The organism is Amycolatopsis sp. NPDC043887, assembly GCF_056435665.1.
Genome location: NZ_JBWKEB010000007.1, coordinates 423,974 through 480,105, shown reverse-complemented (window position 1 = coordinate 480,105; position 56,132 = coordinate 423,974). Strand labels below are relative to the sequence as shown.

Genomic DNA, 56,132 nt, shown 5'->3' with positions numbered 1-56,132 from the left:
GTCGACACACAGGAGACCGTCAAGAAGGCGTGCGACTTCCTGCGCACCACACCGGTCGGCGACAGTCCGTGGAAGCTGTGGAAGTACGCCAAGATCGAAGCGCGCATCGGCCGCGCTCTCACTCCGCGCGAATACCGGGGCTGATCGCGATGGCCATCGAAAGCACAGCATTCACCGCCGCCACCGTGTACGACCTGCCGCCCGCGGACCTCGTCCTCGGCGACCGGGTCGCCGGCCGGACGTACACCGACCCGGCGATCTTCGACCAGGAGATGACGAAGATCTTCGAGCGGGCCTGGATCTGGGTCGCGCACGAATCGGAGCTGCCCAAGGCGGGCAGCTTCAAATCGACCCACGTCGGACGGCATCCGGTCATCGTGACCAAGGACCGCAAGGGCGAGATCCGCACGCTCGTGAACCGCTGCCGCCACCGGGGCGCGTCACTCTGCGAGAAGAAGACCGGTCACGCCAACGGATTCACCTGTCCGTACCATGCCTGGTCCTACGGCCTGGACGGCAAACTGCGCGGCATCCCGTACCCCGACGGGTACGAGGGCGTCATGGACAAGGCCGATCTCGGGCTGAAGACCCTGCGTACCGAGTCCTACGGCGGGATGATCTTCGCGACCTTGAACGCCGACGCCGAGCCGTTGGCCGACTTCCTCGGCGACGTCAAACCGTGGATCGACCGCTTCATGGCGCAGGGTGGCGGCTATCCGGTGAAGGTGCTCGGCACCCATCGGTTCACCTACCGCGGCAACTGGAAGATCCAGCTGGAGAACACCACCGACGGGTACCACTTCCCCATCGTGCACCGCTCCTGGATGGCCTCGGTCGACGCGGAAACCGCCGAGATGATGTCATTCATGACCGACCCGACGGCGGTCACCCACGATCTCGGCAACGGCCACTCGGTGATGCAGATGGTTCCCGAACACTCCGATCTCGACGCCGACGACGGCAGCGAGCCGCTCCAGCCGCGGTTCGACGGCCTGGTCGCCCAGCTCGAAGCCGCCGGAGCGGACGAAGCCGAGATCCGGAGGCTCGTCCGTGCCGTGCACGGCACGGGGTTCAACCTCAACCTGTTCCCGAACGTGTCGATGTCGATCTCGTTCTTCCGGGTGCTGCGGCCGATCAGTGTCGACGAGACCGTCATCGAACACGTCGCCCTCGGCAGCGACGGCCCGGCCGAGATCGTCGGGCCCGTCAACCGGGAGCGGCTGCGCGCCCACGAGCATTTCCAAGGTCCGTTCGGGTTCGGCACTCCGGACGACTCCGAGGGCTGGGACCGGGTGCAGCGCGGTGCCCAGGGCGCACCCGAGCTGCCGATCATGGTCAACCGCGGTCTGGGTCGCGAGAAGCCCTCCGCCGAGGGCTGGCCGACCAGCCACGTCACCGACGAGACCGGAATGCGGGCGGCGTACGCCCAATGGAAGCGGATGATGAGCGATGACTGAGACCCTCACCGATCCGCGGGTGGTCCGCGCGATCGAGCTGGCCTGGCGCGAGGCCGCGCTGCTGGACGCCAAGGAATACGAGGCCTGGCAACGGCTTTACGCCGAAGACGGGATGTACATCATCCCGATCGAGCGCGACGCCGAGGACTTCGACGACGTCCTCAACATGGTCCACGACGACGCCCGGATGCGCGGGTTGCGCGTGCGGCGGATGACCGAGGGCTACGCGATCGCCGCGGTGGACTCGGCGATCACCGTGCGGACCGTCTCTCGCTTCATCCCCACGGACGTCGACGACCGGTCGGTCACGCTCAAGGCCGCCCAGATCGTCGTGGCGTACAAACGCGGCCGTCACGACCTCTGGGCCGCGGACGTCGACTACGTCGTCCGCCTCGGCGCCGGTGGCGACGCGGATCGCTTCGCCCGCAAGGTCGTCCGGCTGGTCGACGCCGACGAAGCCGTTCCCGCCGCGGGATTCCTGCTGTGAGCGGCACCGCGCCGGTCGCCGTGATCACCGGCGGGGCGGCCGGGCTCGGCGAGCGGATCGCGCGACGCCTGCACAACGGCGGCCATCGGGTGGCGATCGCCGACCTCGACGAAGCGGCCGCGAAACGCCTCGCGACCGAACTGGACCGGAGCGGGGCGCACGCTCAGAGCTATCGCGTCGACGTCGCCAGCCGTCCCGACATCGATCAGCTGCTCGCGTCGGTGCTCGGGGACTTCGGCGGGGTCCAGGTACTGGTGAACAACGCCGCCCGCACGCAGGCCCGGCCGTTGCTGGAGATCACGCCGCAGGAGCTCGACGAGGTGATGGCGGTGAACTTCAACGGCACCTTCCACGCCTGCCAGCTGTTCGGCGCGCACATGGCCGAAGCCGGGTACGGCCGGATCGTCAACATGGCCTCCCTCGCGGGGCAGAACGGCGGCACCGCGACCGGCGGGCACTACGCGTCCTCCAAGGGCGCGATCCTGTCGGCGACCAAGGTGTTCGCCCGCGAGCTCGCCGCCAGGGGCGTCACCGTCAACGCGGTCTCCCCCGGACCGCAGGACAGCCCCATGGTCCACCGGATCGTCGGCGAAGAGAACCTCGAACGGCTGAAGGCCGGATCCCGGTGGGGCGGCTGGGCAGCATGACGTTCATCGCCGAAATGGTGGCGTTGCTCGCCTCCCCCGAAGCCGCCTCCGTCACCGGCGCCTGCTGGGACGCGAACGGCGGCCTGTTCATGCGCTGACCAGGAGGCACCCAGATGACGAACGTCCTCTTCCGCGTCGTCGAAATCACCGAAGAAACGCCGGAAATCCGTACCCTGCGGCTGGTCCGGCAGGACGCCGAGCCACTGCGGGTCCGGTACCGGGCGGGGGCGCACGTCGACGTGATCGGCCCGACGGGAGTGCTGCGGCAGTATTCGCTGTGCGGCGCCCCGGACGACCCGCGTTCGATCCTGATCGCCGTCAAACGGGAGCCGAATTCGCGGGGCGGATCCGCGGCGATGCATGAGGTTTCGGTCGGCGATCACCTGAAGATCAGCGAGCCGCGCAATCTGCTGAAGGTCGCCGAGGACGCCGACCGGCACGTCCTCGTGGCAGGCGGTATCGGAATCACTCCGCTGCTGTCGATGGCCTACGAGCTCTACAGCCGGGGCAGCGAATTCGAGCTGCACTATTTCGCCCGCTCCCGCGAAACCGCGGCGTTCGTGCAGCTGCTGGAAGAACGGGTGGAGTTCGCCGACCGGGTGCGGCCGCGTTTCGGCGTGCCCCGTGCCGAACAGCCCGCCGTCCTGCGGACGATCGCCGAGGACCTGACGCCGTCGGCCCACGTCTACACCTGTGGCCCGGACGGCTTCATGCGGCAGGTCGGCGACGTGCTCGGCCCGGTCGTCGGCGCGGACCACGTGCACGTCGAGCATTTCGAAGCCGCCGAGGTGGACACGTCGGCCGACCGCCCGCTCACCGTCGAACTCGACACCGGTGAGGAGTTCGAAGTACCGGCCGGGAAATCCATCCTGGCGGTCCTCGAGGACAACGGCGTCGAGGTCTTCAAATCCTGCGAGGAAGGCATTTGCGGCTCGTGCGTGTCCGGCGTGCTGGAGGGAACCCCGGACCATCGGGACAACTGCCTGACCGCCGCCGATCGCGAAGGCCAGATGGCGCTCTGCGTCTCACGAGCGCTCACCGACCGACTCGTCATCGAGCTGTACTGAGCGAAAACCAGTGTCCGGGCGGGCGGGCGGTCCTAAGGGGACACTGCACGCATGGCGACCGGGCTGAGCCTCCTCTCGTGGGTGCTGTTCGCGAGTTCCGGCCCGCTGGCCAAGGCGGTGATGGAGGCGGGCTGGTCCCCGGCCGCGGTGCCGCGGCCACGGGCGATGCGGTTCCGTCGCGCCGACCTGTGGCCGCTCGCGGGTTACGGTCTGCTCGGGTCCTCGGCGGCCTCCGGATCCCGGTGTGGCCGGCCCTGCTGACGCTGGCCGTGGCAGGCACCGCCCTGCCCTATCTGGCCGGGCTGTGGGCATTGCGCACGCTGCCTTCGGCGCCGGCGAGCGTGCTGTCTCTCGTGGAGCCGGTCGTCGCAGCCACGCTCGCCTGGCTCCTGCTCGGTCAGTCACTCGGCCCGGCGCGGCTCGCCGGAGCGGCCATCCTGCTCGTCGTCGCCAGCCCCGAATGGCGAATAGCCGGGCGACCACTCCGCTGGCACGCTGGATCCGGTCCGCTCCGCCGAGAAAGGGTGATCCCCGGTGACGCGTCCCCTGGTACTGGACCCGCACGGCCACGACATCCACGCCGAGAACGAGCGCCTGCGCGAGCGTGGCCCGATCACCCGGGTGGAGTTACCCGGCGGTGTGGTGGCGTGGTCGGTCACGGGTTACGAACTACTGCGCGACCTGCTCAGCGACCCGCGCGTGTCCAAAGACGCGCGTCAGCACTGGCCCGCGCTGGCCGACGTCAGCGCGGACTGGCCGTTGCTGGTGTGGGTCTCGGTGCGGAACATGTTCACCGCGTACGGCGCCGACCACAAAAGGCTGCGCTCGCTCGTGACGCAGGCTTTCACGGCACGCCGGATCGCGACGCTGGAACCCTGGATCACCCGGATCGTCGACGGCCTCCTGACCGGACTCGAAGCCCTGCCCGAGGGCGAACCTGTTGACCTGCGGGAGAATTTCGCCTATCCGGTGCCCATCGAAGTCATCTGCCACCTCTTCGGCGTACCGGACTCCGCGCGCGCCGGACTGCGCCACTCCGTCGACGTCTTCTTCCGGACCTCGGCGAGCCAGGAGGCCATGCTGGCCGCCTACCAGGACATCCACTCGATCTTCACCGAACTCGTCGCCGAGAAGCGGACGAACCCCGGCGAGGACCTCACCACCGCCCTCCTCGCAGCGCACACCCAGGACGACGGCGCCCGGCTGGACGAAACGGAACTCCTCGACACCCTGATCCTGTTCATTTCGGCGGGCCACGAAACCACCGTCAATCTCCTCGACCAGACCATCACCGCCCTGCTGACCCATCCCGGCCAACTCGCCATGCTCCGCGACGGCCGGGTCTCGTGGGCCGACGCGATCGAGGAAACGCTGCGCTGGCAAGCACCCGTGGCCAACCTGCCGTTGCGCTACGCCGTCGAGGACATCTCCGTCGCCGACGTCGTCATTCGGAAAGGCGACGCGATTCTGGCGGGTTACGCGGCCGCCGGACGCGACCCGGCGGTGCACGGGCACGACGCCGACGCGTTCGACGTCACCCGCGCCGACAAAGCGCATGTCGCGTTCGGCTACGGCGCGCATTACTGCATCGGCGCTCCACTGGCCCGGTTGGAGGCCGCGATCGCCCTTCCGGCCTTGTTCGCACGCTTCCCGGACATGACCCTCGCGACCACCCCCGACGCGATGCGGCACCTCGACTCGTTCATTTCCAACGGACATCGCGTACTGCCGGTCTTGCTGAACCGGCGGGTGTCGGCCTCGTAGCCTGGGTCAGCGCCGCCGGAACCGCGCCGCCAGCGCGGCCACCGGCGACCGCCGCGCCCGTACCGGCAGCCTGCCGGACGTGATGTCCTCCAGCAGCGTCGCGACGGTCTCCCGCGCACAAGTCCGGTTCGCGCCGATTCCGCCCGAGGGGCCGCGTTTGATCCAGCCGACCACGTAGGCGCCGCTGAGTCCGTCGACGCGGCCGGCGGTGTTCGGGATCGTGCCGCGGGCGTCGTCGAACGGAAGACCCGGCACCGGCACACCTCGATAGCCGACAGCGCGCACGACCTGACCCGCCGCGATTTCGACCCGCTCGTCCCGGCCCGTGACGCGAAGGCCCCGCACCTGCGTGTCGCCGATGATCGCGATGGGCGCTGAGTGGAAGCGCAGGACGATCCGGCGTCCGTCCGAGGTCGGCGGCGCCGTCCAGTCGACGGTCTCGCGGCCGAGTTCACGCAGCAGCGCCGCTTTGCCGTTGCCGGCGTCGATCGCGGCCGTGGTGCGCGGGTCCGCGTCGTCGACGACGAGCGGCACGCCGTCGCGCCCCGCCAGCGCGAGCAGCTCCGGCGAGGTGTAGGCCGCGTCCTCGGGCCCGCGCCGGGCGAGCAGCACGACTTCCCGGATCTTGCTGGTACGCAAGCGTTCCAGCGCGTGCGGGGCGATCGTGGTCCCGGCGAGGTCGTCGGGGTCGGCGGTCAGGATCCGGGCGACGTCGAGCGCGACGTTGCCGGTGCCGACCAGCACGACCCGTTCCGCGGACAGGTCCACCGCGTTCGCCGGCACGTCCGGATGACCGTTGTACCAGGCGACGACGGTGGTCGCGGCGATGCTGCCGGGCAGTTCCTCGCCATCGAGGCCGAGACCGCGCGCGGAAGAGGCACCGACCGCGTAGACGACCGCGTCGTGGCGCTCGGCCAGCTCGTCCACGGACACATCGGGGCCGACCTCGGTGCCCAGGCGCATCCGCAGCCGCGGGTGCTCGTGAAGGCGCGAGAACGTGTCGCCGATCCGCTTCGTGGCGGGATGGTCCGGAGCGACGCCGTAACGGACGAGCCCGCCCGCGACCGGCAGCCGGTCGATCAGGGTGACCCGCGCGTTCGTGTGGAGGAGCAGGTCCTCCACGGCGTACATACCGGCCGGGCCGGTGCCGACGACGGCGATGTCGGGTGGCGCGAAATCGCTGGGGATGGCCCGGTCGAACGTCGGCGGGGCCCACTGGTGGAAGTTCGGCGCGGGATCCGCCGAGGGGACGGCCTCACGGTCGGCGTAGAAGGCCGCGTTGATTCCCGCGTAGACCTTCAGCGATCCGGTCAGCAGATCCGCCGGGAAGATCGCGTCCACCGGGCAGGCGTCCGCGCAGGCCCCGCAGTCGATGCACGAGGCCGGATCGACGTAGAGCATCTCGGTGGTGCCGAAGTCGGGCTCGTCCGGCGTCGGGTGGATGCAGTTGACCGGGCAGACCGACACGCAGGTGGCGTCGTTGCAGCAGGTCTGGGTGATCGCGAAGGCCATGTCAGATCAGGTTCGCCCGCTTGTAGAACACCAGCGCGGGGCGGGTGAGCAGACCGCAGGAGCCGAGGAACTCCATCAGGCCGGCGCAGCTCGACCGCATCATCGCCTTGTGGTGCTCATTGGCCTTCGCCTCGCGCAAGGCGCGCTTGGTGTCGAGCCCCGCGTTCTTGTAGACGTCGCGGTTGATCATGCTGCTGACGATGAAGTACGACGCGATGGCGATGACCAGCGCGTTGATCCGGCGGCGCACGAAACCCGCGCCCTCCAGCTGCTCCCGCGTCTCCTCACGGGCGAACTTCATGTGGCGGGACTCTTCGACCACATGGATGTTGTTGATGGTGCGCACGAACGGGACCACGCGCTCGTCGCGCATCCAGTCGCGCTGCATCACGTCGAGGACCTCTTCGGCGACGAGAATGGCCGCGTACGCCGCTTCGCCGGTGGCCGTCGCCTTGAAGATCCGGCCGAGTTCGACGGCGAGCTTGCGCGGACGGTACGGCGGCGCGCCGAGCTTCTCCGCGCCGCGGGCGAACATGATCGAGTGACGGCATTCGTCGGCGATCTCGGTGAGCGCCCACTGGAACGCCGGGTCGGTCGGGTCCTTGGCGTAGAAGTCGCGGAGCACCATCTGCTGCAGGATCATCTCGAACCAGATGCCGGTGCTCGCGACCGAAGCGGCTTCCTGGCGCGTGAGCTCCTTCTGCTGCTCCGTGCTCATCTCGGCCCAGTAGCTCGTGCCGTAGAGAGTGCTCCACTCCGGGCTGGCGCCGTGGAAGTCCTTGTCCAGCGGCGTCTCCCAGTCCACCTCGGTGGCGGGGTCGTAGGACAGCATCGCGGACGAATCGAGGAGCCGCTGCGCGGTCTCGTGGCGGCCTGCCCCGGCCGTTGCCGCGGTGCGTGGCACATCGGTGCTGGTCATACGGACCTCCCTGACGACGTCGACAGAGTGTGCGGCTACCTGTTACCGCGATTCACTGTTACTCAAGGTAACATATAGCCGAGCGGCCCCGCCAGACCACCGAAGAATGGGAGATCCGCCCATGACCGCGCCCCGCCGTATCGACTCCTTCGACCACGACGGACTCACCTTCGACGTACGCGACACCGGACCGCTCGACGGCCCGGTCGTCGTCCTGCTGCACGGCTTCCCGCAGACCGGCGCCTCCTGGACGGAGACCGCCACCCTGCTCCACCAGCGGGGATACCGCACGATCGTGCCCGACCAGCGCGGCTACTCACCCCGCGCGCGCCCACGCGGCCGCTTCGCTTACCGGTCGAGCCGTCTCGTGGCCGACACGGTCGCGCTCATCGACGCCGTCGGAGCCGGGCCGGTGCACCTGACCGGACACGACTGAGGCGCCGTTGCCGCCTGGTCGACGGCGGCCCGGTGGCCGGATCTGGTCAGGTCGCTGACCACCGTGTCGGTCCCCCATCCCGGGGCGTTCCTCCGAGCGATGCTCACCAGCGACCAGCTCATCCGTTCGTACTACATGTTCCTGTTCCAAATCCCCTGGCTGCCCGAATTCGCCATCCAGCGCCGGCCACGCGTGCTGGAACGCACGCTGGCGGGCACCGGGATGACACCGGCGCAGATCGACCAGGTCCGGAGGGACATCGTGCTCGGCGGAGCCCTCACCGGCGGACTGAACTGGTACCGCGCGATGCCGCTGCACCACCCGGCGGCCCTGCGTGCCCGCGTCACCGTGCCGACCACGCACGTATGGAGCGACGGCGACACGGCCCTGTCCCGGCGCAGTGCCGAACTCGCCGGCCAGTACGTCGACGCCGGCTATCGGCTCGAAATCCTGACCGGCGTCAGCCACTGGGTGCCCGAAGAAGCCGCGGCGACGCTGGCCGCCATCATCGACCGCACCGCCACGGAGGCGGCTAGTCGACCGGCGTGACCTCGGCCATCTCCGACCAGGCGTCGCCGTCGAGGTTCTGGTAGTTGATCCGGGGCTTCTCCGCGACAACGGTCGACATGAACGGGAAGAAGTCCTGGGCGTGCTGGGTCGCGACGTGCGCGTCACCGGCGGCGCTGTCGGCGAACACCTCGACGAGGACGAATTCGTTCTCGTCACCGGCGTTCTGGTAGTAGTCGAACGAGATGTTGCCGGGTTCGTCACGCACCTGCCGCGTGTACCGGTCGATACCCGCCAGCCACTCGGTTCGTTTCTCGGGACGGATCCGTGCTTTGAGGACGATCAAGATCATGCCCCGAGTATCGCAAAGGATTTCACACGCCACGGGCTGAGAGCCGCGAGCGGCGGGATGGGAGACTGTCCGGGTGATCACCCGGCTCCGGTCCTGTTGGTCCGCGATCCGGTACCTGGCGGTCGGCGCGGCCTCCTCGATGGTCGCCTGGTTCGTCCTCGTCGGCATGCTGTTCGTGCTGCTGATGTGCCCGTTCGGCGTCGGGATCCCGGCGTTGCCCGTCGCGCTCCGGCTGATCCGCCGTCCGGTCGACTTCGAACGACGGCGGGCCGCCCGCCTGCTGGGCGAGCCGATCCCCGAGCCGTACCGGTCCGGGAACCCGGTGACCGACCCGGCGTCACGACGGGACCTCGGCTGGCTCGTCTTCCACGGCGCCAGCGGTTTCGTCATCGGCATCTTCGCCATCGCCCTGCCGCTCGGCGGGCTCCGGCAGATCGTCACCGCGTTCATCTGGCCGACGGTGCCCGGCGGGGTGGAAAGCTCGCTCGGGTTCGTGGTCACGTCGTGGCCCCTGGCGGCACTCAGCGCGATCACCGGGGTCGGCATGGTCGCGCTGATCTTCCTGTTCCCCCGTGTGGCCCGATGGCAGGCCACCGTCGCGCGCAGGCTGCTCGCGCCGGCGGCCGGAGTCGTGCTGACCGACCGCGTCGTCGAACTGGCCGCGTCGCGTGCCGCCGCGCTGGAGGCGCACGGCGCCGAACTCCGTCGTCTCGAACGGGACCTGCACGACGGGACGCAGGCGAGGATCGCCGCGGTGGTCCTGCAGCTGGGGATCGCCGATTCGCTTTTCGACAAGGATCCGCGACGCGCCCGGGAGTTGCTCGGCAAGGCGCAGGACACCGCGACCGGCGCGCTGGCCGAACTCCGGACCGTCGTGCGCAGCATCCACCCGCCGTTGCTGACCGACCGCGGCCTCGACGGCGCCGTCACCGCGCTGGCCGATCGCTGCCCGGTCCCGTGCACCGTGGACGTGCGCAGCAGCAGCCGCCGTCCCGCAGCCGTCGAAGCGGCCGCCTACTTCGTGGTCGCCGAGACGCTGGCCAACATCACCAAACATTCCGGTGCCGAACACGCCTGGATCACCCTCGACGGTACCGCAGACACCCTGCTCATCGAGATCCGCGACGACGGCCACGGCGGCGCCGACGAAGCAGCGGGCAGCGGTCTGTCCGGGATCCGCAAACGGGCAGAGGCGTTCGACGGGACCTTGAAACTGTCCAGCCCCGCCGGTGGGCCGACCGTACTGAAAGTGGAGTTGCCATGCGGGTCGTGATCGTCGAGGACGACGCGCTGCTGCGCGAAGGCCTGGTGATGCTGCTGAACACCTCGGGCATCGACGTCGCCGCGGCGGTGGACGACGTGGACGAGTTCCTCGAACTGGTCACCAAGGACCGGCCCGACGCGGTCATCACCGACGTCCGGCTGCCGCCGACCCACACGGACGAAGGGCTCCGCGCCGCCGTCAAAGCGCGGAAGATGTATCCCGGACTGCCCGTGCTCGTGCTGTCCGCGCACGTCGAAACCGGCTACGCGGCGGAACTCCTAGCCGACGGCAAGGGCGCCGTCGGGTATCTGCTCAAGGAGCGGGTCGGGAAGGTCGAGAAGTTCCTCGACGCGCTGGACCGGGTCGTCAAGGGCGGGACGGCCATGGACCCCGAGGTCATCACCCAGCTGATGGCGCACCGCCGGGCGACCGACCCGCTCGACGGGCTGACCGCGCGGGAGCGCGAGGTGCTCGGGCTGATGGCGGAGGGCTACAACAACACGACCATCGCCGAACTGCTCGTGGTGAGCGACGGCGCGGTGCACAAGCACATCCGGAACATCTTCGCGAAACTCGGGTTGCCGGAGGACAGCGGGCACCGGCGAGTCCTGGCGGTGCTGGCCTACCTGGGCGGCAAGGGCTGAGGACAGCCCGGCCCGATTTGGATACGTTGCGTGGCTTCGGCGCCCGGATGAGGGTTCGTGGCCCAAGCGCATGTCCTGAAGGGGCCCTTCAGGACATACGGGCTTTCCAAGCTGGACTGGGGTGCGCCAACGCGATGTGGACACTCAGTTTTCGGTCCCGCCGTTCTGCCTTGCTTCACTCAGCTCTTCCGCCAGTCCGACGACGATGCCCTCGGGACCGCGGACGTAGCAGAGCAGATAGCTGTTCTCGTACCGCTCCAGCCCACCCACGAGTTCCGCGCCGTGGGCACGCAAGCGGGCGATGACGTCTTCTATGTCGTCGACCGCGAACATGACACGGCGGATGCCCAGCGTGTTCGCCGGCGCGTCCTTCGGTTCGGGGCTGATGGCCTTCGGCCGGTGGAACTTCGCCAGCTCGATCCGTCCGGGACCGTCCGGGATCCGCAGCATGGCGACGTCCTGGCGGACGTCTTCGAGCCCGATGACCCGTTCAGCCCCCGGCCACTCGAGTGGCCCCCTGCCCTCCAGTTCCATTCCGAGTTCGACGAAGAACGCGATCACCGCGTCAAGGTCTTCGACGACGATGAGGACGTTGTCCATCCGCTGGATCGCCACTCTGACACTCCTTTGTTCGGCGGGGTAGCGCCAGCACCACCTCGCGACGGGGGCCACTCCCCTGGTCGCCCGCGCTCCCCGACCGTAGCGTCTTTCTCATGAACGATACCGAAAAGTCCGGCGGCGCACTGGTCACCGCTTCCCTCTGGCTCGTCCTCCTCGTCAGCGCGGCCACCAACGCGATCGGCCAGTTCGCGGGGCTGGACTGGACCCTCCGCATGATCGCCGGCGCCGTCGCGGTCGTATGCATCGTGCTGCTGATCATTCGCCACCTGGCTCGGCGCAAAGCCTGAGCCATTCCACGGCCCGCGCCGCGGCGAACCCGATGAACGCGTCCCGCTCCGGCACGCGTGACCGCGCGTCGACGGCGTCGGTGAAAACCCCCACCGCGTAACGGCCGCCATCCGGATATTCGACGACGCCGACCTCGTTGCGCACCGACGGAAGTGTCCCGGTCTTCCCGCTGACGCGGATTCCGTCGTCCGGGAACCCGGACCGGAGCCGATGCGGCCACACCTGCAGTTCCATCCAGCGCCGGACGTCCGCGCACGCGGACGGCGACGCGGCCTCGTCACGCCAGATCATCCCGAGCAACCGGGTGATCTCTTCGGCCGTCGTGGCACAAGTGTGCTCGGGCTGGAGCGCGCGCAACGCGGCGATCCGCTCCATCGGGAGTTCGGTCAGCAGCCTTTCGTCGTCCTCGTAGGAGATCCCGAGGTCCTCGCCGATACTGCCGAGCACCTCCCCGCAGTCCTGTGACACGGTGGTGTGCTCGAAACCGAGGCCACGCAAGGTTTTCTCCGTCGATTCCTGCCCGACGCGGTCGAGGATCAGGTCAGTGGCGACGTTGTCGCTGATCCCGATCATCAGGATCGCGAGGTCGTACCAGGACATCGAGATCTCGTGCCGGAAGGTGGCGAGGCCGTACGGGCTGGGCGTCGGGTGTCCAGGTGGGACGGTGACCCGCTCGGCGAGGTCGAGGTCGCCCTCGGCGCCCTGCTTCGCCAGTTCCAGCGCGATCGGGACCTTGAAGACCGACGCCGTGACGACGGGAGCGTGCTCGTCGACGCCGATCCGCCGGGTGCCGTCGATTTCGGCCGCGTGCAACCGGACCCGGACGCCGGCCTCCTTCGCTCGTTCGGTGATCGTTTCGATGACTTCGGACGCTGTGCGCATGGGACTCCTGTCTGCTTGAGGCTCGTGAGTGGTAAGGACGGTTAGAACCGTCCTTACCACTCACGAGCCGGTGCCGGATTCCGCCGGTGCGAAAGAGAACTGCGCCGGGTTCTGCGGCACCCAGAACGCCATCACGGCGGTGAGGAAGGTGGTGCCGATGAGGAAACCGAACGCGGCGGTGTAGGAGAAGGTGTCGGCGAGCCACCCCATCGCCACCGGGGCGACGGCACCCGCCACCTGGCCGCCGAAGTTCATCACTCCCATACCGATCCCGGTGACCGCGGTGGGGAGTACCCGCAGCGGAAGGCCGAAGACCGCCATCGTCGCCATGCCGAAGACAGCGAGGGCGAGCGTCTCGTAGAGCGTGAACTCCGCCGTGCTGTCCGCGTTCACCATCAACGTCAGCAGCACCACGGTCACCAGCGCGATCGAGCCGAGGTACCAGCGGCCGTGATCGTGGAAGTACCGGTCGAACAGCCAGCCGCCGAGAATGGTCGTGCCGATGCTGACCAGCATCGGGATCGCGGCCAGAATCCCGGTCTGGCTCAACGACAGCCCCCTGGACTCCAGCAGATAGCTGGGCACCCAGGTGATCATCCCGTAGTTGAGCATGTTGGTGACGCAGAACAGCAGGGTGAACTTCCAGATCACCGGGGATTTCAGCACCTGTTTGCGGGATACCTCAGGGGTTTTCACCACGTCGCGCGGAAGGCTGCTCAGCCTTTCGGGCAGTGCCTTGGGCAGGATCGTCCAGACGGCCACCCCGATGAGCGCGCCGATCCCGGCCATCCAGAAGAACGTGTGCCGCCAGCCGACCGCCATCAGCAGCGGGCCGACGATCAGCGGCGCCAGGCCGGCGCCGATGCCGCCCGCGGACAGCATCACACCGGTCACCGTCGCGCGATTGCCGGGGGTGGTCCGTTCGGCGATCGCCTTGAACGAGGCCGCCGGGAAAAGTCCTTGGCACACACCGAAAAGGCCGCGGACGACGAGCAGCATGCCGAAGGTGCCCGCCATCCCGGTCATCGCGGTGAACGCCGACCAGAGCAGCAGCGTGACCAGCATCGGCCCCCGCGAGCCGTACCGGTCGGCGAGGAAGCCCGCCGGAATCTGGCAGACCATGTACACCAGCGCGAACACGGTGACGAGCCAGCCCTGTTCGGTCTTGCTGAGCTCGAATTCGGCGCCGATCATCGGCAGCGCCATCCCGATCGAGAACCGGTCGATGTAGTCGACCGCCCACGCGAACACCATCACCACCATCGTGATGAGCGCGGTCCGGTTGATCCGCCGTGCTGTCCAGGTGTCCTCATTGACCACTGCCGTCATGGCGCCTCCGCGGGATCTTCGGAAGAGAAGGGAGAACGGCGCGAGCGTGGCGCCGGTCACTCATTCTGAAACGCGGTAGCCGAGCGGAGTTCGTGCGATCACACGAACATCGGCCGTCGTTTCGGGCCGGAATACCGAAGGTCAGTCTTCAGTGCCGGGCGGCCCGGTCCGCGCGTCGCGGGGAAGCAGCCGCAATTGCAGCATCGCGGCGAACCGCTCCCCCGCGTCGTCGAGGTCGATCTCGCCGACTTCGGCGAGGCGCCGCAGCCGGTAGCGGAAGGTGTTCGGATGGACGTAGGCCGACGCGGACGCGGCTCCGATGTCACCGAAAGCGTCGAGCCAGCACCGAAGGGTGTGCACCAGTTGTGATTGGTGCTGAGCGTCGTAGGCGAGCAACCGCGCGACCGGTCCCGTCGCGACGTCTCCCCTGGCCGCGGCGAGGTCGGCCAGCTCCAGCATGAGCGCGTCGACGTGAACGTCTTCGGCGGTCGCGACGCGTTTGGCGCCGCCGTTGGTGAGCAGCACGCGCAACGCCCGGTCCGCACCGTCGCGGGAGGCGTGGAGACCGGACGCGTCGAGCGCGAGCGGCCCGATGCCGATCGCGGCCGCCGCCCGGCGTCCCGTGCGCTCCAGAAAGGTCGACGCGACCCGAACCGAACGCTCCTGGCAGTCGGCCTGACCACCGGGCATCGGGAGGATGCCGTACGCGACGTCGCCGACCAGCGCGACGGCCGAACGAGGCTGGACGGCGCTCAGGTGCATGGACAGCGCGTCGGCCACCCGCTGGCGGTCCGCGACCAGCCGGAGATCGTCCTCCGGGTCCGGTGCGCCGAGCAGACCCATGGCGAGCACGATCGACGGCTGGCCGAGCAACCCGAGCCGGGCGATGGCCTCCGGCGCGCCGGCCCCTCCTTCGAGTGCCGTGCTCACCAGATCCGCGCGCAGCCGCCGTTCGACGTCCGCGCCCGCACGCAACCGGAGCAGGTGCAACGCGACGAGTTTGGCGGCGTCGATCAACGCCTGCGTGCGCTCCCCGCTGAGCGGTTCCCGGACCGCGGCCCAGATCGATCCGAGTACCTCGTCGCCGGCGCGGACGGCGAGCGCCACGCGAGGCAGCGCGATGGCACTGTCGTCGTACCGCTGCGGATCGACGTACACGGGCACCTGGTCTCGGTACAGCTTCTCGAAGACACCGTCCTGTTCGAGGCCGCGGGCGAACCGCTCCGGCACCTGCCTGCCGAGGATCGTTTCCACCCGGGACGGGTCCGCTTCGTCCTGGCGTCCGGAGAACGCGAGGATCCGGTTGTTGCGATCCTCGATGGTCACCGGCGCGTCGATGAGCGCGGCGATCGCGTTGGCCAGCGCGAACAGATCACCCGAAGGCATTCCACCGAGGGTCTGCGGCGAGACCTCGCCGACGTCCTCTTCGGCGAGCAACGTCCTGAGCATGGCGGCGAGCTGCGCCCAGGACGCGCCTCGCGCGAGCCCCAGCAGGGCGACCCCGGAAGACTCCGCGGCTCGCCGGAGTTCCGGCGCCGGGGTGACGGGAGACCGGACGACGAGCGCCGCCGCGCCTCTCGCACCCACGTCGCGCAAGAGGCGGACGACCTCGTCCTGGTCCCGCACCCCGACGCCGAGCACGACGGCACCGCCAGGGATGTCGGATTCGTCGTGCGGATCGTGGATGACCACCCCGCCGAGCTGCTTGCGGGTGGTCCGGCCGACCGCGACCGGCTCCAGGAGCACGTCCCCGAGGTCTTCGAGGACGCGTCCCAAGCTCGTATGCGGCTTGCTGGGCACCGGTGTCAGCACCCCCCGAAGTTAAACCCGGCGTCGTCGAACCGACCGGTTCGATCCGACCAAATCTAACCCCGGAATTCGTAGAACGCTACGAACCGATCCACGCTTTCTCAGTGGTGACCTCGTCCAGCAGGCCGGGAATCGGAGTCACGCCGAGCCCCGGTCCGGTCGGTACCGGCAGGTGCCCGCCGTCCAGCACGAACGGCTCGGTGATGTCGGTGCGGTAGAACCGGCCGGACGCCGAGGTGTCGCCCGGCAGCGTGAAGCCGGGCAGCGAGGCCAGGGCGACGTTGGCCGCGCGGCCCAGCCCGGTCTCGATCATCCCGCCGCACCACACCGCGACCCCGTGCGCCGCGCAGACGTCGTGCACCCGGCGGGCTTCGAGGTAGCCGCCGACCCGGCCCGGTTTGATGTTGACGATCTGGCAGGCGCCGAGCTTGATCGCGTCCGCGGCGGCCTTGGCCGAGACGATCGACTCGTCGAGGCAGATCGGCGTCCGGATGCGTTTCGCCAGTTCGGCATGGCCGAGCACGTCCTCTTCTTCGAGCGGCTGCTCGATCAGCAGCAGGCCGAACGGGTCGAGCCGGGCCAGCAAGGGCGCGTCGTCCAGCGTGTACGCGGTGTTCGCGTCGACCTGCAGCAGCACGTCATCACCGAAGCGCTCACGGACTCGGCGGACCGGCTCGACGTCCCAGCCGGGTTCGATCTTCAGCTTGATCCGGACGTAGCCCTCGTCGAGGTAACCACCGACGACGTCGAGCAGGTGCGGGATCGAGTCCATGATCCCGACCGAGACGCCGCAGGCCACGGAGTCGCGAGTGGACCCCAGCTCGGCCGCGAAGGACCGGTCGTGCGCGCGGAGTTCGGCGTCGAGGACCGCCATCTCCAGCGCGCCCTTCGCCATCCGGTGCCCCTTGAACTTCGCCAGCAACGGCGTCACCTTGTGCGCGGTCACGTCCTCGGCCGCCAGCAGGGCGGGGATCAGATGGTTCCGCAGCACGTGCTCGGCGGCGTCGTTGTACTCCGACGAGTAGAGCGGCGCCTCCATCGCGACGCATTCGCCCCAGCCCTCGCCAGCCGGGGTCACCGCGCGGACGAGCAGCAGTTCCCGCTCGGACTGCGTCCCGAACGACGTCCGGAACGGGGCCACGAGCGGCATCCGGACCCGGCGCAGTTCCACACCGCTGAGTTTCATGACTGCTCCTTGGAGATCACGTACCAGCCGGCACGATCGAAACCGGCGACATGGGCGTTGTCCGCCATCAGTCCGCCGAGGACTTCGCGCAGGGCGACACGCCACGCGTCGCCGCGACCGGGATCGGTGCGGCGCAACCGTTCGATGTCGGGCGGGACCGCGACGAGCACGGTCGGCGTGTCCGAGGATCCGATGCTCGGACCGCCGTCGGGACCGACCGAGAGCGCCCTCGCCGCGCCCAGCGCTTCCGCGTCGATGAGGACCGGTTCGCCGAAGGCGGCGGCGCGGACCTCCGGGCTCCGGAGATCCCAGCCGACCATCAGCCGGTCGGTGTCGCCCGAACCGTTGATGTCGTCCTCCATCGGACCGTAGAAGTCGGGCAGGTAACCGATCGGGCGCGCGCCGAGCTTGCACAGGTTGAAATAGGCGTTGCGCCGCACCAAGGGGTCGAACGTCCAGGTGATCACCGAGACGTCCTGGAGCAGTGCCCACCCGCGCTGGTGCAGTTTGAGCGCGTGCCCGATCCCGCGGCCGGCGCCCGCCTTGGCGACACCGGCGATGTGACTGTGCAGGCTCGCCTTTCCCGGACTCCCGAAGAAGCCGAAACAGGCACCCAGCAGTTCACCGTTCTCGAAAGCGCCCGCGACGTAGTTACCGGCCGTGGACATCGCGCGGAGCAGTTCCGTGCTCACCGGTCTGCCGCTCGGCCCGGACCGCCAGATCGACTCGAACAGGCCGACCACGGCGGCCAGCTCGGCGATTTCGGTCAGTTCGCGGATTTCGACGCCCGAAGCCACGGCCGCGGCCCGCGCGGCGGCGACAGCCTCGTCGCGTACCGCCACCGACGCCGGGCTTTCCGCGTTCGCAGCAAGATTTGTCACGGGGCAATCCTTTCCCGGCACCTCGGCCGAGTCACCGTCGTGCCGTACCAGATTCGCCCGCGGGATTCGTCGCACCGGACGGACCCCGCTTCGCGAGTACGTTTTCCACGAGCGCGGCCAGCAGAGCGGTACGGCGCGGCAGTTCCGCGACGAGGACGTGTTCGTGATCCGCGTGCGCCCCGCCACCGACGGCGCCAAGGCCGTCCAGCGTCGGAACGCCCATCCCAGCGGTGTAGTTGCCGTCCGAAGCACCGCCGACCGACGCGGAGATCAGTTCTCCGAGCCCGAGTTCCCCTGCCAGATCCTGAGCCAGCGCGAACAATCCCGCCGACGAACCCGCTTCGAGCGGCGGCCGGTTGATCCCGCCGGTCACGCGGACCTCGGCACCGTCCAGGACCGGGCGGAGCTCCCGGATCGCCCGGTCGACACGGAGTTGTTCGGCCTCGTTCCAGACACGGACGTCCACGGCCACCCGCGCGGCGGCCGGTACGGTGTTGACCGTCGTTCCCGCCGAGACGACGGTGGGCGTCACGCTCGTGCCCGCCTGTGCATCGGCGAGCGCGGCCACCGCGAGGATCTGGTGGGAGATCTCGATTCCCGCGTTGACACCCTTCTCCGGTTCGAGCCCGGCGTGGGAGGCGCGACCGGTCACGTCCACCCGGTAGTGGGAAACGCCTTTGCGGCGGCATTTCAGTGCGCCGCCGTCGGCCGAAGCCTCCAGCACGAACGCGGCGTCGCACTGCGCCGCGGTCTCCTCGATCAGCGCGCGGGAGGACGGCGAGCCGATCTCCTCGTCGCCGGTGACCAGAATGGACAGTCCGTCGCGGTCGGGCACGGTCGCGGCGGCGTGCAACGCCATCACGACCCCCGCCTTCATGTCGAAGCAACCGGGTCCGCGCAACACTCCGTCCCGCACGGAGAACGGATGGGTCTCCAGTGAACCGTGCGGCCATACCGTGTCGTGGTGACCGAGCAGCAGGACACGAGGCGGTCCGGCGCCGAAGCTCCAGCGGAGATGGGTGACGCCGTCGACGACGATCTTCTCCGGTTCCACGCCGAGCAGTCTCCGGCCGACTCCGGCCACCACTTCGGCGCTGCGGGCGACCGCTTCGTGATCCGACGACGGCGACTCGCAGCGCACCAGCGTTTCGATGTCGGCGAGCAGGTCGCTCATCGCGGCTCACCCCGCAGCGGCTTGCCGGGGAACGCGTCCGTGCGCAGATTCCCGTCGGTGACGACCGGGACTCCCGAGACGAACAGGTGCCGGACCCCGACGGAGGGCCGAGTCGAGTCGAAATAGGTCGCCGCGTCGGTGATCGCGTGCGGGTCGATCACGACGATGTCCGCGTCGGCACCGGCGTTCAGCCGCCCCTTCGCCAGGGCCCCTGGGGCGACCTCGTCGAGCACCCGGGCCGGCAGGTAGGAGCAGCGCCGGAACGCCTCCAGCCAGGTCCAGGCCTTGCTCTCACGCACCATCAAGCGCAACGTCTTGGCGTAGGTCCCGGCCGTGCGCGGATGGGTCGCGCCGCCAGGAGGAAGCGGCCATTCGGTGCTCTCGCTGGTGCCGTTCTTCCAGTACACGGGCAACGCGTCGCTGGCGACGATGGCGTCCGGGAACGCGAGCGCCTGGCGCAGCAGACCGAGGTCGCGCGGGCTGCTTTCGTCGAGGAACTCCAGGATGCACGGCGCGCCGGGATCCTCCGCGCGCACCTGGAGCAGGCGGCCTTCGTCGGCGATGCGCTCACCCGACTCCAGCATGATCACGCTGGACGGGGACAGCCCCTTCATCTTCAGGCGCTCGGGCGAAAGGAAGGCGGCGCCGATCCCCGTGCTGCCCGCCCCGTACGGATAGGCCTCGACGGTCACCCGCGACCCGGCCGCCCGTCCCGCTTCGAGCGCCGCGAGCACCCGCTCGATCTGGTGGCCGGACGTGCTGTTCACGTGACAGTGGTGCATCGCGGCACCGGTCTCGGCCGCGACGATCGCGATCTCGGCCGAACCGTCGATCGGCGTCTCCGGGTTCACCTCGACCAGTTCACGGACATGGGTGTACGTCGGCGCCCCGGCCTCCTTCGCCAGCCGGGCCAGCGCGAGGAACTCGCCGGGGTCGGTGTCGGGCGCGTAGCCGAGCAGCACGCCGACACCGAGCGCGCCCGCGGCCAGCTCACCGTCCACAAGGGACAGCCAGGCCGCCAGTTCCTTCGGTGACGAAGACCGTTGCCAGGCCGGGTTCCCGAGCACCGCCAGCCCGCTGTCGATATTCGCGTCCGGCTCGATCCCGGCGAGCACCTGCGCTCGCGCGGCACCCCAGGAGGCGGAAAAACCGTAGTGCAGCGGACGGCCCGCGGCGGCCGCCTCGGCGTAGGCCCGCTCGATCGGCATCAACCCGGCCTCGAGGTCGAGCGCGGTCGTCACGCCGTCCATCGCCTGGAGCCGCTGGCCCGCGATGGTGTGCACGTGGCTGTGCAAGTCGATGAAGCCCGGTCCGACGACGAGCCCGGAGACGTCGATCTCCACGTCGCCCGGCTCCGCGGTCAATCCCTCCCCGACGGCGGTGACCACGCCGTCGGATACCAGCACGTCGGCCGTGCCGTCGAACCCCGTCGCCGGATCGATGACACGACCGCCACGCAAGAGTGTCCGCATGCTTCGCCTCCTAGGATCGCCTCGTTCATGGCGACCCTAGGAGGTTTCGGCGGGCGTCCGTTCGTACCGCGCGACGAATCCGGACCCCTCGGTCCATCCGCCCGCACGAACCGCTCGTGAGTGGTAAGGACGGTTAGAACCGTCCTTACCACTCACGAGACCCGACCGGCTTCTCACGTGACGGACCGGACGACACGACCGCGGCCAGGGCTCCGTCGCGAGTCGTCCATCCAATCACGCGCATCGGCAGCAGGTAGCCAAGACACCCTTGGTCCTAGCCGTCCTTACCACTCACGAGCGGTGCCGGTGCCCGGCGATGATCTCCGCGTATCGGTGCCCGCTCGCCTTGACCGTGCGGACCTGAGTGTCGTAATCGACCCGCACGAGCCCGAACCGCTTGCTCAGCCCGCTGTCCCATTCGAAGTTGTCGAGCAGCGACCACGCGAAGTAGCCCTTCACCGGTGCGCCCGCTTCGGCAGCGCCCGCCACCGCGCCCAGATGTTCTTCCAGGTAGGCGATGCGGTCGGCGTCATGGACCGATCCGTCCTCGGCGACCTTGTCGTCGAAGGCCGCCCCGCTCTCGGTGACGTAGATGGCACGGGCGCCGTACTCGTCGGTGAGCCGGTGGATCAGGTCCGCCAGCCCCTGCCCGTGGATCTCCCAGCCCATCGCGGTGGTGGCCGCGCCCTCGACCGGAACCTGCCGGGCGCGCGGGGCGGGACCGTCCGGATCGTCCTCGACGATCTGCCGGAAGTAGTAGTTCAGCCCGTGGTAGCCGACCGGGGCCGAGATCACCTCGAGATCGTTCCCCGCCACGGGTGGTTCGACGCCGTAGACCTCGATCATGTCCGCGGGATAGCCGCGGCCGTTCGACGGGTCGAGCCACCAGCGGTTGACGTGTCCGTCCATCCGCGCCGCCGCCTCGACGTCCGCGGCGGAATCCGACGCCGGCTCGATCCCGCTGAGATTGACCACCAGGCCGATGTTCGCGGGCTGTGCGGCGTTCGCGGTGATCGCCTGGACCCCGAGGCCGTGCGCGAGCAGGAGATGGTGCGAGGCGTGGATCGCTTGCTTGAGATCCTTGATCCCGGGGGCGAAACGCCCTTCGAGGTAGCCGAGCCAGGCCGAGCACAGCGGTTCGTTGACCGTGTTCCAGTCCTTCACCCGGTCACCCAGCCGAGCCGCCACGGCGGCGGCGTAGTCGGCGAAGGCATAGGCCGTGTCGCGTTCGGGCCAGCCGCCCTTCGCTTGCAGGGCGGACGGCAGATCCCAATGGAACAACGTGGCGAACGGCCGGATCCCGGCGTCGAGCAACGCGTCGACCAGCCGGTCGTAGAAGTCGAGTCCGGCCGGGTTGACCGCGCCGCGGCCGGTCGGGATCACCCGCGGCCACGCGACCGAGAAGCGGTAGGCGTCCAAGCCCAGTCGCTTCATGATGGCGAGATCCTCCGGCCAGCGCCGGTAGTGATCGCACGCGACGTCGGCGGTGTCGCCGTTCAGGACGGCACCCGGGACCCGGACGAAGTCGTCCCAGATGGACGGGAGGCGGCCGTCGGCTTCGACGGCACCTTCGACCTGGTACGCGGCGGTGGCCGCACCCCACAGGAAATCGGCGGGCAGGTGCAGATTCAAGGCTGGCCTCTCTGTACGGAGCGACGGGCTGGTCATTTCACGGCACCGGCGGTGAGCCCGGCGACGAGATAACGCTGGAGCAGCAGGAATCCGGCGACTACCGGGACGGAGACGATCAGGGACGCGGCCATGACCTGGTTCCAGTACACCTGGACCTGGGTCGAGTACTCCTGGAGACCGACCGCGAGCGTCCGCGTGCCCGAATCGGTCAGCACCGACGCGAACAGGACCTCGCCCCAGGCCGTCATGAACGAGTAGATCCCCACCGCGACGATGCCCGGCATCGCCGCCGGGACGACCACCCGGATCAGGGCGCCGAATGGCCCGGTGCCGTCGACCATCGCGGCCTCGTCGAGCTCCTTGGGGATCGAGTCGATGTAGCCGGCGAGCATCCAGATGGCGAACGGCAGCGAGAAGGTGAGGTAGGTGATGATCAGCCCGAGCCGGGAACCGTACAGGACGATGCCGGTGGTGTTGCCGATGTTGACGAAGATGAGGAACAGCGGCAGCAGGAACAGGATCCCGGGGAACATCTGCGTGGACAGCACGGTCGTCTTGAAGAAGTTCTTGCCACGGAAGCGGAAGCGGCTCAGGGCGTACGCCGCGAAGATCGCGATCACCACCGAGAGGATCGCGGCCGAGCCTGAGATGACCAGGCTGTTCACGAAGTATTCGGCGAGCGGGATGGTCTCCCAGATGTCGAAGAACGGCTGGATGGTCAGCGTCGTCGGCACCCATTCCCAGGTGCCCTGCACGTCCCCGAGCGGCTTCAGCGACGACGAAACCATCGCGTACAGCGGCACCAGCGTGAACAAGGCGAGGAAGCCGAGGACGAATCGGCGTGCCCACGGGACCCAGCGAGGCTCAGACAACGGCGTTCCTCCTTCGCGCGGCCAGTCCCAAGTAGACGGTGCTGACGAGGAGCAGGAACAGCAGCAACAGCACCGACATCGCCGAGCCGAGGCCGAAGTTCCAGGTCACGAAGGAGCTCTGGTAGATGTGGATCGAGATCAGTGACGCCTCCTTCGGCGCGGACGCTCCGAAAAGGACATAAGGCGTGTTGAAGTCGTTGAAGGTCCACAGGAACAGCACCAGCAGCAGCACCTGGTTGACCGGCCGCAGCATCGGCTGGGTGATGGCCCGGAACTGCCGCCACCAGCCCGCGCCGTCGATGGCCGCCGCTTCGTACAGTTCGCCGGGGATGTTCTGCAGCCCGGCCATCACGATCAGGAACGCGAACGGCCAGTTCCGCCAGACCGAGACCACCACGAGCGACCAGAAGCTGTTGTCCCCGATGAGCCAGAAGGAGTCGGTGCCCAGCAGGTCGTTCACCAGGCCGGTGTCCTTCTGGAACATGAACGACCAAGTGATCACCGCGGCGTACATCGGCAGCGCGTACGGCACGAGGAACAGCGTCCGGAGCAGGCCGCGTCCGCGGAAGTTCTTCTGCATCAGCACGGCGGCCGACGTTCCGAACAGCCAGCAGAACCCGACGGAGAGAACCGTGTAGAGGACGGTGATCCAGAACGAGCCGAGCAGCGCCTTCCCCGCCGCGGCGTCGAAGTCGAGGACGAACTTGTAGTTGTCCAGCCCGGCCGCCGGAGCGGACGAGAAGTCACGGATGTAGAACTGCGTCAGCTTGAAGAAGCTCATCACGAGCCCGGCGACCATCGGGATCAGGTGGACGAGCAGTTCGAGCAGGATCGCCGGCAGCAAGAGCAGATACGGCAGCGCGACCCGGCGCCGGTTACGCCGGGCACGCCGCGGCCTGGGCGCCCCGGCCGCCTTCACGGCCGGGGCGTCGTCGAGAGCGGTCGGCATCAACTACCGGCCGCGATCTGCTGGTCCGCCTGGTTCAGCTGGTCGCGGATCTTGGTTCCGTCGACCGGCTTGCCCGCGGCGACGTCGGCGAACATCGCCTTCATCGCGGTGCCGATCAGGGTCTCGAACTGCGATTCCTGCGGGACCTGGGGCATCGGCTCCGCCGAATTCGCGAGCACGTTCTGGAAGACCTTGACGTCTTCGGTCTGGAACGCCGTGTCGCTGTAGGCGTCCTGGACGGTCGGCAGCGAACCGTAGGTCTTGTTGAGCAGCGCCTGCTCCGGCGCCGAGACCATGAACTTCACGAAGTCCAGTGCGGCGTCGGGGTTCTTGGTGTTCTTGAAGACCGCCATGTTGATGCCGGCGACGAAGCTGGTCACCTTGCGGCCGTTCGGCGGCGCGGTGGCGGGCAGCGGGATCGGCGCGACACCGAGGTTCGCCATGTCCATCCCGATGTTCTTGAACGACCCCGCGGAGGCCTGGTTCATGAACATCGCGGCTTTGCCGTCCGACAGATCTTTGAGGGATTTGGCGGTGTCAGCGTACTCGGCGTTGGCCGGGTTGACGATCTTGTCCTTCTGCATCAGGTCGACGAACTGCTGCACGGCCGCGACCGACGGATCCGAGGCCAGCTGCGGTTTGCCCTCGGGAGTGAAGAACTGCGCACCGTGCTGGGCGCCGAGGATCGCCGCGTGGTGGCTGTTCTCGGTGACCTGACCCGCCTGGAGCGAGAGCCCCCATTGGCCCTTGTCGGGTTTGGTGAGCTTCTTGCCGTCTTCGACGAGTTCCTCCCAGGTGGCGGGCGGCTTGGTGATACCGGCCTCCGAGAAGAGTTTTTTGTTGTAGTACAGGCCGTACGCCTGGCCGTAGAGCGGTACGCCGACCGGCGGCTGCCCGCTCGCCCCGGTGGCCGCCAGCGATGGGCCGAGGAAGCGGGACTTGCCGCCGACCTTCTCCAGCGCGGCGTCGTCGAACGGCAGGAACGCCCCCGTCGCCTGCAACGAGGCCGACCAGGTGTTGCCGATGTTGAGCACGTCCGGCCCCTTGCCGGAGGTGGTGGCCGCGAGGATCCGGTTGAGCAGATCCGTCCACGGGACGACCTCGAGCTTGACCTTGATCCCGGAGGCCTTCTCGAACTTGTCGAGTTCTGGCTGTAGTACGGCTTTGTCGTTGTCGAGACTGGTGCCTTGATTGGACGCCCAGTACACGAGCTCCTTGGGAGCACTGGACGACGTGTCGCCGCCGCCGCACGCCGTCGTGGCGGCGGCCGCCAGCGCCAGGACGAGCGCGGGAGCGATCTTTCCGATTCGCATCGATGGTCCTCGGGGTGAGTGGCCAAGCCGCGTCCGGAGCCTGTGACCCGGGACACGTCTTATTTCAGGGCTTGAGTTAAGCCTTGGCCAACCTTGCCGTCAAGACCCGCGCACCATTTCGTCCCGTTGGCGCCAGAGGATGCCGGCACGATCACTTCCCGGTCAGCACAGCGAAGGCCTCGCCGCGGTGGACGGCGAACAGTTCGAGCGCCTTCTCGCCGTCACGGGCACGAAGAGCGGCCGCCAGCCGACGATGCTCGGCCGGGATGCTCGCGAGGTAGCCGTCGGAGCTCACACCGATCCGGGTCAGCAGGAACAGGTACACCTGCGACCGGATCGCCTGCCACGCTTCGACGAGCCGCCGGTGACCGGACGCCGCGTAGACCGCGTCGTGGAAGTCGATGTCACAGCGGACCATCTCGTGCTCGTCGCGTGCCCGGTCCATCCGGTCGACGACCTCGTCGAGCGCGGCAAGGTCCGCGTCCGGCGCGTTCGCGACCACGAGCCGGACGGCCAGCTGCTCCAGCGCCGACCGCAGGCTGTCGAGTTCCGCGACGTCCACATCGGACAGGGTCGTGACGATCGCGCCGCGATGCCATTCGCTGCGGACCAGACCCTCGCGCTCCAGTCTCAGCAGTGCCTCACGCACGGGGCCACGGCTGACGCCGAGCGCCGCCGAAAGCTCGACCTCGCGCAGCTGCGCGCCAGGCGGATAGGCGCCACCGAAGATGGCGTCCCTGACCCTGTCGGCAACCTCGTCCGCCAGCCCGCGACGACGTGCCGGCACCACCCTGCCGGGTTCGCTCATGCTCATCCCTCCCGCCGGAACGCCCGATAGTAGCGACCACGCACTTTGTCCTAATGTTAACATTGCGACACGTGCACCTACCTCTGGAAAGGATCCCTTGGGTATGACCGTCCTCGACTCCCCCATCCCGCGCTTCCACCTCGCCATGCCCGTCGACGACCTCGCCGCCGCACGCACCTTCTACGGCGAAGTCCTCGGCCTCGAACAGGGCCGCAGCTCCGACACGTGGATCGACTGGAACCTCCACGGCCACCAGTTCGTCACGCACCTCGCGCCCGAGCGGCCGCGCCAGATCCACAACCCCGTCGACGGGCACGACGTTCCCGTGCCCCACTTCGGCTTGATCCTCACCGTGCCGGAGTTCCGGAAGCTCGCGGACCGGCTGCGCGCGGCGGACACCTCGTTCGTCATCGAGCCTTACGTCCGCTTCGAGGGTCAGACCGGTGAACAGTGGACGATGTTCCTGCTGGACCCAGCGGGCAACGCTCTGGAGTTCAAGGCGTTCGCCGACGACTCGCAGGTCTTCGCCGCCTGACCGGCCGGAAGTGTCGATTCGGGTTCGAACCAAGGCGTCCTAGACACCTACCGGATTCTGACTGCGGCTGATCGCGGGTCCGTGAAGGCCTCCTTGCCTACCCTGAGGGTAGCGAAGGAGGCCTTCACTACCCTCAGGATCGCCGCTCTCACCCGAGGTGCACCAGGAGCCACAGCGATCGCGGACGCGGCGGGCGGGCACTCACGACACACCAGCGATCGATAACCTGGGCATTATCGTTCGGTGCCGCTTTCCGCGTTGATCAAGGACTGGCGCGGCGAGAAGCTGCTCCTGTCAGCGAGCCTGCTGACCACGGAAAACCAGGGAGACGCCACCATGTTCGACCCAATCCTTCTCCGGGCCGCCGACGCCGAGATCGTCAGCGACGCGCCGGGCAGCGAAATCACGCTGCTGGCCGACTCGGACACCACCGACGGGGGCTTCACCGCGAACCGCGCGACCCTGAAGGACGGCGTCTTCGGCACCCCGGCCCATTTCCACATCCGGGCGACCGAGTTCTTCTTCGTGCTCGAAGGGAAACTCCAGGTTCTCGTCGAGGAAACCCTGCACACGCTGGAGAAGGGCGACTTCCTCGCCGTGCCGCCCAAGGTGCCGCACGCGTTCGGCCCCGCCGCCGGCTCGGACGCCGACGTCCTGGTCACCTTCACCCCGGGCATGGCCCGCTTCGACTACTACCGGCTCCTCGACCGGGTCGCGCGCGGTGAAGCCGACCCCTCGGAGATCGCCGCGTCCTCGAAGCAGTACGACAACCACTACGTCGACAGCCCGATCTGGCGCGCCGCGCGCGGTCAGTGACCGCTCAGTCGACGACCGCGGTCGCCTCGACCTCGACGAGGTGCTCGGGCACGTCGAGGGCCGCGACGCCGATCAGTGTCCCCGGCGGGACCGGGGTGCCGCCCAGCTTCGCGGCCGCCCGGTCCACGCCTTCGAGGAACAGCGCGAGTTTGTCCGGCGTCCAGTCGACGACGTAGACGGTCATCTTCGCGACGTCGTCGAAGGTGGCGCCGGCCTCGGCGAGCGCGGTGCCGATGTTCAGGTAGCACTGTGCGACCTGTGCGGCGAGGTCACCCTCGCCGACGAGGACACCGTCGGCGTCCCAGGACACCTGCCCCGCGATGAAGACCAGCTTCGACCCGGTCGCGATCGACACCTGCCGGTAGGCGGGGATCTCCGGCAGTCCAGCGGGGTTCACCAGGGTGATGCTCATCCGTACTCCTCGTTCATGGTCACTTGTGGTTACCCAGGAACTGTAGGAGAGTGTGCGACGACCTGGAAGAACGCACTTTCTCGTGACTGGGGAACCTCATGGTGACCAAGCAGCTCAAAGGTTCGGACGACGCCGATCTGATGCGGGCGGATTCACTGGCGCGGGAGATCTTCTCCGACGTCGCCAACAAATGGGCGCTCCTGATCATCGAGACGATCGGCGACCGCACCCGGCGGTTCACCGAACTGCGCGACGACATCGAGGGCATCAGTCACAAGATGCTCACCCAGAACCTGCGCATGCTGGAGCGCAACGGCCTGATCGAACGGACGGTGCACCCGACGGTGCCACCGCGCGTCGACTACACCCTCACCGAGGCGGGGCACGGCCTGCGCGCCACGGTCGACGGGATGTGCGACTGGACCCACCGGTTCCTCGGCCACATCGAAGACTCGCGACGCCGGTTCGACACGCCTGTCAACGGTTGACGGCCTGGCCGGGGTCTCGCACCGTGCACTTCGCCGCGGTACGGATCCATGCACGTCGCGTGACGTCCGGCGGAGCGGATCCCCGGCTCCGCAACGGGTCTCGATCACGGCGGCGACACTCACGAGGTTCGGCAACGGCGGTAGGCACCTGACACTCATGCCACCCGAAGCCCTACGGCAGCCGGACCACCCGCAGGAAGGCGGGTAACAGCCACGGTCGCGGACCGCTGACGACGATCTTGCGCGTCAGCGCGGAACGCGGCTTGCCGACCCGGTGGAACAGCATCAGGTTCAGCGTCGGCGGGTCGAAGGAGATCCGCACGTCGACCGGTCCGCCGGGCTCCTCGACCGTCACCCGCCCCCGATGCAGCACCAGCACGACCGGGGACGTGTACGCGGACCGGAACGCCACGGCGATGCGTCGATCCCGCGGCGGCTCGTCGGTGTCGAGAAGGTGCCCAATGTCGTGGCTCAGCACACCCACCAAGAACAGATCGAAGAACAACGCCGCGTCAGCCGGCTGGATCGTCCACGGCAGTTTCAGCGCCTTGGCGATGTCCCAGCCGTGGATCTGCAGTTCGTTGACGAGGTGCGCGAGGACTCCGGCCAGCGGCACCTTCGAACCCCCGAGCCAGTCCAGCGGGGCACCCGGGTCCGCGTCCTCGGTCACCCGCAGTACTTCTCCGATGTCCGCGAGCAATCCGGTCACGAGCACCTGGATGTCGCGTTCGCGAAAATCTCGCAACACCAAGGTGTTCAGCACGGAAACCGTGTCCACAGTGGTCTTCTCGACCTGGCTCTGCCCGCGGGCGTCCAAAATCGACGCGCCGTCCGCCCGCACCAGGGAGGTGTACATCTTCGCGATCATCGCGACATGGGCGACCGTTTCGGCCACCGTCCACTCCGCGGTGACCATCGCGTCCGGATCCGGAACGCGGGCGACCAGTTCCGCGAATCGCGCGCCCGTCACCCGATAGGCTCGCCGCACCGAACGCCATCGATCCGCCGTGATCGCTCTGGTCACCTGCCGATTTTATCGTGCTGCCACCGAAAACCGTTCCGCTCACGTGCGGTTCCGCACTGCCCGAAAGCGCAGTGACCGTACTCACTACGGAAATTCACGTGACACACACCGACCGACACGGGCAGACTGAACGGAAAGACTCAGCCTCGCCTTCGCTGTCACCGTCGCCGGCGCCGAAGGTGGCCACGCGGACCCGCGCCCTTCCAGGAGCCCTTCACTGATGACCGAGACCCTGCCCGAAACCGCCCACGACCAGGAAAGGGCACCGGCGAAAGCCGGGCTCCTGATCGGGGTCCTGGTCCTTTCCGCGTTCGTGATGATCCTCAACGAGACCATCCTGAGTGTCGCGCTGCGTGACCTGACCGTCGACCTCCAGGTCCCGACCACCACCGTCCAGTGGCTGACCAGCGGCTTCCTGCTCACCATGGCGGTCGTCATCCCGACCACCGGGTTCCTGCTCGAACGGTTCACCCCCCGCCAGGTGTTCCTGGCCTCGCTCACCCTGTTCAGCACCGGCACCCTGGTCAGCGCGCTCGCCCCGGGCTTCGCCCTCCTGCTGACCGGCCGCGTCATCCAGGCCTGCGGGACGGCGGTGATGCTGCCGCTGCTGATGACCACGGTGATGCGCCTCGTCCCGGTCGAGAAACGCGGTGCCACGATGGGCACGATCACCATCGTCATCGCGGTCGCTCCGGCGATCGGCCCGACCATCGGCGGCGCCGTGCTGTCGTCGCTCGGCTGGCGCTGGATGTTCTGGATCGTGCTGCCGCTCTCGCTCGCCGCCCTGGTGGTCGGCATGGTGCGGCTGCGGCTGGACAGCGACACCCGCAAGGTGCCGCTGGACGTCCTGTCGGTGGTCCTGTCCGCGCTCGGTTTCGGCGGCGTGCTGTACGGCCTGTCGGTGTCCGGCGAATCCGCCGGCGGGCATCAGCCCGTGCCGCCGTGGGCGCCGATCGCCGTCGGTGCCGTGGCACTCGTGGTGTTCACCTGGCGCCAGTTGCGTCTCCAGAAGGAAGACCGCGCGCTGCTGGACCTGCGTCCGTTCACCCACCGCAGTTTCGTCGTCTCCCTGGTGCTGACGGCCCTGCTGTTCATGTGCCTGCTCGGCGCCGCGGCGATCCTGCTCCCGCTGTACCTGCAGACCGTCCTGCACACCAGCACGTTCGTCAGCGGGCTCGCGGTGCTTCCCGGCGGCCTGGTCCTCGGGCTGCTCGGCCGCCCGGTCGGCGCGCTCTACGACCGCTTCGGCCCCCGGCCGCTGGTCATCCCCGGCGCGGCCGCGATGGCGATCTCGCTGTGGCTGTTCGCCCTGCTCGGCGCGGGATCACCACTGATCGCGGTCATCGCCATCCACGTCCTGCTGATGGGCGGGCTCGGCCTCATGATGACGCCACTGATGACCGAATCCCTCGGTTCGCTGCCCGAGCACCTCTATTCACACGGCAGCGCGATCCTCGCCACCCTTCAGCAGCTCGCCGGCGCGCTCGGCACCGCCATGTTCATCGCGGTGGCCACGGCCAGCACGACCACGGCCGGGGCGGTCAGTCCCAACGCGGGCGGAATCCGCACGACGTTCATCGTCGCCGGTTGCATAGGCCTGGCCGCGTTCGTCGGATCGCTCTTCGTCAAGAAGAGCGCCGGCACCGGTGCGGTCGCCGCGCACCACTGACGTCGGCCTCGCGCCCGCCGTCGCCTCAACCGGAGGCACGGCGGGCGCGTGTCGTCCGATCACCTTCCGGCCGTAGGCGATGGCGGGCTGTTCGACCCAGCGGCGCAGTGCGCAGGCGAACAGCAACGCGACGCCGGTGGTCGCGGCGGCCTTGGCCGGCCCGCTGGGCAGTAGCCAGCCCGCGACCCCGGCCGCGCCGGTCTGGGCGAGGTAGAGCGCGTACGAACGGTCTCCGACGAAGCTCATCGGCCTGCTCGAGAGCAACGTCCGGACCGGCCCCGGCGACACGACGGCCACGAGCAGCAGTGCCGAGCCCGCCGCGTAGACCGGCACCACGAACTGCCAATGCCCGCCCAGTGCCTTCGCCAGCGGGCCGACGGAGAACTGCAGCACGACGAACCCGCAGCCGATGACCGTCGCGACGACCGGGCTGGTCAGCGGCCGGACGAGGGCGAACCCGCGCGGATGGTGGAGCGTCATCGCCAGCAGGCAGCCGATGACCAGCGAGCAATAGTGCACCGAAAGACTCGCCCAGGTATGCGAGGGCGCCAGGGGCAACGCGAACAGCACGACACCCAGGACGGCCGACGCGCCCAGCAGCAGACGCAGCACCGCCCTCCCGCTTCGCGCGAACGAAGTCAGCACCAGCAGCGCGGGCCAGACCAGGTAGAACTTCTCCTCCACGCCCAGCGACCACGACGTCGGATAGGGCGTGTTGAAGTCGACGAGTTCGTTGCCGAAGACGAGGTAGTACGGCATGGCGTCGGCGAGCCTGCTGCTCTGGTAGGTCCCGCCGAGCAGGACCGCGACCGTGGTCAGCGCCAGCAACAGGAAGTACACCGGCATGATCCGGAAGACCCGGCGAAGGTAGAACCCGCGCAACGAGATCCGGCCGTCACGGTCTTCCTCGCGCAGGGCCAGCGTCGTGATGAGGAAGCCGGACAACACGAAGAACAATTGCACGGCGATCCAGCCTTGGAGGCGGTCGACGACCGGGCCCCCGTAGTGGAAGAAGACGACGGCCACGGCGGCGAGCGCGCGTACGCCGGTGAGGCCGGGGAACCACGACGAGGCCAGGTAGTCGGCGTGGCCGAGGGGCCGCCACCAGGAGCGGCGTGCAGGAGCGAACATGCCCCGAAGGTTCGTTCGCGGACGCTGAACCGAAGCTTAAGGAAGCTGAAGGCGTCTTCAGCTTCGCGCTTTCGCCAACGGCAGGCGGACGACGAGCCGGGCGCCGCCGTCGTGGTCGGCGACTTCGACGGTTCCACCGTGCGCCTCGGCGATCTCGGCGACGATCGCCAGCCCGAGGCCCGCGCCACCGTCGTCACGCGCACGTCCGTCGTCGAGACGCACGAAGCGATCGAACACCCGCTCACGGTCCGCGGCGGGAATGCCCGGCCCGTCGTCGGTGACCGCGACCACGGCGAATTCGTCCACAGTGGACACCCGAATCTCGACGCCCGTACGGGTATGACGTTGCGCGTTGTCCACCAGATTGCGCAGCAACCGCTCCAGCCTGCCGCGGTCGCCGAGGACCACCGGATCCCCGTCGATCTCCGCCCGGACACCCTGGCGCCCGGAGAGACAGGAATCGACCACTTCGGACAGTCGCACCGGCGTGGTCCGCTCCGGCCCAGCGTTGTCCAGCTTGCCGAGCAGCACGAGGTCACCGACGAGATCCTGCAGCCGGGTGATGTCGAGGAGCGCGTTGCGGCAGGCGTCGCGCCAGTCCAGCCGGTCCGGATGGGCGAGCAACACCTCGAGCTGGGTCCGCAGGGAGGCCAGCGGAGTGCGCAGTTCGTGCGACGCGTCCGAGGTGAAACGGCTCTGCCGGGTGACCGCCGTGTCCAGACGGGCGAGCATCGTGTTCATCGTTTCGGCGAGCTTCGCGATCTCGTCGGCACTGTCCGGGGCCGGGACCCGCCGGGAGAGGTCGTGCGCGCCGATCTCCGCGACCTCCGAGCGGATCGCCTCCACCGGCCGCAGCGAACGGCGTACCGCGAGCCACGCGACCGCCCCGATCAGCAGCGCGATCACCGGGACACCCGCCAGCAACGTCACGCGCACCGCGTCGAGCGCCGCCTGTCCGGACTCGTCGACCACGGCGGCGCCGTAGATCCGGTACTTGCTGTCGCCGCTCACGGTGGCCGCCACGTGCAGCCGGAGTCCGTTTCTTTCTGGATCTTCCCCGAGCGCACTCGCGCAGCCGACGGATTCCCGGCTGGCGAGGTCGACGTCGCCAGGCTTGAGGTTCTGGACACTGTCGCCGTACTCGAAGCCTCCGTCCGGGACGATCGCCCCGGAACGCAGGCCGGGGCAGGACGCGACCCGCTCGCCGTTCTGGGTGGTCACCTCGTAGATCGAAGCCCGCACGAGGAGCCGCAGATCGGCCGGGGCGGCGCCGGAGTTCAATACCTGGACGACCGCGGCCGCGCGCTCCCTCGCCACCTGCGCGGCGCCGTTGCCCAGCCGGTTCTGGGCATCGAGCACCAGCCACGCAGAAACGACCGCCAGAGCGATGATCGACGCCAGGAAAGCGGTCATCGCGACCCGGAACCGGGTCGACCGCGAGAACCTAGGCACTGGAGCCCACCACGTGATAGCCGGCGCCGCGCACGGTGCGGATGGTCTCCGCCCCGAACGGCAGATCGATCTTTCGCCGCAGCGCGCTCACGTGGACCTCGACGAGGTTCGCGGTCGCCGACGCGGCGAAATCCCAGAGGTTCTCCAGCAGTTCGGCCTTGGTGACCACCTCGCCCTGTCGTTTCATCAGATACGCCAGGAGAGCGAACTCCTTGGTGGTCAACGGGATCTCGGCAGTGCCACGACGGCAGACACGGCTCGCCTGGTCGAGTTCGAGGTCGCCGAGCCGGAGCGTGCCCGGCCGGGTCGCTCCCCCGCGCCGGATCAGCGCCCGGAGCCGGGAGAGCAGGACGCCGTAGGAGAACGGCTTCGGGAGGAAGTCGTCGGCGCCAGTGTCCAGCGCCTCGATCTCGTCGTCCTCGCCGTCCTTCGCGGTCAGCATGAGGATCGGGGTGGTGTCGCCTCGTTCGCGCAACCTCCGGCACACGCGGTACCCGTTCAGTCCGGGCAGCATGATGTCGAGGACCATCGCGGCGTACGGATGTTCGGCGGCGTACCAAAGCGCGTCGCGGCCGTTGTGCGCGACGTCCACGGCGTAGCCCTCGGCGCTCAACCCCGCGCGCAGCGATTCGGCCAGCCGTCGCTCGTCCTCCACGAGCAAGATCCTCATCCGCTCACGATCCCACACGGCCCCGCCATCTCCGGTCACCGCCCGCTGTCCGGGTGAAGGCTCGCCGCCGTCAGGACGTATTCCGGGAGCGATCCCACATTTTGGCTCACCCGGCCTTGTCACGGCCCGGCCGCCCCTTTACGGTCTCAATGGGAGCGCTCCCATAAATCGGATTCCGGTCGCAAGGAGGCGACGCATGAGATTCCGCAGAAAGGGTGTTTCGGCACCATCGGCCGTCGGCGCGGTACTCGCGATGGTGGCGGTGCCGGTGGTGCTGGGCTCGAGCGCCGAAGCGGCACCGGGCTGCAAGGTCGACTACACGATCACCAACCAATGGGACACCGGTTTCGGGGCCACCGTCACCGTCACCAACCTCGGTGACCCGATCAGCGGCGGCTGGACGCTGAGCTGGGACTTCCCCGGAAACCAGCAGGTGCAGCAGAGCTGGAACGGCAGCTTCGGCCAGCAGGGCACGCGAGTGACGGTCCGGGACGTGGGATGGAACGGTTCGCTCGGCACCGGCGCCGCCGTCTCACCCGGCTTCAACGGCAGCTACTCCGGCACCAACGGGAAACCCGCCGTCTTCACCTTGAACGGCACCACCTGCACCGGTTCCACCACGCCCACCACCACGACCACGACGACTCCCGGTCCTGGCGGCCCCAAGGCGGACAACCCCTACGCCGGCGCCGGGGTGTACGTGAACCCGGAATGGTCGGCGAAGGCCGCCGCCGAACCTGGCGGCGCGAGAATCGCGAACCAGCCGACCGGAGTCTGGCTCGACCGGATCGCCGCCATCGAGGGCACGAGCACGAGCCGCGGGCTGCGCGCCCATCTCGACGGAGCGCTTCAGCAGGCCGCCGGGAAACCGCTGGTCGTCCAGCTGGTGATCTACAACCTGCCCGGCCGTGACTGCGCCGCGCTCGCGTCGAACGGCGAGCTCAAGGCGGACGAACTCCCGCGCTACCAGGCCGAGTACATCGACCCGATCGCCACGATCCTCGCCGATCCGAAGTACGCGACGTTGCGGGTGGTGACCGTGATCGAGATCGACTCCCTGCCGAACCTCGTCACCAACGTGACACCACGGCCGACGGCCACGCCCCAATGCGACGTCATGAAGGCCAACGGGAACTACGTCGCCGGTGTCGGCTACGCGCTGGCGAAGTTCGGCGCGATCCCCAACGTCTACAACTACATCGACGCCGGGCACCACGGCTGGCTCGGTTGGGACGACAACCTCGGCCCGTCCGCCGCGCTCTTCGCACAGGCCGCGAAGAGTTCCGGCAGCACAGTGGCCAACGTGCACGGCTTCATCGCGAACACCGCGAACTACGGGGCGCTCAGGGAGCCGTACTTCACCGTGAACGACAGTGTCGGCGGCACTTCGGTGCGGACGTCGAAGTGGGTGGACTGGAACCGCTACGTCGACGAACTGTCCTACGCCCAGGCGTTCCGGCAGGAGGCGATCCGGGCGGGCTTCCCGGCGGACGTCGGCATGCTCATCGACACCTCGCGCAACGGCTGGGGCGGCACCGCGCGGCCGTCCGGTCCTGGACCGTCCACCACGGTCGACGCCTATGTGAACGGCGGCAGGACCGACCGCCGGATCCACCTCGGCAACTGGTGCAACCAGGCGGGCGCCGGGCTCGGCGAACGCCCCAAGGCCGCGCCGGAAGCCGGGATCGACGCCTACGTCTGGATCAAGCCGCCGGGTGAATCCGACGGCGCCAGCAAGGAGATCCCGAATACCGAGGGCAAGGGTTTCGACCGGATGTGCGATCCGACGTACACCGGTAACCCGCGGAACCAGAACAACATGTCCGGCGCCCTGCCCGACGCGCCGCTTTCCGGGCATTGGTTCTCCGCCCAGTTCCAGGAGCTGCTGAGGAACGCTTACCCGGCTCTATAGGTGGCCGGTCTCGTGAGTGGTAAGGACGGTTATTGAGGGGTAAGGCAAAGGTGGCGTGTTGCGAAAGCCACTTTCGCGACGTCAGCTGAAGTGGCCGGCCCAGGTGGTGGTGAAGGCCTCCTTGCCTACCCTGAAGGTAGGCAAGGAGGCCTTCACGTACCTCAGGCGAGGCTCAAGCCTCCGTATGTCCCAACAGCGGCCGGGGCACGAAACTCGCCTCGGGTTCGAGCATCGTGTCCAGCTCCAGCACGACGAGGTCGTTGCGCCCGGCCCGGACCACCGGCCGCGGCACGTACAGCGTCCTTTGTGGACCGCGCCGCCAGTAGCGGCCGAGCAGGAACCCGTTGATCCAGACCATTCCCTTGCCCCAGTGCCCGGTATCCAGGAAGAGGTCGGCTGGCTCGTCGAGATCGAATCCGCCCCGCACGGCCACCGGGCCGGACAACGGCCCCGCCGGGCGCTCGCCCGCGGAGACCCCGGGCAGGAGATCCGGCAGCGCGGGCACGTCGATGGGGATGACCTCCCAGCCCGTCAGGGGTTCACCGTGCAGGCGCACACCGCCGATGATCCCCTTGGCCTCACCGATCCGCTCCCCGTAGTTCACCCTTCCCAGGTCTTCCACCAGGACCAGGAGCTCACCGCGGGCCCGGGGCAACCGGATCGCGCGATCGTGGTGCTCGCGGAGGAGGGTGCCGAGGCGATCACCGTCGAAGAACACCGTCGCCCGGTCCCGCACCTCGTGGAAGGTGAGCACGCCCGGCTTCCCGGCGTCGACGGTCGTCCGCAGGAACGCCAGACGCGGAGCCGGGGTCAGTTCGTCGAAGGTGGGCAGGCTCTGGTGCTCCTGCGCGGTCCCCCAGCGGTGTGGCGAGTCGAGCAGCCACGCGGGGTCGCTCAGTGCCGCGACCGGCGTCGGCGCCGGCCGGGCCTCGGGCGGAACGCTGTCGGGAACCTTGTGGTAGCGCGCGATCACCTCGCGGAAGGCGTGGTACTTCGGCGTCGGGTCGCCCGCCTCGTCGAGCGGGGCGTCGTAGTCGTAGGAGGTGACCAATGGCTGGTAGACGCCCTTGTCGTTGGCCCCGCTGGTGAGTCCGAAGTTGGTGCCGCCGTGGAACATGTAGAGGTTGACCGAGGCACCGGCCGCGAGCAGCGCGTCGAGATCCGCCGCCGAGCCGTCGACCGAAGTGGTGTGGTGGTGCGCACCCCAATGGTCGAACCAGCCGTTCCAGAACTCGCTGCACATCAAGGGACCCGTCGGCTGATGTTCCCGCAGGGTCTTCAGCCGTGCCGTGCTCTGCGAGCCGAACGACGCCGTCCGGTGCAGCACCCCGTCGAGCCCGCCGTTCGCCAGCATCTCGTGGATCGGCTGGTCCACCGTGGTCAGCGGGACGGTGATCCCGGCGGCGCGGGTGTGGTCGGTCAGCGCGGACAGGTACCGCTTGTCGGAACCGAAAGCGCCGTATTCGTTCTCCACCTGCACGAGCAGCACCGGTCCGCCCCGGTCGATCTGGTGCGGCGCCACCACGCGGTACACGTCGTCCAGATAGCCGCGGACGGCGGCGAGGTAACGCGGTTCGAACTCACGGACGCGAAGTTCGGTGTCCCGTAGCAGCCAGGTCGGCAGGCCGCCGTTGTCCCACTCCGCGCAGATGTACGGCCCTGGCCGGACGATCGCGTACATCCCCGCCTCGGCGATGAGCCTGAGGAACCGGTCGAGGTCGAGGCCGCCGGTGACATCGAACTCTCCCTGCTCCGGCGAGTGCGCGTTCCAGGCGACGTAGGTCTCGATGGTGTTGAGACCCATTCGGCGGGCTTTGTCGATGCGATCGGCCCAGAGATCGGGGTGCACACGGAAGTAGTGCAGCGCCCCGGAAATGATCCGGAACGGTTTCCCGTCGAGCAGGAAGTCGGTCTCCCCGATGGCGAACTCAGGCATCCCGGACCACCTCCGCGGTCAGCCGGAACGCGGTCCAGGAAAGGGGTGGGAGGGTGACGGTGATGGTGGTTCCTTCCGGATCGTGCCCGGCGGTCGCGCCGGGCAACGGGACGGGCCGGATCGGCTCCGCGTCGGCGGAATTCGTGAGATGACGGTCGTGCCCGTCCGGGACCGCGACGGTCCAGGTCTCCGCGAGCGTCAGTCGGGCACCGCGGATACGCAACCGCGCGCCGGTCGCGGACGCGGTGGCGCGATTGGTCAGGAACACGGCACAGCGGCCGTCGTCGTCGAAGGTCGCCGCCGCGTCGACGACGTCCACGCGGCCACAAAGTCCTGTGTGGACGGTGTCACCCGTGACGGTGAGCCAGAGGCTGTTCCCCCCGGCGAGCGCCGAGGTGAGGCTGAACGGGTGGAACGTCGACTGCCGCCACGCCCGGCCACCGGGTTCGGTCCGGATCGGCGCGATGACGTTCACCAGCTGCGCCTGGTTGGCCATCGTGACGCGATCGACGTTGCGCAGCAGGGAACCGAGCAGGGAACCGACGACGACCGCGTCGGTGACCGTGTAGTCGTCTTCGATGATCCTGGGATGTTCACGCCAGCCTGCGTCGATCAGTTCTCGCTGCTCGACTTCGTTCCAGTGTCGCTGATCCCAGACGTTCCACTCGTCGACGCTGATGCCGATCTTCTTGTCCAGCCCGGCCTTCGCGAGGACGTCGTCGATGATCCCGCCGGTGGTCCGGATGTAGCCGTCCAGGGCGGCGGCGCTGGCGAGGTAACTCGCGAGGTCGCCATCGTGTTCCTGGTAGTAGGCGTGCAGTGAGAGGTGGTCGACGAGCCCCGCGGTGTGCTCCAGGACGGTGCGCTCCCATTCGCCGAACGTCGGCATCTCACTGTTCGAGCTCCCCGCGACCACGAGCTCGACGCCGGGGTCGATCATCCGCATGAGACGCGCGGTCTCAGCGGCCAGGCGGCCGTACTCGTCCGCGGTCTTGTGGCCGACCTGCCACGGTCCGTCCATCTCGTTGCCGAGGCACCACAGGCGGAAGCCGAACGGGCGGTCGGCACCGTTCGCGCGCCGCCGCTCGCTCAGTTCCGTTCCGCCAGGGTGGTTGCAGTACTCGAGGACGTCGGCGGCCTCCTGGACGCCACGGGTGCCGAGGTTGACCGCGTACATCACCTCGACGTCCGCGGCCTCCGCCCACGCCACGAACTCGTGCAGTCCGAAACGGTTCGACTCGACGCTGTGCCACGCGGGATCCAGCCGGACGGGGCGCCCTTCCACCGGCCCGACGCCGTCCTCCCAGCGGTACGCGGAAACGAAGTTCCCACCGGGATAGCGGACCACGGACGGACCCAGCTCGCGGACCAGCCCGAGGACGTCGCCACGGAAGCCCTGACCGTCCGAAGTGGAGTGTCCCGGTTCGAAGATCCCGGTGTGGACGGACCGGCCCATATGCTCGACGAACGAGCCGAACAGCCGCCGCGGCACCGGTCCGATCACGTCGGAAACGTCGGCTTCGATCTCGATGCCCACGCCTCACCCCACGCTGACGGTGAAGCCCTGCTGGTTGCCGTAGTCCACGATCGCCTGTTGCCAGGCGTTCAGTCCGGCGTCGAGCGAGGTGCCGCCGAGGTAGGCCTTGCCGACGGTGTCGCTGAACACGCTGTTGGCGTAGGTCTGGTACGGCAGGTAGCTCCAGCCCTTCGCGACGTTCTTCGACGCGTCGTTGAGTACCTGGTTGATCTTCTGGCCACCGAAGTAGGGATCGGCCTGGTCGAGGAAGGCGGGCGAGTTCAGGTCGGCCGTCGTCGCCGGGAAACCACCGCTGGCGATGAACGGCTTGACGCCGTTGCCGTGGTTGAGCCAGCGGACGAACGCCGCCGCCAGCGCCGGGTTGCCGCTCTGCTTCAGCACCGACTGCGTGCTGCCGCCGTTCTCCGCGGTGACCGGCTGCCCGTCGTAGGTCGGCATCGGCGCCACCGCCCATTTGCCCGCGCCGCCGGGGACCGAGGATTTGAAGTTGCCCGGCATCCAGGCGCCGGTGACCAGCGAGGCGATGGTGCCGTCACCGAGTGCGCGGAACCAGTCGTCGGACCACTCCTTGATCGGGGCGAGGAGTTTGCCTTCGACCAGCTGGTTCCAGGTGGCGGTCCACTTCTTGGTACCGGCGTCGGCCAGGTCGATCTTGACGTTCCGCCCGTCGGAGGTGAACGGCTTTCCGCCCGCCTGCCAGATCATGCTGGTGGCGAAGCCGGGGTCGCCGGTGTCGGAGGTGAGGTACTTGCCGGGATCGGCCGCGTGCAGCTTCTTGGCCGCGGCGACGTACTCGTCCCAGGTCTTCGGCACGGCGATGCCGTGGGCGTCGAAGACTTCTTTGTTGTAGAACAGTGCCATGGGGCCGGAGTCCTGCGGGAGGCCGTATAGGCCGTTATTCACCCGGACACTGGACCAGGTCGAGGGCGCGTAGTCCTTTTCGAAGGCCCCGAAGCCGTACTGATCGAGATTGGCCAGCGACTCGGTGAGCGCGAACTGCGGCAACGCGTAGTACTCGATCTGCGCGACGTCCGGCGCCCCGGAGCCTGCCTTGATGGCGTTCTGCAGCTTGGTGTACTGCTCCTTGTTGGTACCGGCGTTGACGTAGTTGACCTTGACGTTCGGGAACTCCTTCTCGAACGCGGCGACCTGGTCCTTCGCGGACGGCGTCCAGCTCCAGTACGTGATCGTGCCGCCCGCTTTGAGCGCGGCGTCGACCGAGTCCTGTGACCCGGCGGCCGGGCCGTCCGCGCCGGACGAGCAGCCGACGGCCAGTGCCGCGGCCAGCGTGACGGCGACGGCGGCCTTGACGCGTCTGTGGATTCGCGACATCGAATGTCCTTTCGGGACGGTGATCATTGCTTGACGCTGCCCGCGCTCAGGCCGGACTGCCAGTAGCGCTGCATGAGCAGGAAGGCGATGACGAGCGGGACGATGGTGAGCAGCGAACCGGTCAGCACCAGGTGGTACACCGGCTGGGCGCCTGCCCCGGAGGCCTGCGCGCTCCACTGGTTGAGCCCGACGGTGAGCGGATACCACTTCGGTTCACTGAGCATGATCAGCGGCAGGAAGTAGTTGTTCCAAGTGGACACCACGGTGAACAAGGCCACCGTGACGATCCCCGGTGCCAGCTGGCGCAGCGTCACGGTGAGGAAGATCCGGATCTCCCCGGCGCCGTCGATCCGCGCGGCCTCCAGCAGCTCGTCGGGGATCGCGTCGGAGGCGTACACCCAGATCAGGTACAGGCCGAACGGGCTGATGAGCGACGGGACGATGATCGCCAGCGGCGTGTTGGTGAGGCCGAGTTCGCTGAACATCAGGAAGGTCGGCACCGCGAGCGCCGTGCCGGGGACGGCGACCGCGCCGAGCACGACCGCGAACACCGCACGACGGCCGGGAAAGCGGTACTTCGCCAGGCCGTATCCCGCCGCGGTGGCGAGGACGGTCGCTCCCCCGGCGCCCGCCACGACGTAGAGCAGCGTGTTCCCCAGCCAGCGCAGGAAGATCCCGTTGTCGTAGGTGAAGGTCTCGCCGATGTTCTCGAACAACGCGAACGGCCCGCCGAACGCCAGGCCCGACGTGGTGAACAGGGCGGGCTGCGTCTTGGTCGCGTTGATCACCAGCCACACCAGCGGCACGAGCGTGTAGATCAGGTACAGCGCCATGACGGCGGTGAGGACGCGCGACTTCCGGGGCCTCGTCACCGAGAACGTCGCCATCACATCCCCTTCCGGGAGCCGCGCAACTGCACGACGTAGGCGATGACCGCGGTGATCACGCCCATCACGATCGCCACGGTGGCGGAGTAGTTGTACTGCTGCGCGCCGAAAGAAAGGTTGTAGGCGTACATGTTCGGCGTGTAGAAGGTGCCGATCACGTTGGGCGCCAGGGTGCGCATGATGTTCGGCTCGTTGAACAGCTGGAAACTGCCGATGATCGAGAAGATCGTGGCGATGACGATCGCCCCGCGCAACGCGGGTAGTTTCACACTCAGGATGGTGCGGAACGCGCCGGCGCCGTCGATCGCCGCGGCCTCGAACTGCTCCTTGGGGATCACCTTCAGCGCGGAGTAGAAGATGAGCATGTTGTACCCGGCGAACTCCCAGGTGACGACGTTGCCGATGGAAGCGAGCATCCAGTTGTCCGACAGCGGTTTCACCACATCGCGGCCGAGCAGGTGGTTCAGGTCGGCGGCCAGCCCGAAGTGGTCGCCGTAGAGGAATCCCCACATCAGCGCGGCGACCACGGCGGGCACGGCGTAGGGCAGGAAGATCACGACCCGGAAGAAACCGGCTGCGTGCAGCCGGGCGCTGTCGATCGCCAGCGCCGCGATCAGCGCGAGCACCAGCATGATCGGCACCTGCACGGCGAGGAACACCAGCACCCGCTGGAAGGCGTCCCAGAACTTCGGGTCGGCGAGCACCTGCGCGTAGTTGTCCACCCCGACGAACGTCGTGCCCCCGAAGAAAGCCTGTTCACGGAACAGACTCAGGACGAACGCGTAGCCGATCGGGGCCAGGAACGTCAGCGCGAACACCAGCATGAACGGGGCGACGAAGAGCCAGCCTCGCCAGTCGCGGCGGGCGCGGCGCGCGCTGGCCGCACGGCCGGGTGGCGCCGGCGTGGGCGCGACCGCTGTGGACGTCATCGTCCCTCCGGATTCTCCGAGCGAAAGGCGCGGCTCGCGAGATGTTTACGTCAACATCAGACCGGCGGAGGCTATCGTGTTGACGTGAACATGTCCAGGAGCGGCCGCGGGCCGTCGATGGCCGACGTCGCCAGGGAAGCCGGCGTGTCCGGCCAGACCGTCTCCCGGGTCGCGAACGGCAGGTCGAACGTCGACGGGGCGACGCGCGAACGCGTGCTCGCCGCCATGCGCCGAGTGGGCTACCGGCCGAACAGCGCCGCCCGCGCGCTGCGCAACGGCCGCTTCCGCAGTATCGGCGTGATCATCTCCGCGCTCTCGACGTTCGGCAACAGCCGGACCCTCGACGCCGTCGCGTCGGCGGCCGCCCGCGAAGGGTTCTCGATCATCCTCATGCCGGTGACCAGACCATCCCAAGGCGAGGTGTCGGGGGCCTTCAGCAGGTTGGACGAACAGGCCGTCGACGGCGTCATCATCCTGATCGAGCAACACGAACTGGACCAGAGCGAGATCGAACTGCCCCACGGGCTCCCGGTCGTCGTCATCGACGCGGGCGGGCGGCGCGACCATCCGGTGGTCGACTTCGACCAGGCCTCCGGTGCCACCGCCGCGACCAGGCATCTCCTCGACCTCGGCCACGAGACCGTCTGGCACGTGGCCGGACCGCCTGAGTCCTACGCGGCCGAACGCCGCCGGAAATCGTGGCAGGAGACGCTCGAAGACGCGGGACGGAAGGTACCGCCGCCGCTCACCGGCGACTGGTCGTCGCGGTCCGGGTACGACCACGGCGTCCGGCTGGCGGGCGATCCCGCGGTCACCGCCGTCTTCGTCGCCAACGACCAGATGGCGCTCGGGCTGCTGCGAGCGCTCCACGAGAAGGGCCGGTCCGTTCCGGGCGAGGTGAGCGTCGTCGGCTTCGACGACATGGACGAGGCCGCCCACTTCTGGCCACCGCTCACCACGGTCCGGCAGTCGTTCGACGAGGTCGGGAAGCGAGCCGTCGCGGCACTTCTGGCCGGGATGTCCGACGAGGGGGCGGCGGAGGCGATCAGCGTCCCTACCGAGCTCGTCGTCCGCTCCAGCACCGCCCCACCGGCTCGCGGACGAAGCTGAAGTCCCTTTCAGTTCCCGAGCGCACCGGCCGCCTTCTGCGCCGCACCGGTGATGTTGCGGACCATGCCGCCGAAGACGACACCGTGGAACGGCGCGATCCCCTTCCAGTACGCGTGTCCGGCCAGCCCGTGCGGCTCGAACACCGCGCGCTGCCGGTAGATCGTCCCACCGTCCTCATCGGACTCGACGCCGAGTTCGAGCCAGGCGCGTCCCGGCAGTTTCATCTCCGCCCGCAACCGCAGCAGCCGCGGCCGGTCGAGGTATTCGACACGCCACCAGTCCAGCGCCTCGCCGAGATGCAGCCGTCGCGGATCCCGCCGTCCGCGCCGCAACCCGACGCCGCCGGCGAGCCGGTCGGCCCAGCCGCGGACCGACCAGGCCAGCGGGAACGAATACCACCCGTGTTCCCCTCCGATGGACTCGATGACGTCCCACAGCGCCTCCGGCGAGGCGTCCGTCCGCTGCTCGCGCTTGTCCTCGTAGACGGTCCCGCCCGCCCAGTCCGGATCGCTCGGCAGCGGATCCGAGGGCGCCGCGTCGCCCGACGCGTCCGACCAGCGGGTCGGCACGTCGGCGTTACGGATCCGGGACAGCGCCAGTTCGACGGCGTGCTCGTAGTGGGTCAGCCCCGCCGCCGGGTCGGGGATGTGCTCGGCGATCGCGTGGTCGTGACAGACGACTTCGTGCACCAGCGACTCGATCAGCGGCACCGCGATCGCTTTCGGCACGGGCGTGACCAGATTGACCCATTGCGCGGACAGCCACGGGGTCAGCACCGGCACGGGTACGACGGCACGCCTCGGCAAGCCCGCCACGACGGCGTAACGCCGCATCATGTCCAAATAGGTCAGCACGTCGGGCCCGCCGATGTCGAACGCACCGTTCACCTCGGACGGCAGTTCCGCGGCGTGCACGAGGTAGTGCAGCACGTCCCGGATCGCGATCGGCTGGATGCGGTTGCGCACCCAGCGCGGCGTGACCATCGCCGGGAGCCGCTCCGTCAGGTAGCGCAGCATCTCGAAACTCGCCGAGCCGGAGCCGATGATCACCGCGGCCTGCAGGACGATCGCGGGCACCCCGGAGTCCAGCAGGACCCGGCCCACTTCGGCGCGCGACGCCAGGTGCGGCGACAACTCCTCGTCGTCCGGCACGATGCCACCCAGGTACACCAACCGCCGCGCACCCGCAGCCTTCGCCGCCTCGGCGACCGTCTTCGCTCCTTCCCGGTCGACGTCGACGAAGTCCTTGCGCGCCAACGAATGCACGAGATAGTAGACGACCTCGCAGCCGGTCAGCGCCGTCTCGATCGAGGACGGATCCGTGACGTCTCCGCGTTCGACCTCGACACGGTCACGCCACGGCTCCTCGGCGACCTTCTCCGGCGAGCGGGCCACCACGCGGACCTCGTGACCCGCTTCGAGCAGTTGCGGCACCAACCGTCCGCCGACATAGCCCGTCGCTCCGAGCACCACACATCGCATGCTCCCGAGTGTTCACCGTGTCAGTCGGCCGCGCACTTCGACGGTCGCGGCGATGCTGTTCCGGAGGAACCGGGCGACCGTCCGCCGCTCGTCCTCCCCCATCTCCCGCCACGCTTCGGCGTAGCGCTCACCCAGGGGCAGGAAGAACTCGGCGCCGATCTCCCGCGCCTTCTCGTGCATCCGCAACTCGACCTTGCGCCGGTCGGTCGCGCTCCGATCCCGGTAGAGATGCCCGGCCCGCTCCAGCCGGTCGAGCACCGACGTCGTCGCCGACGCGCTCAGGTGCAAGGCGCTCGCGAGCGTGCTCGGACTCATCGGGGTCCCCATCCTGGCGGCGTCCATGATCACCGCGAGCGCGTTGAGGTCGGTCCGGTGCAGGCCGTGTGCCTCACCGAACATCTCAGCGAACCGGTCCGACTCGACGGTCAACTGCCGCAGAAGGAGAACGAGCAGGTCGTCCGTGACCTGTTCGGCGTCCTCAGCCATGTCGGGAAGCCCCCCTCACCTTGCCCCGTCCGGGTGACCACTCTACTATTTCGGTGGTCGAACTATTCACTCGTCGAAGTAGCATTGCCACGGGAGCCATCCGTCCATGATCTCGGAAGTCGAACGCCCCACCCACACGCGGTCACGTCTGCGGTGGCTGCTCCCAGCCCTGGTCGCGGTCGCCTGGCTGATCTTCGGCGGCTTCAGCGGCCCGTACGCGGGCAAGCTCAGCCTGGTCACGGAGAACGACAGCAGCAGTTTCCTGCCTGCGTCGGCCGAAGCGACCGAAGTGGGCGAGCTCCAGAAGCAGTTCTCCAGCGCCGCCTTCATCCCGGCGATCGTCGTCGCCGAGCGGCCGGCGGGCCTGACCGAGGCTGACAAGCGGTTCCTCGCCGACCGGACGGCGAATGCGCGGCTCGTCCCGGCGCCGGAGAGCAACGCGGGCGCGCAGGTGGTCGTGCTCCTCGACGCCAAGAGTGATCCCGGCGACGGCGTCGAGGCACTGCGAGACGCGCTCGCCCGTGACACCCCGGACGGATTGAAAGTGCTCGTGACCGGGCCCGCCGCGCAGGTCGCCGATCTCAAGGAGGCGTTCGGCGGGATCGACGGGCTGCTGCTCCTGGTCGCGGGCGCGGTGGTCGCGGTCATCCTGATCATCGTCTACCGGAGCCCGCTCCTTCCCCTGCTCGTCCTGCTGTCGGCGGTGTTCGCGCTGGGCACGGCGAGTCTCGCGGTGTACCTGCTCGCGGACCACGACGTGCTGGCGCTGAACGGGCAGAGCCAGGGAATCCTGTTCATCCTCGTCTTCGGCGCCGCCACCGACTACGCGCTCCTGATGATCTCGCGCTATCGCGAAGAACTCCGGGCGGCCGACGACGCCCGCACCGCGCTCCGCACGGCATGGCGCTCGACCATCGAGCCGATCGCCGCATCCGCCGGGACCGTGATCCTCGGCGTGCTGTGCCTGCTGTTCAGCGATCTGAACTCCAACAAGGGACTCGGCCCGGTCGCCGCCATCGGCATCGGCGCCGCCTTCCTCACGACCATCACGTTCCTGCCCGCCGTCCTGGCCTTGTGCGGGCGCAACGCCTTCTGGCCATTCCGCCCGGCGGTGGGCCCGCCACGCGACGAGACCGGCGGTCTCTGGGGCCGCGTGTCGGTCTGGGTCGCCCGCGCGCCGCGCACGATCTGGATCGTCACGACCGTCGTCCTGCTCGCGGGCGGCGCGTTCCTCCCCCAGCTCAAGGCTTCCGGCACCGCGCAGTCCGACGTCTTCCTCACGCCGGTCGATTCCGTCGCTGGGCAGGAGGTCCTCTCGCGCTACTTCCCCGGCGGTTCCGGCTCTCCCACGGTGATCATCACCCCCGCCGGGCAGGCTCAGACTGTCACCGCGCTGGCCCGTGTCCCTGGCGTCTCGGACGTCCGCCAAAGCGCCGAATCCGGCGGGCTCACGAAGATCGACGCCGTACTCGCCGATCCCCCGGACTCCGACGCGGCCGTCGCGACGGTGCAACGGATCCGCGACGCCGTGCACACCGTCGACGGCACCAAGGTCGGCGGACCCACGGCCACCCTGCTCGACACCAGGGAGACCTCGGAGCACGACCGGTTGGTGATCATCCCGATCGTCCTGGTCGTGATCTTCCTCGTGCTCGCGCTGCTGCTGCGGTCACTGCTGGCGCCGCTGTTGCTGATCGGCACGGTGGTGCTGTCCTTCGCCGCGACGATGGGAATCTCGGCACTGGTGTTCAACCACGTCTTCGACTTCCCCGGTGCCGACCCGGTCGTCCCGCTGTTCGGCTTCGTCTTCCTTGTCGCGCTGGGGATCGACTACAACATCTTCCTGATGACCAGGGTCCGCGAAGAGGCGGGCAGGATCGGTACACGGGACGGGACACTGCGCGGCCTGCGCGTCACCGGCGGCGTGATCACGTCCGCGGGTGTCGTACTCGCCGCGACCTTCGCCGCCCTCGCCGTCCTGCCCATCCTCTTCCTGGCACAGCTGGCTTTCATCGTCGCGTTCGGCGTCCTGCTCGATACGCTCCTGGTGCGGTCGCTGCTGGTACCGGCTCTGGCGGTGGACGTCGGACGGAAGATCTGGTGGCCGTCGAAACTGGCGAGGACCGGCCGGGAATGAACGCCGCGATCGCCAACGCGACGAGCACGGTCGCCGAGCCGAGTCCCATGATCAGCCGGAAACCACCCTGGGACGGGACCTGCAGCGGTCCGAAGGGACGGTCAGCAGTGCCAAGATGACGCCCGCGACGGCGCTGGAGATCGAAGTCCCGATCGTGCGCATCGCACCGTAGGCGAGCCCGATGCCGGCGCCGATCGTGGCGGACACCAGCACGAGATGCCACACGCTCGCCATCAGGACGGTGCCGAGGCCGTAACCAGCGGCGACGACGAGCGCGCCGAGCATCAGCGTCACCTTGGGGCCGCGGGCTTTCGTGATCCGCGCGGACAGTGGAGCGGTCAGCATCACACCACGCCGGACGGCCGCGGGGAGCTGGAGGATCTGCGGCAGCACCAGCGACTGCGCGAACATGGCGAACGCGAACACGATCGGCGTCAGGTTCGTCAGCAGGACCTGACGCCGGACGGTCGTCCGCAGATCCCAACCGCCCCACAGCAGCAGGACGAGCGCGGCGGCCGCGAACAGACCCAGCGTCCGCCCGCTCGCCCAGCCCGACCGTGGGAACCGGGACGCCGCGGATCAGCTGGCCGAGCTCACCGAGGAGTAGCGTCCCGCATCGCCGTGATCAGCACCGGAAGCGCGGCCAAGAGCGCGAGGCCGCGCATGAAACCCGCGACGGCATAGGGAACGCGAAGCCCGAACCTGTGCGCGAGCAGCCCGCCGGTCAACGCGCCGAGCGGCATCAGTCCCCAGCCGAGCAGCCGGTAGACGCTGTTGACACGGCCGAGCAAGTGCGACGGCACCTCCCGCTGGCGGACGGTGACGGTGACGACGTTCCAGATCGTCGTCACGAATCCGCTGACCGCCAAGAGACCACCGAGCACAGCGACGTGAGGGCTGAACCCCATGCCGATGAAAACGACGGCGTTCACGGCGAGCGAGACAAGGAGTGCACGGAGTTCGCCGAGCCGGGCGGTCAGCCGCGTGATCACGAGTCCGCCCACGACGCCTCCGAGTGCTGCCCCGGCGAGCAGCAGACCGAACACTCCCGCGTCGAGATGCAGTACGTCGGTCACGAACAGGACGAGAGTCGCGTTCCCGAGCTGACCGCAGAAGGTGTTGATGCCCAACAGCAACGCAAGAGCACGAAGCAGGCGGTGCCTCATCAGCCACCGGACTCCATCGAAGACCTTCACGCTTTCCGTCTGGCCAACTCGTCTGGGCAGCTTCGCCAGGAGTACCGTGGCGAGGACGAGCGACGCGGCGTCGACGGCGAACGGCAACGTCCAGGCGAGTGCGAAGAACAGGCCCCCGAGAGGCGGGCCCAGGAACTGCCTGCCAACGACCGTCGCAACCTGCTGTCTGCCGTTCGCCTGATGCAGCAAGCCTTTCGGGACGAGATCCGGAACCGCCGTTTGCGCCGCGTTGTCGTAGAAGACGTCGCACGCCCCCAGGGCGAACGCGAGTAGGACGAGCACGGGCACGGTGATGGCTCCTGCCGCGACGAGCGCCGTGAGGACGCCGACGGTCAGGGCTTGGAGCGCCTGCGTTCGCCACATGAGGGTTGTTCGGTCGACCCTGTCGACGACGGAGCCGGCGGTAAGCGATAGCAGAAGCCACGGCAGATACGTCGCGGCGGAGACCAGGGCGACGTCTCTGGCGTCATGGCTCACCGTCACCGCCAGCAGAGGCAGCGCCGCCGTGAAGACGCCGTTGCCAAGGCTGTCGATCCCGGTGGCCCACCACAGCCGTCTGTAGGCGCGGGGCAGGTCGGGCATGGTCGGATCGTGGCGAGGTCCGGTGTTCCGGAGACACCATTTAGCTCGGGCCTACATACTCGGGCGATGCCGATGACCATCGAGCTGGGCGTCGCCGAACTGGCCGCGACCCGGCTCGCGATCTCGCCGCTGTCCGAGACCGTGGCGTGCCTGCTGCAGATCGCCGGCCTCGACCGGAATCCGGTCAATCTGCCCTGGCTGCGGTGGGCACGGGAGGAACTCGATCGCGAACCGCTCGATCTTTCCTGGACCTGGCCGCTGCTCGTCAACGGCAAGCTCAGCTGGCCGGAGTTCCTCGTCCCTGCTCCGCAGGGCTCGGGAGCTTCCCTCGAAAGCGACCTCGACGCGGTGCGGCGAACCCCCGAAGCCCGGGTGAGGGCCAGTCTCGACCGGGTCTTCGGCGCGAGACTTCCCGGCACCGCCGCGGCACTGGCCGACGACCCCGGATCCGGTCTGCGGGAGATCGCCGACGAACTGCGCGAAGCCCACGACCGCCTCGTCGCGCCGCACTGGCCGCGGATGCGGGCGGTGCTGGACGCCGACGTCGGGTTCCGCGCGCGGCAACTGGCCGCGGGCGGTGCCGAGCGGTTGTTCGCGGATCTGCATCCGGATCTGCGCTGGTGCGCCGACCGGGTGACGCTCGCCGGCGAGCGCTGGCGGAATCGGCACAGTGTCGTCACACGAGGACCTGGCGGTCTCGTGCTGATGCCGGTCGTCCTCGGGTCGCCGTATGTCCTGATCAAGAAGAACACCTCGACCCAGACCACGATCCGCTACCCGGCGCGAGGAACCGGCGCGCTGTGGGCGACCGGGACTCGATCACCCGGGCCCGGCACTGTGCGGCTCCTTGGCCGGATGCGAGCCACTCTCCTGACGGCGCTGTCCTCCCCCGCGACCACGACCGACCTCGCGCGCGCCTTGGGTGTGACGCCGAGTGCCGTCTCCCAGCACCTCAAGGTCCTGCGGGACAGCGGACTCGTCGCTCGCGAACGCTCCGGCCGTAGCGTCCTCTATCTGACGACGCCGCTCGGCGAACGCTTGCTCTGACGGTCAGAGGTCGATCAGCTTGACGGTCACTTTCGCCACATCACCCTCCTCGATCCCTTCGGCCTTACGGACCGCTTTCTTGAGCGGCAACACATAGGCACCCTGTTTGGAGTCCGGGAAGATCGACGTCTTCCATTTGCTGCCGCCGATACCGACCTCGACACGGACCGCACCGAACCCGCGGCGCGGTCCGTCGGTGATCTCGCGGATCTCCTCGGAGATGTCCTGGGGCAGGCTGACGAAGGTCCAGGTCTCCCCGCGGCGGGCGTCCCAGACCCAGAGCTCGGCATCGAACACGACGATCATCGGTGGAGCGTCGCACACGGGACCGACAGTTCCGCGCGGCCCGATTCCCTGCCGGCCCTGACCTCGCCTCGATGCCGCGGTGGAGCCGCTACCGTGGCCGAGTGGACTTCGTCGTGATCTTCGGACCGCCCGCCGTCGGCAAGATGACCGTCGGCGAGGAGTTGTGCAAGCTCACCGGGTTCAAGCTGTTCCACAACCACATGGCCATCGAGCCGGTGCTGGGCATCTTCCCGTTCGGCTCGCCGCCGTTCGGCAAGCTCGTCAACGAGTTCCGCCGCCGCGTCATCGAGGAGGCGGCCGACGCCGCGCTACCCGGCCTCGTCTACACCTACGTGTGGGGTCTCGAACTCCTCGAGGACACCGAACTCATCGGCTCATACGTCGACATCGTCCGGTCGCGGGGCGGCCAGACGCGGTTCGTCGAGCTGTATGCGGATCTCGACGAACGACTCGAGCGGAACACCACCGAGCTCCGCCTCGACCGCAAGCCCAGCAAGCGCGACCTCGACTTCTCCCGCGCCAATCTGCTCGAATTCGACCGCGATTACGTGATGAACACGGACGGATCGCGGCGCACCTACGCCCAGGACTTGATCGAGCGGCACGATCACGTGCGCATCGACAACACCCGCTTGACCCCGGCGGAGACCGCGGCCCTAATTCTCCGAAGGATGCCGCAGTGACCGGGTCGTCGTCGCGCCGAGCACACGCGAAGCCATCCATGCCAGGGCGTCGGCCGTGCGCGCCGGGGTATCCGAAGGCTGCATGATGTGACTCAGCACGGTCCGGACCACGACGTCGATCGCCACGTCCAGCTGCGCGGCATCCAGCGGCGGGCCGTAGGCGCGGACACGGCCACGCAGCATGACGGTCGCTTCGCTCAGCAGACTCCCGGCCCGCACCGTCAACAGCGGCAGCAACTCGGTGTCGGCGCCGTGCGTGGCCGAGACGATGGCGCGCAGCAGGAGATTGTCGTCGGCGAGTTCGAGGACACCGCGGACGGCGTCGTGGATCGCCTCGACGAGGTCTTCGGGATGCCGTTCGAAGGCGTCCCGGACCACCGCGAGGAACCGGGCGAGTTCGTGCGAGATCATCGCTTCGGCGAGCTGGGTCTTCGAGCCGAGTTCGTTGTAGACGGTCTGGCGGCTGACACCGACGATCTCCGCGAGCTTGCTCATCGTCACCGAGGACCAGCCGGAGCGTACGGTCAGCTCGATCGCCGACGCGACGATCGGTTGACGGTACGGACCCCCCGTGACCGGCGCCTCACTCATGATCGTCATTCTAGGCCGCCGTGCCCGCCGCGAACGCCAGCGCCTCCGGCCACGGCGCCCGCCCGGCGATATGGCGACGGTACTTCATGATCTCGCGCGGGCGGTCGACGGTCAGCGCCCCGACGATCCGGTCCCCGCGCCGGTACAGCGCGGTGAAACCACCGGACTCCGGGACGGCGGTCACCACCTCGTCCGCCCGCGGGGTGCCGACGAACTGGATCCGGTGGTCGTACCAGTCCGACCAGAAGTACGGCACCGGCGACAGCACCTTCGCCGCTTCCGGCGCGAGCGCGTGACGAGCGGCCGCGGCACCTTGCTCCGCGGCGTTCGTCCAGTGCTCCAGCCGCATCAGCTCACCGTCGAACAACGGGTTCGCGGCATGTGCGACATCGCCGGCGGCGTACACGCCGGGCACCCCGGTCGCGAGCGTGGCGTCGCACACCACGCCGCCGTCTCGCTCGTGCAAGGGCACCCCGCTTCCGGCCAGCCAACCGGTGGCCGGGATGACGCCGATGCCGGCGACCACCAGATCCGCGGGCAGCACCTCGCCGGTCGAAAGCCGGACACCGGTCACCACACCGCCGTCGGACTCCAGGCCGGTGACCGTGGTGGACAACCGCAGTTCAGTGCCCGCCTCCCGGTGCAGCGAGGCGCACACCGCACCGGCCTCGGCGCCGACGGACCGGGTGAGCGGGACGTCGAGCGTCTCGACGATCGTCGACGGCAGCCCGCGCTTCCGTGCCGCGGCGGCGACCTCCGAGCCGATGAAACCCGCGCCGATCACGACCGTGCGCGCCCCGTCGTCGAGCGCCGCACGGACCGCCAGCGCGTCCTCGGCGGTCCTCAACGTGTGGACCCCGGCGAGCCCCTCGCTTCCGGGCAGCCGCCGCGCGGTGGCGCCGGTCGCGATCACCAGCGCCTCGTAGGGAACGGTCGTCCCCGCCACCGACACCTCGCGGGCGGTGGTGTCGAGCCCGTCCGCGGGGGCGCCGAGCATCAGCTCGACGCCGAACTCGTCGCGCAATGTGTCCTCGCCGTGGAACGGCTCGACCTTGCCGGGTCCTTCCGCGTCGAGGAACGACTTCGACAGCGGGAGCCGATCGTACGGCGGGTGGTCCTCCGCGCCGATCAGCACGATCCGCCCTCGATATCCGTCCCGGCGAGCCGCCTCCACCGCGCGCAACCCGGCCAGCGACGCTCCCACGACAACCAGTGTCATGATCAGTCCCGCAGCTTCAGCGCGAGGACCGGGCAGGCGTCGACAGCGGCCGACAGGTCCTGGCGGTGTTCTTCACCGGGTCGCTCGTCGAGCACCACGACCGTGCCGTCGTCACCCACCTCGAAGAAGTCGGGCGCCATCGCCTCGCACATGCCCAGCCCGTCGCATTTCGCGCGATCCGCCTCGATCTTCATCATGCTCCGACCCTCCCCGGTGCGACGAAATCGACCTTCTCCCGCACCCCGCAGTCCGGGCAGCACCACGAATCCGGGATCGCCGACCACGGGGTCCCGGCGGGGAAGCCCTCCCGCGGGTCGCCGAGTTTCTCGTCGTACACGTAACCGCAGCCGGGGCACATCCCGCCCTCGGTCGCGTCGCCGTGCGTGTCGGCGACGTGCCGCGACGGCGCGGTGACACGCGTTCCGTAGCGCGCCAGCACCTTGGCCCGCTTCGACGGCTGGATGTTGGCGCGGGAGATGTCGCCGTCGAAATGCGCGAGCACCCGCGGATCCATCACGCGCCGCCACACCGGCGGGATCAGCGCCAGCACGATCATCCCGGCGTAGCCCGTCGGGAGCACCGGCGATTCCGCGAAATCACGCAGCGTCTGGTAGCGGCGGGTCGGGTTGGCGTGGTGATCGCTGTGCCGCTGCAGGTGGTAGAGCAGCACGTTGGTGGCGATGTTGTTGGAGTTCCAGCTGTGGCTGGGGTCCACGCGTTCGTACCGGCGGCGGTTCGGCGGGCCGACCATCTGCCGCCGCATGCCGTAGTGCTCCATGTAGTTCACGACCTCCAGCAACGAGAACCCGATCACCGCCTGGATCACCAGGTACGGCAGGATCCCCGGCCCCAGCCACACGGTCATCGCCGCCCACAGCACCGCCGACATCAGCCAGGCGTTGAGCACGTCGTTGCCGATCCGGAACGGATGCCGGTCACGCCGGGCGTAGCGCTTGCGCTCCAGCCCCCACGCGGATTTCAGCGAGCCGAACACGGTGCGCGGCCAGAACCGGTAGAAGCTCTCCCCCACCCGGCTGCTGGCCGGGTCCTCGGGAGTGGCCACCCGGACGTGGTGGCCGCGGTTGTGCTCGATGTAGAAGTGGCCGTAGAAGCTCTGCGCCAGCGCGATCTTCGACAGCCAGCGCTCGTGGCTCTCCTTCTTGTGCCCGAGTTCGTGCGCGGTGTTGATGCCGATCCCACCGATGCAGCCGATCGAGATCGCCAGGCCGACCTTGTCCAAGACGGACAGGTCACCGCGGGCGATCAGCCAGAACGCGACCACGAAACCCGCGTACTGGATGGGCAGGAACGCGAAGGTGATCCACCGGTAGTAGCGATCCCGCTCCAGCCGTTCGATCACGTCGTCGGGTGGATTGCTGCGGTCCAGCCCGGTCACCAGGTCGATCAGCGGCACGATCGCCAAGATCACGATCGGCCCGATCCAGAACCACACTCCCCAGCCGGTGGCCGCGTGCAGCCCGATGGCCAGGAACGCGAGCGAAGGCACCACCAGGCCGATCAGCCACAGATATCGCTTGCCGTCGGTCCAGCGTTCGGTCGAGCCCGCCGGGATCGTGCCCGTCATCTCGCTCATCGCACCCTCCTCCATTGGCTGGGTTTACAAAACTGTAAGTGATGTACACCCAGTTTGACAAGAGGCAACCTTTTGTAAACCCAGCATTGCTTCATTCGGTGAGAACCTGGCGATATCTTGTATTCGTAAGGAAACTTACTTAACTTGTGACGACACGCCGCGACCCACTTCGTCCGCCCCGAAGGAGCGCGAATGCCCCGATCACCTCGCCGAATCCGACCCGCCGCCGTGGCCACCGTCGCCGCCGCCCTGCTGGTCCTGCCGGCCACCACCGCCACCGCGACCACGACGGCGAACAGCCCGTGGCCGGGCGGCTCGGCCGTCACGAACGCCGACGGTTCGAATGTCCTCGGCGGCAACATGAGCGGCCTGTCGTTCGGCGGCCCGGACGTCCTCTGGGCGGTCAAGAACGGCCCCGGCACGCTGTACCGCCTCGTGCGCAATGGCTCGAAGTGGCAGCCGGACACGGCCAACGGCTGGTCGTCGGGCAAGCAGCTGCGCTATCGCAGCGGCGAGGGCGACCCCGACGCCGAAGCCGTCGTGGCCACCCCGGACGGCGTGGTCGCGGCCACCGAACGCGACGGCGACAACAGCAAGACGAGCGCGCTCAAGGTGCTCCGGTACGACGTCTCCGGCACGGCCAAGACCCTCACCGCCAAGGCCGAATGGGATCTGACAGCGGACCTGCCGAAGGTATC

56 protein-coding genes and 2 pseudogenes (2 of these 58 running past the window's edge) are annotated in these 56,132 nt (G+C 68.7%); 23 read left to right on the top strand and 35 right to left on the bottom strand.

Going from position 1 to position 56,132, the window contains the following annotated elements:
* From AC069H_RS21640 to AC069H_RS21605, 8 genes and pseudogenes are all read left to right on the top strand, one after another.
* A protein-coding gene (locus tag AC069H_RS21640) for a hypothetical protein (RefSeq protein WP_478226142.1) crosses the window boundary here: on the top strand, positions 1-144 show its 3' portion. 228 nt of this gene lie to the left of the window's left edge; the window shows 144 of its 372 coding nt (coding positions 229-372); its start codon lies beyond the left edge, outside the window; its stop codon occupies positions 142-144.
* A 5-nt stretch (positions 145-149) separates the two neighbouring features.
* Positions 150-1,457, top strand: a complete 1,308-nt coding sequence (locus AC069H_RS21635) for an aromatic ring-hydroxylating oxygenase subunit alpha (protein ID WP_478233604.1) — start codon at positions 150-152, stop codon at positions 1,455-1,457.
* Positions 1,450-1,944 carry an aromatic-ring-hydroxylating dioxygenase subunit beta gene (locus AC069H_RS21630; RefSeq protein WP_478233603.1) on the top strand — a complete coding sequence of 165 codons (495 nt, stop codon included), beginning with the start codon at positions 1,450-1,452 and terminating at the stop codon, positions 1,942-1,944. Before AC069H_RS21635 ends, AC069H_RS21630 begins: the two co-directional genes overlap by 8 nt.
* Complete coding sequence (locus tag AC069H_RS21625) at positions 1,941-2,591, top strand: SDR family NAD(P)-dependent oxidoreductase (RefSeq protein WP_478233602.1); 651 nt, start codon at positions 1,941-1,943, stop codon at positions 2,589-2,591. Before AC069H_RS21630 ends, AC069H_RS21625 begins: the two co-directional genes overlap by 4 nt.
* Positions 2,592-2,704: 113 nt before the next feature.
* The gene (locus AC069H_RS21620) at positions 2,705-3,658 is read left to right on the top strand and encodes a PDR/VanB family oxidoreductase (RefSeq protein ID WP_478233601.1); all 954 of its coding nucleotides are present in this window, start codon (positions 2,705-2,707) and stop codon (positions 3,656-3,658) included.
* Positions 3,659-3,709: 51 nt separating this feature from the next.
* Positions 3,710-3,919 (top strand): hypothetical protein, encoded by a 210-nt coding sequence (locus AC069H_RS21615; protein ID WP_478233600.1) that lies wholly within the window; start codon positions 3,710-3,712, stop codon positions 3,917-3,919.
* A pseudogene (locus tag AC069H_RS21610) lies at positions 3,847-4,044 on the top strand (EamA family transporter); the annotation flags it as partial. The gene AC069H_RS21615 and the pseudogene AC069H_RS21610, both read left to right, overlap by 73 nt.
* A gap of 148 nt (positions 4,045-4,192) precedes the next feature.
* Entirely contained in the window at positions 4,193-5,422 is a 1,230-nt protein-coding gene (locus tag AC069H_RS21605) for a cytochrome P450 family protein (RefSeq protein WP_478226137.1), read from the top strand.
* 6 nt (positions 5,423-5,428) lie between these two features.
* Here the strand turns inward: AC069H_RS21605 and AC069H_RS21600 are convergent, their stop codons facing one another.
* Positions 5,429-6,934: an FAD-dependent oxidoreductase gene (locus tag AC069H_RS21600; RefSeq protein WP_478233599.1), complete on the bottom strand. Its 1,506-nt coding sequence runs from the start codon at positions 6,932-6,934 to the stop codon at positions 5,429-5,431.
* Between the two features lies 1 nt (position 6,935).
* Positions 6,936-7,853, bottom strand: a complete 918-nt coding sequence (locus AC069H_RS21595; RefSeq protein ID WP_125676900.1) for an AurF N-oxygenase family protein — start codon at positions 7,851-7,853, stop codon at positions 6,936-6,938.
* Between the two features lie 121 nt (positions 7,854-7,974).
* Between AC069H_RS21595 and AC069H_RS21590 the strand changes: the two genes are divergently transcribed.
* Complete coding sequence (locus AC069H_RS21590; RefSeq protein ID WP_478233598.1) at positions 7,975-8,289, top strand: alpha/beta fold hydrolase; 315 nt, start codon at positions 7,975-7,977, stop codon at positions 8,287-8,289.
* A gap of 99 nt (positions 8,290-8,388) precedes the next feature.
* Positions 8,389-8,838, top strand: a complete 450-nt coding sequence (locus tag AC069H_RS21585) for a hypothetical protein (RefSeq protein ID WP_478233597.1) — start codon at positions 8,389-8,391, stop codon at positions 8,836-8,838.
* Here the strand turns inward: AC069H_RS21585 and AC069H_RS21580 are convergent.
* The gene (locus AC069H_RS21580; protein WP_478226133.1) at positions 8,822-9,148 is read right to left on the bottom strand and encodes a putative quinol monooxygenase; all 327 of its coding nucleotides are present in this window, start codon (positions 9,146-9,148) and stop codon (positions 8,822-8,824) included. The genes AC069H_RS21585 and AC069H_RS21580 overlap by 17 nt on opposite strands.
* A gap of 73 nt (positions 9,149-9,221) precedes the next feature.
* Between AC069H_RS21580 and AC069H_RS21575 the strand changes: the two genes are divergently transcribed.
* Both AC069H_RS21575 and AC069H_RS21570 read left to right on the top strand, forming a co-directional pair.
* Positions 9,222-10,421, top strand: a complete 1,200-nt coding sequence (locus AC069H_RS21575) for a sensor histidine kinase (RefSeq protein WP_478226132.1) — start codon at positions 9,222-9,224, stop codon at positions 10,419-10,421.
* Complete coding sequence (locus AC069H_RS21570) at positions 10,409-11,056, top strand: response regulator (protein ID WP_478226131.1); 648 nt, start codon at positions 10,409-10,411, stop codon at positions 11,054-11,056. Before AC069H_RS21575 ends, AC069H_RS21570 begins: the two co-directional genes overlap by 13 nt.
* Positions 11,057-11,200: 144 nt before the next feature.
* On the opposite strand, the gene AC069H_RS21565 is transcribed toward AC069H_RS21570, so the two are convergent.
* The gene (locus tag AC069H_RS21565; protein WP_478233596.1) at positions 11,201-11,671 is read right to left on the bottom strand and encodes a VOC family protein; all 471 of its coding nucleotides are present in this window, start codon (positions 11,669-11,671) and stop codon (positions 11,201-11,203) included.
* 98 nt (positions 11,672-11,769) lie between these two features.
* Between AC069H_RS21565 and AC069H_RS21560 the strand changes: the two genes are divergently transcribed.
* A complete protein-coding gene (locus AC069H_RS21560) occupies positions 11,770-11,964 on the top strand; it encodes a hypothetical protein (RefSeq protein ID WP_340681675.1) in 195 nt (64 codons plus the stop codon).
* Here AC069H_RS21560 and AC069H_RS21555 read toward each other — a convergent pair.
* From AC069H_RS21555 to AC069H_RS21500, 12 genes are all read right to left on the bottom strand, one after another.
* Complete coding sequence (locus AC069H_RS21555) at positions 11,933-12,847, bottom strand: serine hydrolase (protein WP_478233595.1); 915 nt, start codon at positions 12,845-12,847, stop codon at positions 11,933-11,935. The two genes, AC069H_RS21560 and AC069H_RS21555, sit on opposite strands and share 32 nt — an antisense overlap.
* Before the next feature lie 60 nt (positions 12,848-12,907).
* A complete protein-coding gene (locus AC069H_RS21550) occupies positions 12,908-14,176 on the bottom strand; it encodes an MFS transporter (RefSeq protein WP_478226128.1) in 1,269 nt (422 codons plus the stop codon).
* Between the two features lie 141 nt (positions 14,177-14,317).
* On the bottom strand, positions 14,318-15,988 hold the full coding sequence (locus AC069H_RS21545; protein WP_478233594.1) for a PucR family transcriptional regulator: 1,671 nt from the start codon (positions 15,986-15,988) through the stop codon (positions 14,318-14,320).
* A 76-nt stretch (positions 15,989-16,064) separates the two neighbouring features.
* The gene (gene menC, locus AC069H_RS21540) at positions 16,065-17,171 is read right to left on the bottom strand and encodes an o-succinylbenzoate synthase (RefSeq protein WP_478233593.1); all 1,107 of its coding nucleotides are present in this window, start codon (positions 17,169-17,171) and stop codon (positions 16,065-16,067) included.
* Positions 17,168-18,052 carry a GNAT family N-acetyltransferase gene (locus tag AC069H_RS21535; protein WP_478233592.1) on the bottom strand — a complete coding sequence of 295 codons (885 nt, stop codon included), beginning with the start codon at positions 18,050-18,052 and terminating at the stop codon, positions 17,168-17,170. Before AC069H_RS21535 ends, menC begins: the two co-directional genes overlap by 4 nt.
* A 31-nt stretch (positions 18,053-18,083) precedes the next feature.
* A complete protein-coding gene (locus tag AC069H_RS21530) occupies positions 18,084-19,226 on the bottom strand; it encodes a M20 family metallopeptidase (RefSeq protein ID WP_478226124.1) in 1,143 nt (380 codons plus the stop codon).
* The gene (locus tag AC069H_RS21525) at positions 19,223-20,698 is read right to left on the bottom strand and encodes an amidohydrolase family protein (RefSeq protein WP_478233591.1); all 1,476 of its coding nucleotides are present in this window, start codon (positions 20,696-20,698) and stop codon (positions 19,223-19,225) included. The genes AC069H_RS21530 and AC069H_RS21525 overlap by 4 nt, the downstream gene beginning before the upstream one ends.
* A 291-nt stretch (positions 20,699-20,989) precedes the next feature.
* The gene (locus AC069H_RS21520) at positions 20,990-22,330 is read right to left on the bottom strand and encodes a GH1 family beta-glucosidase (RefSeq protein WP_478233590.1); all 1,341 of its coding nucleotides are present in this window, start codon (positions 22,328-22,330) and stop codon (positions 20,990-20,992) included.
* A gap of 32 nt (positions 22,331-22,362) precedes the next feature.
* Positions 22,363-23,202: a carbohydrate ABC transporter permease gene (locus AC069H_RS21515; RefSeq protein ID WP_478233589.1), complete on the bottom strand. Its 840-nt coding sequence runs from the start codon at positions 23,200-23,202 to the stop codon at positions 22,363-22,365.
* Positions 23,195-24,151, bottom strand: coding sequence for a carbohydrate ABC transporter permease (locus AC069H_RS21510; RefSeq protein ID WP_478226120.1), 957 nt, complete (start codon positions 24,149-24,151; stop codon positions 23,195-23,197). Before AC069H_RS21510 ends, AC069H_RS21515 begins: the two co-directional genes overlap by 8 nt.
* Complete coding sequence (locus tag AC069H_RS21505) at positions 24,151-25,464, bottom strand: ABC transporter substrate-binding protein (RefSeq protein WP_478233588.1); 1,314 nt, start codon at positions 25,462-25,464, stop codon at positions 24,151-24,153. The genes AC069H_RS21510 and AC069H_RS21505 overlap by 1 nt, the downstream gene beginning before the upstream one ends.
* A gap of 151 nt (positions 25,465-25,615) precedes the next feature.
* Entirely contained in the window at positions 25,616-26,272 is a 657-nt protein-coding gene (locus tag AC069H_RS21500; protein ID WP_478233587.1) for a GntR family transcriptional regulator, read from the bottom strand.
* Between the two features lie 103 nt (positions 26,273-26,375).
* Between AC069H_RS21500 and AC069H_RS21495 the strand changes: the two genes are divergently transcribed.
* Together AC069H_RS21495 and AC069H_RS21490 are read left to right on the top strand one after the other, a co-directional pair.
* Positions 26,376-26,807, top strand: a complete 432-nt coding sequence (locus AC069H_RS21495; protein ID WP_478226116.1) for a VOC family protein — start codon at positions 26,376-26,378, stop codon at positions 26,805-26,807.
* A 243-nt stretch (positions 26,808-27,050) separates the two neighbouring features.
* Entirely contained in the window at positions 27,051-27,623 is a 573-nt protein-coding gene (locus AC069H_RS21490; RefSeq protein ID WP_478233586.1) for a cupin domain-containing protein, read from the top strand.
* Positions 27,624-27,627: 4 nt separating this feature from the next.
* Here the strand turns inward: AC069H_RS21490 and AC069H_RS21485 are convergent, their stop codons facing one another.
* Positions 27,628-28,035, bottom strand: a complete 408-nt coding sequence (locus tag AC069H_RS21485; RefSeq protein ID WP_478233585.1) for a RidA family protein — start codon at positions 28,033-28,035, stop codon at positions 27,628-27,630.
* Positions 28,036-28,133: 98 nt separating this feature from the next.
* Between AC069H_RS21485 and AC069H_RS21480 the strand changes: the two genes are divergently transcribed.
* A complete protein-coding gene (locus AC069H_RS21480) occupies positions 28,134-28,523 on the top strand; it encodes a winged helix-turn-helix transcriptional regulator (RefSeq protein WP_478226113.1) in 390 nt (129 codons plus the stop codon).
* Positions 28,524-28,695: 172 nt separating this feature from the next.
* Here AC069H_RS21480 and AC069H_RS21475 read toward each other — a convergent pair whose 3' ends face one another.
* A complete protein-coding gene (locus AC069H_RS21475) occupies positions 28,696-29,547 on the bottom strand; it encodes a maleylpyruvate isomerase N-terminal domain-containing protein (protein WP_478233584.1) in 852 nt (283 codons plus the stop codon).
* A gap of 220 nt (positions 29,548-29,767) precedes the next feature.
* On the opposite strand from AC069H_RS21475, the gene AC069H_RS21470 reads away from it, so the two are divergent.
* The gene (locus tag AC069H_RS21470; RefSeq protein ID WP_478233583.1) at positions 29,768-31,216 is read left to right on the top strand and encodes a DHA2 family efflux MFS transporter permease subunit; all 1,449 of its coding nucleotides are present in this window, start codon (positions 29,768-29,770) and stop codon (positions 31,214-31,216) included.
* A gap of 165 nt (positions 31,217-31,381) precedes the next feature.
* Here the strand turns inward: AC069H_RS21470 and AC069H_RS21465 are convergent.
* The 3 genes and pseudogenes from AC069H_RS21465 to AC069H_RS21455 all read right to left on the bottom strand — a co-directional run.
* Positions 31,382-32,347 (bottom strand): annotated as a pseudogene (locus tag AC069H_RS21465) (acyltransferase family protein); the annotation flags it as partial.
* Between the two features lie 57 nt (positions 32,348-32,404).
* Positions 32,405-33,799, bottom strand: coding sequence for an ATP-binding protein (locus AC069H_RS21460; protein WP_478226110.1), 1,395 nt, complete (start codon positions 33,797-33,799; stop codon positions 32,405-32,407).
* Positions 33,792-34,469, bottom strand: coding sequence for a response regulator transcription factor (locus tag AC069H_RS21455; RefSeq protein ID WP_478226109.1), 678 nt, complete (start codon positions 34,467-34,469; stop codon positions 33,792-33,794). Before AC069H_RS21455 ends, AC069H_RS21460 begins: the two co-directional genes overlap by 8 nt.
* 196 nt (positions 34,470-34,665) lie before the next feature.
* Here AC069H_RS21455 and AC069H_RS21450 point away from each other — a divergent pair, with 196 nt between their 5' ends.
* Positions 34,666-36,381, top strand: coding sequence for a glycoside hydrolase family 6 protein (locus AC069H_RS21450; protein WP_478233582.1), 1,716 nt, complete (start codon positions 34,666-34,668; stop codon positions 36,379-36,381).
* Positions 36,382-36,553: 172 nt separating this feature from the next.
* Here AC069H_RS21450 and AC069H_RS21445 read toward each other — a convergent pair whose 3' ends face one another.
* From AC069H_RS21445 to AC069H_RS21425, 5 genes are read right to left on the bottom strand one after another with little or no spacing between them, the layout of a single operon-like run.
* A complete protein-coding gene (locus tag AC069H_RS21445; protein WP_478233581.1) occupies positions 36,554-38,317 on the bottom strand; it encodes a glycoside hydrolase family 35 protein in 1,764 nt (587 codons plus the stop codon).
* Entirely contained in the window at positions 38,310-39,854 is a 1,545-nt protein-coding gene (locus AC069H_RS21440) for an alpha-N-arabinofuranosidase (protein WP_478226106.1), read from the bottom strand. Before AC069H_RS21440 ends, AC069H_RS21445 begins: the two co-directional genes overlap by 8 nt.
* Positions 39,855-39,857: 3 nt before the next feature.
* A complete protein-coding gene (locus AC069H_RS21435) occupies positions 39,858-41,186 on the bottom strand; it encodes an ABC transporter substrate-binding protein (protein WP_478233580.1) in 1,329 nt (442 codons plus the stop codon).
* Between the two features lie 23 nt (positions 41,187-41,209).
* Positions 41,210-42,073: a carbohydrate ABC transporter permease gene (locus AC069H_RS21430; protein WP_478226104.1), complete on the bottom strand. Its 864-nt coding sequence runs from the start codon at positions 42,071-42,073 to the stop codon at positions 41,210-41,212.
* The gene (locus AC069H_RS21425; RefSeq protein ID WP_478226103.1) at positions 42,073-43,002 is read right to left on the bottom strand and encodes a carbohydrate ABC transporter permease; all 930 of its coding nucleotides are present in this window, start codon (positions 43,000-43,002) and stop codon (positions 42,073-42,075) included. Before AC069H_RS21425 ends, AC069H_RS21430 begins: the two co-directional genes overlap by 1 nt.
* A gap of 90 nt (positions 43,003-43,092) precedes the next feature.
* Here AC069H_RS21425 and AC069H_RS21420 point away from each other — a divergent pair, with 90 nt between their 5' ends.
* Positions 43,093-44,112, top strand: a complete 1,020-nt coding sequence (locus AC069H_RS21420; protein WP_478226166.1) for a LacI family DNA-binding transcriptional regulator — start codon at positions 43,093-43,095, stop codon at positions 44,110-44,112.
* An 8-nt stretch (positions 44,113-44,120) separates the two neighbouring features.
* Here the strand turns inward: AC069H_RS21420 and AC069H_RS21415 are convergent, their stop codons facing one another.
* Positions 44,121-45,593, bottom strand: a complete 1,473-nt coding sequence (locus AC069H_RS21415) for an SDR family oxidoreductase (protein ID WP_478233579.1) — start codon at positions 45,591-45,593, stop codon at positions 44,121-44,123.
* Between the two features lie 12 nt (positions 45,594-45,605).
* Positions 45,606-46,079 (bottom strand): MarR family winged helix-turn-helix transcriptional regulator, encoded by a 474-nt coding sequence (locus AC069H_RS21410; RefSeq protein ID WP_478233578.1) that lies wholly within the window; start codon positions 46,077-46,079, stop codon positions 45,606-45,608.
* Positions 46,080-46,185: 106 nt separating this feature from the next.
* Between AC069H_RS21410 and AC069H_RS21405 the strand changes: the two genes are divergently transcribed.
* Complete coding sequence (locus tag AC069H_RS21405; protein WP_478233577.1) at positions 46,186-48,216, top strand: MMPL family transporter; 2,031 nt, start codon at positions 46,186-46,188, stop codon at positions 48,214-48,216.
* Positions 48,217-48,267: 51 nt separating this feature from the next.
* Here the strand turns inward: AC069H_RS21405 and AC069H_RS21400 are convergent, their stop codons facing one another.
* Positions 48,268-48,642: a hypothetical protein gene (locus AC069H_RS21400; protein ID WP_478233576.1), complete on the bottom strand. Its 375-nt coding sequence runs from the start codon at positions 48,640-48,642 to the stop codon at positions 48,268-48,270.
* A 167-nt stretch (positions 48,643-48,809) separates the two neighbouring features.
* The gene (locus AC069H_RS21395; RefSeq protein WP_478233575.1) at positions 48,810-49,994 is read right to left on the bottom strand and encodes an MFS transporter; all 1,185 of its coding nucleotides are present in this window, start codon (positions 49,992-49,994) and stop codon (positions 48,810-48,812) included.
* A gap of 66 nt (positions 49,995-50,060) precedes the next feature.
* On the opposite strand from AC069H_RS21395, the gene AC069H_RS21390 reads away from it, so the two are divergent.
* A complete protein-coding gene (locus AC069H_RS21390) occupies positions 50,061-51,041 on the top strand; it encodes an ArsR/SmtB family transcription factor (RefSeq protein ID WP_478226096.1) in 981 nt (326 codons plus the stop codon).
* Between the two features lie 3 nt (positions 51,042-51,044).
* Here the strand turns inward: AC069H_RS21390 and AC069H_RS21385 are convergent, their stop codons facing one another.
* Positions 51,045-51,347 (bottom strand): DUF1905 domain-containing protein, encoded by a 303-nt coding sequence (locus tag AC069H_RS21385; RefSeq protein ID WP_478233574.1) that lies wholly within the window; start codon positions 51,345-51,347, stop codon positions 51,045-51,047.
* A gap of 101 nt (positions 51,348-51,448) precedes the next feature.
* Between AC069H_RS21385 and AC069H_RS21380 the strand changes: the two genes are divergently transcribed.
* Positions 51,449-52,030, top strand: a complete 582-nt coding sequence (locus AC069H_RS21380) for a DEAD/DEAH box helicase family protein (RefSeq protein ID WP_478233573.1) — start codon at positions 51,449-51,451, stop codon at positions 52,028-52,030.
* On the opposite strand, the gene AC069H_RS21375 is transcribed toward AC069H_RS21380, so the two are convergent.
* Genes AC069H_RS21375 through AC069H_RS21360 form a run of 4 tightly spaced genes read right to left on the bottom strand, consistent with a single transcriptional unit; the run spans position 52,004 to position 55,434 of the window.
* Complete coding sequence (locus tag AC069H_RS21375) at positions 52,004-52,630, bottom strand: TetR/AcrR family transcriptional regulator (RefSeq protein ID WP_478226092.1); 627 nt, start codon at positions 52,628-52,630, stop codon at positions 52,004-52,006. The genes AC069H_RS21380 and AC069H_RS21375 overlap by 27 nt on opposite strands.
* A 1-nt stretch (position 52,631) precedes the next feature.
* On the bottom strand, positions 52,632-53,840 hold the full coding sequence (locus AC069H_RS21370) for an NAD(P)/FAD-dependent oxidoreductase (RefSeq protein ID WP_478233572.1): 1,209 nt from the start codon (positions 53,838-53,840) through the stop codon (positions 52,632-52,634).
* A gap of 2 nt (positions 53,841-53,842) precedes the next feature.
* Positions 53,843-54,037 (bottom strand): ferredoxin, encoded by a 195-nt coding sequence (locus AC069H_RS21365; protein WP_007029462.1) that lies wholly within the window; start codon positions 54,035-54,037, stop codon positions 53,843-53,845.
* Entirely contained in the window at positions 54,034-55,434 is a 1,401-nt protein-coding gene (locus AC069H_RS21360; RefSeq protein ID WP_478233571.1) for a fatty acid desaturase, read from the bottom strand. The genes AC069H_RS21365 and AC069H_RS21360 overlap by 4 nt, the downstream gene beginning before the upstream one ends.
* Positions 55,435-55,626: 192 nt before the next feature.
* On the opposite strand from AC069H_RS21360, the gene AC069H_RS21355 reads away from it, so the two are divergent.
* Positions 55,627-56,132: the 5' portion of an SdiA-regulated/phytase-like domain-containing protein gene (locus tag AC069H_RS21355; protein ID WP_478233570.1), read on the top strand. 505 nt of this gene lie beyond the right edge of the window; the window shows 506 of its 1,011 coding nt (coding positions 1-506); the start codon lies at positions 55,627-55,629; its stop codon lies beyond the right edge, outside the window.

Coding starts and splice junctions, on each gene's coding strand:
- AC069H_RS21635 (WP_478233604.1), top strand. CDS start 150: ATGGCCATCGAAAGCACAGCATTCACCGCCGCCACCGTGTACGACCTG.
- AC069H_RS21630 (WP_478233603.1), top strand. CDS start 1,450: ATGACTGAGACCCTCACCGATCCGCGGGTGGTCCGCGCGATCGAGCTG.
- AC069H_RS21620 (WP_478233601.1), top strand. CDS start 2,705: ATGACGAACGTCCTCTTCCGCGTCGTCGAAATCACCGAAGAAACGCCG.
- AC069H_RS21615 (WP_478233600.1), top strand. CDS start 3,710: ATGGCGACCGGGCTGAGCCTCCTCTCGTGGGTGCTGTTCGCGAGTTCC.
- AC069H_RS21600 (WP_478233599.1), bottom strand. CDS start 6,934: ATGGCCTTCGCGATCACCCAGACCTGCTGCAACGACGCCACCTGCGTG.
- AC069H_RS21595 (WP_125676900.1), bottom strand. CDS start 7,853: ATGACCAGCACCGATGTGCCACGCACCGCGGCAACGGCCGGGGCAGGC.
- AC069H_RS21590 (WP_478233598.1), top strand. CDS start 7,975: ATGACCGCGCCCCGCCGTATCGACTCCTTCGACCACGACGGACTCACC.
- AC069H_RS21585 (WP_478233597.1), top strand. CDS start 8,389: ATGCTCACCAGCGACCAGCTCATCCGTTCGTACTACATGTTCCTGTTC.
- AC069H_RS21580 (WP_478226133.1), bottom strand. CDS start 9,148: ATGATCTTGATCGTCCTCAAAGCACGGATCCGTCCCGAGAAACGAACC.
- AC069H_RS21570 (WP_478226131.1), top strand. CDS start 10,409: ATGCGGGTCGTGATCGTCGAGGACGACGCGCTGCTGCGCGAAGGCCTG.
- AC069H_RS21560 (WP_340681675.1), top strand. CDS start 11,770: ATGAACGATACCGAAAAGTCCGGCGGCGCACTGGTCACCGCTTCCCTC.
- AC069H_RS21555 (WP_478233595.1), bottom strand. CDS start 12,847: ATGCGCACAGCGTCCGAAGTCATCGAAACGATCACCGAACGAGCGAAG.
- AC069H_RS21550 (WP_478226128.1), bottom strand. CDS start 14,176: ATGACGGCAGTGGTCAATGAGGACACCTGGACAGCACGGCGGATCAAC.
- menC (WP_478233593.1), bottom strand. CDS start 17,171: ATGAAACTCAGCGGTGTGGAACTGCGCCGGGTCCGGATGCCGCTCGTG.
- AC069H_RS21530 (WP_478226124.1), bottom strand. CDS start 19,226: ATGAGCGACCTGCTCGCCGACATCGAAACGCTGGTGCGCTGCGAGTCG.
- AC069H_RS21525 (WP_478233591.1), bottom strand. CDS start 20,698: ATGCGGACACTCTTGCGTGGCGGTCGTGTCATCGATCCGGCGACGGGG.
- AC069H_RS21510 (WP_478226120.1), bottom strand. CDS start 24,151: ATGCCGACCGCTCTCGACGACGCCCCGGCCGTGAAGGCGGCCGGGGCG.
- AC069H_RS21505 (WP_478233588.1), bottom strand. CDS start 25,464: ATGCGAATCGGAAAGATCGCTCCCGCGCTCGTCCTGGCGCTGGCGGCC.
- AC069H_RS21500 (WP_478233587.1), bottom strand. CDS start 26,272: ATGAGCGAACCCGGCAGGGTGGTGCCGGCACGTCGTCGCGGGCTGGCG.
- AC069H_RS21495 (WP_478226116.1), top strand. CDS start 26,376: ATGACCGTCCTCGACTCCCCCATCCCGCGCTTCCACCTCGCCATGCCC.
- AC069H_RS21485 (WP_478233585.1), bottom strand. CDS start 28,035: ATGAGCATCACCCTGGTGAACCCCGCTGGACTGCCGGAGATCCCCGCC.
- AC069H_RS21480 (WP_478226113.1), top strand. CDS start 28,134: ATGGTGACCAAGCAGCTCAAAGGTTCGGACGACGCCGATCTGATGCGG.
- AC069H_RS21470 (WP_478233583.1), top strand. CDS start 29,768: ATGACCGAGACCCTGCCCGAAACCGCCCACGACCAGGAAAGGGCACCG.
- AC069H_RS21455 (WP_478226109.1), bottom strand. CDS start 34,469: ATGAGGATCTTGCTCGTGGAGGACGAGCGACGGCTGGCCGAATCGCTG.
- AC069H_RS21450 (WP_478233582.1), top strand. CDS start 34,666: ATGAGATTCCGCAGAAAGGGTGTTTCGGCACCATCGGCCGTCGGCGCG.
- AC069H_RS21445 (WP_478233581.1), bottom strand. CDS start 38,317: ATGCCTGAGTTCGCCATCGGGGAGACCGACTTCCTGCTCGACGGGAAA.
- AC069H_RS21435 (WP_478233580.1), bottom strand. CDS start 41,186: ATGTCGCGAATCCACAGACGCGTCAAGGCCGCCGTCGCCGTCACGCTG.
- AC069H_RS21430 (WP_478226104.1), bottom strand. CDS start 42,073: ATGGCGACGTTCTCGGTGACGAGGCCCCGGAAGTCGCGCGTCCTCACC.
- AC069H_RS21425 (WP_478226103.1), bottom strand. CDS start 43,002: ATGACGTCCACAGCGGTCGCGCCCACGCCGGCGCCACCCGGCCGTGCG.
- AC069H_RS21420 (WP_478226166.1), top strand. CDS start 43,093: ATGTCCAGGAGCGGCCGCGGGCCGTCGATGGCCGACGTCGCCAGGGAA.
- AC069H_RS21415 (WP_478233579.1), bottom strand. CDS start 45,593: ATGCGATGTGTGGTGCTCGGAGCGACGGGCTATGTCGGCGGACGGTTG.
- AC069H_RS21410 (WP_478233578.1), bottom strand. CDS start 46,079: ATGGCTGAGGACGCCGAACAGGTCACGGACGACCTGCTCGTTCTCCTT.
- AC069H_RS21405 (WP_478233577.1), top strand. CDS start 46,186: ATGATCTCGGAAGTCGAACGCCCCACCCACACGCGGTCACGTCTGCGG.
- AC069H_RS21395 (WP_478233575.1), bottom strand. CDS start 49,994: ATGCCCGACCTGCCCCGCGCCTACAGACGGCTGTGGTGGGCCACCGGG.
- AC069H_RS21390 (WP_478226096.1), top strand. CDS start 50,061: ATGCCGATGACCATCGAGCTGGGCGTCGCCGAACTGGCCGCGACCCGG.
- AC069H_RS21385 (WP_478233574.1), bottom strand. CDS start 51,347: ATGATCGTCGTGTTCGATGCCGAGCTCTGGGTCTGGGACGCCCGCCGC.
- AC069H_RS21375 (WP_478226092.1), bottom strand. CDS start 52,630: ATGACGATCATGAGTGAGGCGCCGGTCACGGGGGGTCCGTACCGTCAA.
- AC069H_RS21370 (WP_478233572.1), bottom strand. CDS start 53,840: ATGACACTGGTTGTCGTGGGAGCGTCGCTGGCCGGGTTGCGCGCGGTG.
- AC069H_RS21365 (WP_007029462.1), bottom strand. CDS start 54,037: ATGATGAAGATCGAGGCGGATCGCGCGAAATGCGACGGGCTGGGCATG.
- AC069H_RS21360 (WP_478233571.1), bottom strand. CDS start 55,434: ATGAGCGAGATGACGGGCACGATCCCGGCGGGCTCGACCGAACGCTGG.